The organism is Shewanella avicenniae (assembly GCF_017354945.1).
In the GTDB taxonomy this organism is placed as follows: Bacteria; Pseudomonadota; Gammaproteobacteria; order Enterobacterales; family Shewanellaceae; genus Shewanella; species Shewanella avicenniae.
On sequence record NZ_CP071503.1, the window covers coordinates 1,209,605 to 1,267,275 of the forward strand.

The 57,671-nt window shown below is 48.4% G+C and carries 54 protein-coding genes and 1 tRNA gene (1 of these 55 cut by a window edge); 29 read left to right on the top strand and 26 right to left on the bottom strand.

All coding sequences use genetic code 11. The features are described from left to right. Positions 1–4 precede the first annotated feature (4 nt). The 6 genes from JYB87_RS05330 to rpsU form a co-directional block, all read right to left on the bottom strand. Positions 5–1,651, bottom strand: a complete 1,647-nt coding sequence (locus tag JYB87_RS05330; protein ID WP_207355860.1) for a methyl-accepting chemotaxis protein — start codon at positions 1,649–1,651, stop codon at positions 5–7. Positions 1,652–1,772: 121 nt separating this feature from the next. Further along, positions 1,773–1,849, bottom strand: a tRNA-Ile gene (locus JYB87_RS05335). A gap of 181 nt (positions 1,850–2,030) precedes the next feature. Next, positions 2,031–3,884: an RNA polymerase sigma factor RpoD gene (gene rpoD, locus JYB87_RS05340; protein ID WP_207355861.1), complete on the bottom strand. Its 1,854-nt coding sequence runs from the start codon at positions 3,882–3,884 to the stop codon at positions 2,031–2,033. Between the two features lie 133 nt (positions 3,885–4,017). Next, a complete protein-coding gene (gene dnaG, locus JYB87_RS05345) occupies positions 4,018–5,742 on the bottom strand; it encodes a DNA primase (protein ID WP_207355862.1) in 1,725 nt (574 codons plus the stop codon). Positions 5,743–5,823: 81 nt separating this feature from the next. Next, on the bottom strand, positions 5,824–6,267 hold the full coding sequence (locus tag JYB87_RS05350) for a GatB/YqeY domain-containing protein (protein WP_207355863.1): 444 nt from the start codon (positions 6,265–6,267) through the stop codon (positions 5,824–5,826). A gap of 7 nt (positions 6,268–6,274) precedes the next feature. Next, positions 6,275–6,490: a 30S ribosomal protein S21 gene (gene rpsU, locus JYB87_RS05355; RefSeq protein WP_006080725.1), complete on the bottom strand. Its 216-nt coding sequence runs from the start codon at positions 6,488–6,490 to the stop codon at positions 6,275–6,277. A 196-nt stretch (positions 6,491–6,686) separates the two neighbouring features. Between rpsU and tsaD the strand changes: the two genes are divergently transcribed. Continuing rightward, on the top strand, positions 6,687–7,700 hold the full coding sequence (tsaD, locus tag JYB87_RS05360; RefSeq protein ID WP_207355864.1) for a tRNA (adenosine(37)-N6)-threonylcarbamoyltransferase complex transferase subunit TsaD: 1,014 nt from the start codon (positions 6,687–6,689) through the stop codon (positions 7,698–7,700). A gap of 41 nt (positions 7,701–7,741) precedes the next feature. Here the strand turns inward: tsaD and plsY are convergent, their stop codons facing one another. Beyond that, a complete protein-coding gene (gene plsY / locus JYB87_RS05365) occupies positions 7,742–8,341 on the bottom strand; it encodes a glycerol-3-phosphate 1-O-acyltransferase PlsY (protein ID WP_207355865.1) in 600 nt (199 codons plus the stop codon). Between the two features lie 239 nt (positions 8,342–8,580). Between plsY and folB the strand changes: the two genes are divergently transcribed. Genes folB through JYB87_RS05380 form a run of 3 tightly spaced genes read left to right on the top strand, consistent with a single transcriptional unit; the run spans position 8,581 to position 10,251 of the window. After that, positions 8,581–8,931: a dihydroneopterin aldolase gene (gene folB / locus JYB87_RS05370; protein ID WP_207355866.1), complete on the top strand. Its 351-nt coding sequence runs from the start codon at positions 8,581–8,583 to the stop codon at positions 8,929–8,931. 9 nt (positions 8,932–8,940) lie between these two features. Beyond that, a complete protein-coding gene (gene folK / locus JYB87_RS05375) occupies positions 8,941–9,429 on the top strand; it encodes a 2-amino-4-hydroxy-6-hydroxymethyldihydropteridine diphosphokinase (RefSeq protein ID WP_207355867.1) in 489 nt (162 codons plus the stop codon). A gap of 21 nt (positions 9,430–9,450) precedes the next feature. Then, the gene (locus JYB87_RS05380) at positions 9,451–10,251 is read left to right on the top strand and encodes an undecaprenyl-diphosphate phosphatase (protein WP_207355868.1); all 801 of its coding nucleotides are present in this window, start codon (positions 9,451–9,453) and stop codon (positions 10,249–10,251) included. A 75-nt stretch (positions 10,252–10,326) separates the two neighbouring features. Here the strand turns inward: JYB87_RS05380 and JYB87_RS05385 are convergent, their stop codons facing one another. After that, positions 10,327–10,593 carry an Lpp/OprI family alanine-zipper lipoprotein gene (locus JYB87_RS05385; RefSeq protein ID WP_207355869.1) on the bottom strand — a complete coding sequence of 89 codons (267 nt, stop codon included), beginning with the start codon at positions 10,591–10,593 and terminating at the stop codon, positions 10,327–10,329. Between the two features lie 215 nt (positions 10,594–10,808). Continuing rightward, a complete protein-coding gene (locus JYB87_RS05390; RefSeq protein WP_207355870.1) occupies positions 10,809–12,032 on the bottom strand; it encodes a multifunctional CCA addition/repair protein in 1,224 nt (407 codons plus the stop codon). Positions 12,033–12,190: 158 nt separating this feature from the next. On the opposite strand from JYB87_RS05390, the gene JYB87_RS05395 reads away from it, so the two are divergent. Together JYB87_RS05395 and JYB87_RS05400 are read left to right on the top strand one after the other, a co-directional pair. Next, positions 12,191–13,825, top strand: a complete 1,635-nt coding sequence (locus JYB87_RS05395) for an ExeA family protein (protein ID WP_207355871.1) — start codon at positions 12,191–12,193, stop codon at positions 13,823–13,825. Next, a complete protein-coding gene (locus JYB87_RS05400) occupies positions 13,825–14,772 on the top strand; it encodes a general secretion pathway protein GspB (protein ID WP_207355872.1) in 948 nt (315 codons plus the stop codon). The genes JYB87_RS05395 and JYB87_RS05400 overlap by 1 nt, the downstream gene beginning before the upstream one ends. A 55-nt stretch (positions 14,773–14,827) precedes the next feature. On the opposite strand, the gene nhaD is transcribed toward JYB87_RS05400, so the two are convergent. The 3 genes from nhaD to JYB87_RS05415 form a co-directional block, all read right to left on the bottom strand. Continuing rightward, the gene (gene nhaD, locus JYB87_RS05405) at positions 14,828–16,072 is read right to left on the bottom strand and encodes a sodium:proton antiporter NhaD (protein WP_207355873.1); all 1,245 of its coding nucleotides are present in this window, start codon (positions 16,070–16,072) and stop codon (positions 14,828–14,830) included. Positions 16,073–16,368: 296 nt separating this feature from the next. After that, positions 16,369–17,655 carry a glutamate-1-semialdehyde 2,1-aminomutase gene (hemL, locus tag JYB87_RS05410; RefSeq protein ID WP_207355874.1) on the bottom strand — a complete coding sequence of 429 codons (1,287 nt, stop codon included), beginning with the start codon at positions 17,653–17,655 and terminating at the stop codon, positions 16,369–16,371. 27 nt (positions 17,656–17,682) lie between these two features. Further along, the gene (locus tag JYB87_RS05415) at positions 17,683–18,702 is read right to left on the bottom strand and encodes an aspartate carbamoyltransferase (protein WP_207355875.1); all 1,020 of its coding nucleotides are present in this window, start codon (positions 18,700–18,702) and stop codon (positions 17,683–17,685) included. 376 nt (positions 18,703–19,078) lie between these two features. Between JYB87_RS05415 and clcA the strand changes: the two genes are divergently transcribed. The 3 genes from clcA to erpA all read left to right on the top strand — a co-directional run bounded on the left by clcA (position 19,079) and on the right by erpA (position 21,829). Beyond that, on the top strand, positions 19,079–20,530 hold the full coding sequence (gene clcA / locus JYB87_RS05420; RefSeq protein WP_207355876.1) for a H(+)/Cl(-) exchange transporter ClcA: 1,452 nt from the start codon (positions 19,079–19,081) through the stop codon (positions 20,528–20,530). 148 nt (positions 20,531–20,678) lie between these two features. Then, positions 20,679–21,476, top strand: a complete 798-nt coding sequence (locus JYB87_RS05425; RefSeq protein WP_207355877.1) for a DUF6776 family protein — start codon at positions 20,679–20,681, stop codon at positions 21,474–21,476. Positions 21,477–21,478: 2 nt separating this feature from the next. After that, the gene (gene erpA, locus JYB87_RS05430; RefSeq protein WP_037441330.1) at positions 21,479–21,829 is read left to right on the top strand and encodes an iron-sulfur cluster insertion protein ErpA; all 351 of its coding nucleotides are present in this window, start codon (positions 21,479–21,481) and stop codon (positions 21,827–21,829) included. 47 nt (positions 21,830–21,876) lie between these two features. Here the strand turns inward: erpA and JYB87_RS05435 are convergent, their stop codons facing one another. From JYB87_RS05435 to JYB87_RS05450, 4 genes are all read right to left on the bottom strand, one after another. After that, entirely contained in the window at positions 21,877–22,278 is a 402-nt protein-coding gene (locus JYB87_RS05435) for a hypothetical protein (protein WP_207355878.1), read from the bottom strand. 26 nt (positions 22,279–22,304) lie between these two features. Further along, a complete protein-coding gene (locus JYB87_RS05440; RefSeq protein ID WP_207355879.1) occupies positions 22,305–22,682 on the bottom strand; it encodes a DUF2750 domain-containing protein in 378 nt (125 codons plus the stop codon). A gap of 74 nt (positions 22,683–22,756) precedes the next feature. Next, on the bottom strand, positions 22,757–23,872 hold the full coding sequence (locus JYB87_RS05445; protein WP_207355880.1) for an anhydro-N-acetylmuramic acid kinase: 1,116 nt from the start codon (positions 23,870–23,872) through the stop codon (positions 22,757–22,759). Between the two features lie 11 nt (positions 23,873–23,883). Further along, positions 23,884–25,290: a peptidoglycan DD-metalloendopeptidase family protein gene (locus tag JYB87_RS05450; protein WP_207355881.1), complete on the bottom strand. Its 1,407-nt coding sequence runs from the start codon at positions 25,288–25,290 to the stop codon at positions 23,884–23,886. A gap of 125 nt (positions 25,291–25,415) precedes the next feature. Between JYB87_RS05450 and tyrS the strand changes: the two genes are divergently transcribed. Continuing rightward, on the top strand, positions 25,416–26,615 hold the full coding sequence (gene tyrS, locus JYB87_RS05455; protein WP_207355882.1) for a tyrosine--tRNA ligase: 1,200 nt from the start codon (positions 25,416–25,418) through the stop codon (positions 26,613–26,615). Between the two features lie 110 nt (positions 26,616–26,725). On the opposite strand, the gene JYB87_RS05460 is transcribed toward tyrS, so the two are convergent. The 7 genes from JYB87_RS05460 to gltB all read right to left on the bottom strand — a co-directional run bounded on the left by JYB87_RS05460 (position 26,726) and on the right by gltB (position 36,047). Next, the gene (locus JYB87_RS05460) at positions 26,726–27,181 is read right to left on the bottom strand and encodes a hypothetical protein (protein ID WP_207355883.1); all 456 of its coding nucleotides are present in this window, start codon (positions 27,179–27,181) and stop codon (positions 26,726–26,728) included. 94 nt (positions 27,182–27,275) lie between these two features. Beyond that, complete coding sequence (locus JYB87_RS05465; RefSeq protein ID WP_207355884.1) at positions 27,276–27,686, bottom strand: nuclear transport factor 2 family protein; 411 nt, start codon at positions 27,684–27,686, stop codon at positions 27,276–27,278. A gap of 234 nt (positions 27,687–27,920) precedes the next feature. Beyond that, the gene (locus JYB87_RS05470) at positions 27,921–28,301 is read right to left on the bottom strand and encodes a DUF2721 domain-containing protein (RefSeq protein WP_207356604.1); all 381 of its coding nucleotides are present in this window, start codon (positions 28,299–28,301) and stop codon (positions 27,921–27,923) included. A gap of 70 nt (positions 28,302–28,371) precedes the next feature. Then, positions 28,372–29,343: a cobalamin biosynthesis protein CobD/CbiB gene (locus tag JYB87_RS05475; protein WP_207355885.1), complete on the bottom strand. Its 972-nt coding sequence runs from the start codon at positions 29,341–29,343 to the stop codon at positions 28,372–28,374. 4 nt (positions 29,344–29,347) lie between these two features. After that, positions 29,348–30,040: a 5'-methylthioadenosine/adenosylhomocysteine nucleosidase gene (locus JYB87_RS05480; RefSeq protein ID WP_207355886.1), complete on the bottom strand. Its 693-nt coding sequence runs from the start codon at positions 30,038–30,040 to the stop codon at positions 29,348–29,350. 141 nt (positions 30,041–30,181) lie between these two features. Beyond that, positions 30,182–31,591, bottom strand: a complete 1,410-nt coding sequence (locus JYB87_RS05485) for an FAD-dependent oxidoreductase (RefSeq protein ID WP_207355887.1) — start codon at positions 31,589–31,591, stop codon at positions 30,182–30,184. A gap of 7 nt (positions 31,592–31,598) precedes the next feature. Continuing rightward, complete coding sequence (gene gltB, locus JYB87_RS05490; RefSeq protein ID WP_207355888.1) at positions 31,599–36,047, bottom strand: glutamate synthase large subunit; 4,449 nt, start codon at positions 36,045–36,047, stop codon at positions 31,599–31,601. Positions 36,048–36,521: 474 nt separating this feature from the next. Here gltB and JYB87_RS05495 point away from each other — a divergent pair, with 474 nt between their 5' ends. From JYB87_RS05495 to oxyR, 3 genes are all read left to right on the top strand, one after another. After that, the gene (locus JYB87_RS05495) at positions 36,522–37,433 is read left to right on the top strand and encodes a TIGR01212 family radical SAM protein (RefSeq protein ID WP_207355889.1); all 912 of its coding nucleotides are present in this window, start codon (positions 36,522–36,524) and stop codon (positions 37,431–37,433) included. A gap of 115 nt (positions 37,434–37,548) precedes the next feature. Beyond that, the gene (locus JYB87_RS05500; RefSeq protein WP_207355890.1) at positions 37,549–37,914 is read left to right on the top strand and encodes an Hpt domain-containing protein; all 366 of its coding nucleotides are present in this window, start codon (positions 37,549–37,551) and stop codon (positions 37,912–37,914) included. A gap of 254 nt (positions 37,915–38,168) precedes the next feature. Continuing rightward, positions 38,169–39,077, top strand: coding sequence for a hydrogen peroxide-inducible genes transcriptional activator OxyR (oxyR, locus tag JYB87_RS05505; RefSeq protein ID WP_207355891.1), 909 nt, complete (start codon positions 38,169–38,171; stop codon positions 39,075–39,077). Positions 39,078–39,146: 69 nt separating this feature from the next. Here the strand turns inward: oxyR and JYB87_RS05510 are convergent, their stop codons facing one another. Together JYB87_RS05510 and mutH are read right to left on the bottom strand one after the other, a co-directional pair. After that, positions 39,147–40,223: an adenylate/guanylate cyclase domain-containing protein gene (locus tag JYB87_RS05510; RefSeq protein WP_228729952.1), complete on the bottom strand. Its 1,077-nt coding sequence runs from the start codon at positions 40,221–40,223 to the stop codon at positions 39,147–39,149. 120 nt (positions 40,224–40,343) lie between these two features. Beyond that, a complete protein-coding gene (gene mutH / locus JYB87_RS05515) occupies positions 40,344–41,015 on the bottom strand; it encodes a DNA mismatch repair endonuclease MutH (protein ID WP_207355893.1) in 672 nt (223 codons plus the stop codon). A 711-nt stretch (positions 41,016–41,726) separates the two neighbouring features. Here mutH and rppH point away from each other — a divergent pair. From rppH to JYB87_RS05565, 10 genes are all read left to right on the top strand, one after another. Further along, positions 41,727–42,248 (top strand): RNA pyrophosphohydrolase, encoded by a 522-nt coding sequence (gene rppH, locus JYB87_RS05520; RefSeq protein ID WP_207355894.1) that lies wholly within the window; start codon positions 41,727–41,729, stop codon positions 42,246–42,248. Positions 42,249–42,274: 26 nt separating this feature from the next. After that, entirely contained in the window at positions 42,275–44,509 is a 2,235-nt protein-coding gene (gene ptsP / locus JYB87_RS05525; protein WP_207355895.1) for a phosphoenolpyruvate--protein phosphotransferase, read from the top strand. Between the two features lie 57 nt (positions 44,510–44,566). Further along, on the top strand, positions 44,567–45,367 hold the full coding sequence (locus JYB87_RS05530) for a sulfite exporter TauE/SafE family protein (protein ID WP_207355896.1): 801 nt from the start codon (positions 44,567–44,569) through the stop codon (positions 45,365–45,367). Between the two features lie 34 nt (positions 45,368–45,401). After that, on the top strand, positions 45,402–46,238 hold the full coding sequence (lgt, locus tag JYB87_RS05535) for a prolipoprotein diacylglyceryl transferase (RefSeq protein ID WP_207355897.1): 837 nt from the start codon (positions 45,402–45,404) through the stop codon (positions 46,236–46,238). Next, a complete protein-coding gene (gene thyA, locus JYB87_RS05540) occupies positions 46,239–47,033 on the top strand; it encodes a thymidylate synthase (RefSeq protein ID WP_207355898.1) in 795 nt (264 codons plus the stop codon). A 121-nt stretch (positions 47,034–47,154) separates the two neighbouring features. After that, positions 47,155–48,330, top strand: a complete 1,176-nt coding sequence (nhaA, locus tag JYB87_RS05545; RefSeq protein WP_207355899.1) for a Na+/H+ antiporter NhaA — start codon at positions 47,155–47,157, stop codon at positions 48,328–48,330. Beyond that, complete coding sequence (locus tag JYB87_RS05550; RefSeq protein WP_207355900.1) at positions 48,327–48,710, top strand: hypothetical protein; 384 nt, start codon at positions 48,327–48,329, stop codon at positions 48,708–48,710. The genes nhaA and JYB87_RS05550 overlap by 4 nt, the downstream gene beginning before the upstream one ends. Positions 48,711–48,723: 13 nt before the next feature. After that, complete coding sequence (gene nhaR, locus JYB87_RS05555; RefSeq protein ID WP_207355901.1) at positions 48,724–49,623, top strand: transcriptional activator NhaR; 900 nt, start codon at positions 48,724–48,726, stop codon at positions 49,621–49,623. A gap of 72 nt (positions 49,624–49,695) precedes the next feature. Then, the gene (locus tag JYB87_RS05560; protein ID WP_228729953.1) at positions 49,696–49,947 is read left to right on the top strand and encodes an FAD assembly factor SdhE; all 252 of its coding nucleotides are present in this window, start codon (positions 49,696–49,698) and stop codon (positions 49,945–49,947) included. Beyond that, complete coding sequence (locus JYB87_RS05565; RefSeq protein ID WP_207355902.1) at positions 49,934–50,362, top strand: protein YgfX; 429 nt, start codon at positions 49,934–49,936, stop codon at positions 50,360–50,362. Before JYB87_RS05560 ends, JYB87_RS05565 begins: the two co-directional genes overlap by 14 nt. Here the strand turns inward: JYB87_RS05565 and nadB are convergent. Continuing rightward, positions 50,359–51,969, bottom strand: coding sequence for an L-aspartate oxidase (gene nadB, locus JYB87_RS05570; RefSeq protein WP_207355903.1), 1,611 nt, complete (start codon positions 51,967–51,969; stop codon positions 50,359–50,361). The genes JYB87_RS05565 and nadB overlap by 4 nt on opposite strands. Positions 51,970–52,170: 201 nt before the next feature. On the opposite strand from nadB, the gene rpoE reads away from it, so the two are divergent. From rpoE to lepB, 6 genes are all read left to right on the top strand, one after another. Continuing rightward, on the top strand, positions 52,171–52,749 hold the full coding sequence (rpoE, locus tag JYB87_RS05575; RefSeq protein WP_207355904.1) for an RNA polymerase sigma factor RpoE: 579 nt from the start codon (positions 52,171–52,173) through the stop codon (positions 52,747–52,749). Positions 52,750–52,776: 27 nt separating this feature from the next. Then, positions 52,777–53,388 (top strand): sigma-E factor negative regulatory protein, encoded by a 612-nt coding sequence (locus JYB87_RS05580; RefSeq protein WP_207355905.1) that lies wholly within the window; start codon positions 52,777–52,779, stop codon positions 53,386–53,388. A gap of 10 nt (positions 53,389–53,398) precedes the next feature. Then, entirely contained in the window at positions 53,399–54,334 is a 936-nt protein-coding gene (locus JYB87_RS05585; RefSeq protein ID WP_207355906.1) for a MucB/RseB C-terminal domain-containing protein, read from the top strand. A 10-nt stretch (positions 54,335–54,344) separates the two neighbouring features. Beyond that, positions 54,345–54,824, top strand: coding sequence for a SoxR reducing system RseC family protein (locus JYB87_RS05590; protein WP_207355907.1), 480 nt, complete (start codon positions 54,345–54,347; stop codon positions 54,822–54,824). Positions 54,825–54,938: 114 nt separating this feature from the next. Beyond that, positions 54,939–56,729, top strand: a complete 1,791-nt coding sequence (lepA, locus tag JYB87_RS05595) for a translation elongation factor 4 (protein ID WP_207355908.1) — start codon at positions 54,939–54,941, stop codon at positions 56,727–56,729. 144 nt (positions 56,730–56,873) lie between these two features. Continuing rightward, positions 56,874–57,671, top strand: the 5' portion of a protein-coding gene (lepB, locus tag JYB87_RS05600) for a signal peptidase I (protein WP_207355909.1). 120 nt of this gene lie beyond the right edge of the window; the window shows 798 of its 918 coding nt (coding positions 1–798); the start codon lies at positions 56,874–56,876; the stop codon falls past the right edge of the window.

Below are 57,671 nucleotides of genomic sequence, written 5' to 3' on the forward strand. Positions count from 1 at the left end.
CACGTTAAGTGGTGAAATGTTTCATCTGGGCAGAGAGGTTATCAGTAGAACGCTGCACCAAGCGGCTGTTACTCAGCGCCGTTTCTGCATCTTCCTGTAATTGGTGAGAATGGCCATTAATATCCACCATGTTTTGGTTGATGTGCTCGATCACCACACTTTGCTCCTCGGTAGCCGCAGCCACTTGTACCGAGATATCCAACATGGCTTGCACACCATGAACAATTTCTTGTAATGATTTTCCTGCCGCAGCGGCTTGTTCTGCGGTACTGTTCACCTTCGTTGCGCTATAGTTCACCACTTGCACTGCGTCATTCACCCCTTTATTTAAACCATCGATCATCTGCTGAATATTTTGGGTCGACTCTTGCGTCTTTGAAGCGAGCTTACGCACTTCATCTGCTACCACGGCAAAGCCTCGACCACTGTCGCCTGCGCGCGCGGCTTCAATCGCAGCGTTGAGAGCCAGCAGGTTAGTTTGCTCAGCAATGCCGCCAATTACATCGAGCACGGATGCAATATTCTTGCTTTGAAATTCTAGGGCTGCAATGGCATCGCTGGCTTTTCGCATATCCGATACAAGCTCGGCAATATTCTCGATAGTCATGTTGATTTGTTGATGTGACTCCGTCACTTCTGAATGCATTTTTTGGGCATTATCTGAGGCGTATTGCATCTGCTGGGTGATATCTTTCACCGCCTGATTCATCTCAACAATAGAGGTCACAGCTTGCGCCACATAGTCGCATTGCTCTTGCGCACTATGGCCGGTCTTGGCTGAGATTGAGGATAATCCCTGCATATTTTCATCGATTTTGCGGGTTTCGTTGATTGCCCCTGAGATTAATTGCTGCAAATACGCAATAAAGCCGTTAACCGAGTCCGACAGCTGGTTTAATTCATTTTCACCTTGTACTGGCAAACGGCGTGTTAAGTCGCCACCTTGGCTAGTGAGTTTATGCATGCTGTCAGTTAGCGTATTTAGATGGCTGGTGATCAGATGTGGCACCCAATAGCTGAAAAATATGCCCACAACTAAGGCGATAACGGAGGCTCCCACCAGTAACTTTTGTTGCATGGCTTCGAGTTCGTGGGTGTGAATTGAGAGCGCTTTTCGATGTTCATTAAATTCATCTTCCATTCCCTCAAAGCGGCCTTTTACTAGCCTAAAGGCTTGTTTCTGTTCGCCTACCAAAAGTTCATAAGATTGCTCATATAGATGATCATGGCTTAAGATTATCGCGCGCTCAGATAACTGATCCCATTGTTTAAAATCGGCATCAAACTCTGGGTCATGTTCAGGATAGATTTTTAATCCAGCAACCGAAGCACTGCGTCGTGCTTGCTGGATTTTGTCGTAGGCATCGCGTTTATGTTGATGGTGAGCATCCAACGCGCTTTGGCCATCTTTTTCATGACTTAATAGCGAAATATAGTCACGCATAGCTGTGGCGGCTTGATACAACTCAATCTCAGCTTCGCGCGATTTGAGTGAAGCCGGTGTCAGATGGTCGGTCAGAATGCGGGTATTTTCGGTCATCATGCGGTTGGTGTTCCAACTGATGAGCGCCAATGCCGCGATCATTAACGTTAAAATGACGATCGGAATAGCGATTTGCCATTTTACTTTTAAAGATGAATAAAAACTCATTTGCTTGCATCACCCAAGTTACGTCGTCACCGACAATTGCTTAAGTGTAGTAGCTAAGTGAATAAATATTAGCGTATGCGGCTAAAGAGGTAGAGCAATACAAAGGAAACGAGAGAAAAGATGGTGGCCCCTCACGGACTTGAACCGTGGACCTAACGATTATGAGTCGTGTGCTCTAACCAACTGAGCTAAGGGGCCGTGCTAGATACAATAGATAAAGTACTAAGCGCGTCAGAGTATACGAACTTTCGCAAGGGTTGTCACCCCGGTTTTTAGCGAATTGAACTGCAACGGTTTCAATTGGTTATCTGTTATGCAATCTACTTTTTAGCGGTAATAAAAAACCCCGCAGTGCGGGGTTTTCAAGGTCATTTAGTGATTATTCATCAAGGAATGACTTCAGAATTTCAGAACGACTTGGGTGACGCAGTTTGCGTAACGCTTTCGCTTCAATCTGACGAATACGTTCACGAGTAACGTCGAACTGTTTACCCACTTCTTCCAAAGTGTGGTCAGTGTTCATGTCGATACCGAAACGCATACGCAATACTTTTGCTTCACGTGCAGTCAAACCAGCGAGCACTTCGTGAGTTGCTTGTTTCAAGCTTTCGCTAGTGGCGCTGTCGAGCGGCAATTCGAGGGTGGTGTCCTCGATAAAGTCACCCAAATGTGAATCTTCGTCATCACCGATTGGGGTTTCCATCGAAATAGGCTCTTTGGCGATTTTGAGTACCTTACGGATTTTATCCTCAGGCATCATCATGCGCTCAGCCAGTTCTTCCGGTGATGGTTCGCGTCCCATCTCTTGCAGCATTTGACGCGAAATACGGTTCAGTTTGTTGATGGTTTCAATCATGTGAACCGGAATACGAATCGTGCGTGCTTGGTCAGCAATAGAGCGAGTAATTGCCTGACGGATCCACCAAGTTGCATAGGTCGAGAATTTGTAACCACGACGGTATTCGAACTTGTCTACCGCTTTCATCAGACCGATGTTACCTTCTTGGATCAAGTCCAAGAATTGCAGACCGCGGTTGGTGTATTTCTTCGCGATAGAAATTACCAGACGTAAGTTTGCTTCAACCATCTCTTTCTTCGCACGGCGAGCTTTGGCTTCACCGATTGACATACGACGGCTGATGTCTTTAATGGCGGTGATGTTGAGGCCCGTTTCAGCTTCAACCGCATGCAATTTGCTATGGCAACGTACTACGTCTTCTTCAACTGCTTTCAATGCGTCTGAATATGGCTTGCCCGCAGCGATTTCATCAAAGAACCACTGAGGATTAGCTTCGTTACCGCTGAACAGCTTCACGAAGTTTTTCTTCGGCATTTTTGAGTATTCAACACACAGTTTCATGATCAGGCGCTCTTGAACACGCACTTTATCCATCATGTCACGCATGTTTTTCACAAGACGATCAAACTGCTTAGGCACTAAACGAAACTCTTTGAAGATTTCGCCAATTTCAAACAGTGCGCCCACAGCTACTGGGTGGTTACGGCCTTTTTCTTCAATGATTTTTAAGGTGTTTTCGTAAGCAGTACGCAGCTGAGTAAAGCGTTCACGAGCTTCTTCAGGATCGGGTCCTTTGTTGCCGTCATCTTCGCTGTCGCCGTCTTCGCTTTCTTCGTCTTCATCATCGTCCATATCATCTTCGTCATCGAGCTCATCTTCTGACAGCTCTGAACCGATATGGGTTGCCGTTGGGCCAACATCTTCTTCGTCGGGATTGACAAATCCAGAGATAATGTCTGACAAACGAATTTGATCTGCTTCGTACTGGTCGTATTGTTCCAGGATCATCGCAATCGCTTGTGGGTATTCAGCCACAGAGCTTTGTACTTCGTTGATACCTTCTTCAATACGTTTGGCGATCAGGATTTCACCTTCGCGGGTTAACAGTTCAACTGTGCCCATTTCGCGCATGTACATCCGCACTGGGTCAGTGGTACGACCCAATTCGTTTTCTACCGATGCCAGCGCTGCAGCTGCTTCTTCAGCTGCATCATCATCGGTGTTGTCTTCAGACATCATAATGTCATCGGCGTCCGGCGCTTCTTCGAATACGCGGATACCCATGTCATTTATCATCTGGATAATATCTTCGATCTGGTCAGAGTCGACCATGTCAGCAGGCAGGTGGTCGTTAACCTCGGCGTACGTTAGGTAGCCCTGCTCTTTACCTTTTGCAAGCAACAGCTTGAGTTGCGACTGCGGAGTATGATCCATAGATATCATCCAAAACTTAGGTAACTGTTACAACGATTAGCAACGGCATAAGGTGAGCCGTGCAAACCATCAATTATATACTTTTGCACTAGTCAGTGCCAGTGCGAAGTAGGGTATTGGTGCGATGAAAAACTTAATGTTGCGCCTTCATAGCGCTAATCAGCTTTTGTAGCTGTACCTTTTCTTCCCGCGTTAAATCCTGCTTCATACTGAGTGCTTGGTAACGTTGCTCAATATATTGATTATTAAGCCATACCAAGGCTTCTTTAAACCCTTGTTGCAGATGATCGTCAGCCACTTGATGCTCCCATTGGGCTAATTTTTTCAGGGTCGATAATTGTTCAGACTCCCGATAATGCTCAAGTAGTTGTGCGCTGCTCATCTGCTGTGCGCGGGTCAAATCCAATAATTCAATTAACAGCTCAACCCCGGTCATTTTCAGGTATTGTAGTGCCGGCTGTAACGGCAGTTGGTACCCCAGCGCTGGTTGTTGTACCAGCAGTGCGATAGCAAGTCGTAACGGGGTTCCCCGTCCTTTTAACGACTGTTGTGTCAGCCGTTGTTTGGCTTTGTTGTTAAGCCCCAACATGCGTTTCATCTGCTCGGCATTATCCATGCGCAAGCGGGTCGCTAGTTGCTCTAACAGCATGTTTTGCAACACTTCGTCCTGAATCTTTTCAATCAGGCTACTCGCGTGTTTAGCAAGACTGGCCTTGTCGGTACCGTGTTGTGCAGTCAAGCCATTAAACAATAGCTCATCAATGCTAATGCCTTGTTCAATAAGTTGTTCAAATTGGTCTTTACCAATTTTACGCACCATTGAGTCAGGGTCTTCGCCTTGGGCCAAGAACATAAAGCGCACGTTGTCGCCGGGTTTCATCAGTGGCAGTGCGGTTTCCATGGCACGCCACGCGGCTTCTTTACCGGCGTTATCACCGTCATAGCAGCACACAACTTCTTTGGCGCTGCGCAGTAACATTTGAAACTGTTCGCTGGTGGTGGAGGTGCCCAGAGATGCGACCGCGTAATCGATACCAAATTGTGCTAAGGCCACCACATCCATATAGCCTTCTACGATCATTACCCGTTGCGGATCACGATGACGTTGACGCAGTTCGTATAAGCCGTAGAGTTCGTGCCCTTTATGAAATATGGGCGTTTCTGGCGAATTCAAATATTTTGGCGTGCCATCACCTAAGACTCGGCCTCCAAACGCCACAACTCGGCCACGGCGGTCGCGAATGGGAAACATCAAGCGATCGCGGAAGCGGTCGTAACGACGCCCTTGGTCATTAGCGATTAGCATGCCGCCAGCCAGCAATTTTTCTTGCGCATCAGCTTGTTGGCCCAGGGCTTTGAGGAGATTGTCCCAACCATCTGGCGCGTAGCCGATGCCGAACTGCTCCACAATTTCCTGCGATAAGCCCCGCTTTTCAATGTAGGCGTTTACTTGCTGTTGTGCCGAATGATTTCGTAATTGCTGCTGAAAGAACGCGGCTGATGCTTCCATCAATTGATAGAGATCGCGACTAAGCCCTTCATCTCGACGCTGGCCATTACCACGTTCATGCGGAACTTCGAGCCCCAGTTGACCAGCAAGATCTTCAATAGCATCTGGAAAATCCAGACGGTCATATTCCATAACAAAGTCGATAGCGTTGCCATGGGCACCACAACCAAAACAGTGATAAAACTGCTTATCGCGGCTGACAGTAAAAGAAGGGGATTTCTCGCTGTGGAACGGACAGCAGGCAGCATAATTCTTGCCCGCCTTTTTCAAGGGAACCTTGCGTTCTATCAAGTCTACAATGTCGGTGCGAGCAATCAGCTCATTGATAAAATCACGAGGTATAGCCATTTATCTACCGGTTAAAGAGTGAAACCGATGTAAACAAACAAGCCGCGCTGGTGCACGGCTTGTTCATACGTTAAAACGTTATCACTGCAATTTAGCTTTGATAAGAGCACTCACAGCGCCCATATCAGCTCTACCTTGCACTTTAGGTTTCAACGCTCCCATTACTTTACCCATGTCCGCCATGGATGAAGCAGCTGTTGCTGAAATAGCTTCGTCAATTAACGCTGCAATTTCAGTTTCAGTCAATGCCTGAGGTAGGAATGATTCAATCACGTCTACTTCTGCGGCTTCTGCCTGTGCCAGCTCATCGCGTCCTGCTGCAGTATATTGCTCTATAGCATCACGACGCTGCTTCACCATTTTGGTGAGTACAGCCAGAACTTGCGTATCATCCAGAGTTTCGCGGGTATCCACTTCAATCTGTTTGATGGCCGCCAATGCCATACGAATAGTCCCCAATCTCACCTTATCTTTGGCGATCATGGCTTTCTTCATTTGGTCTTTTAGCTGTTCTGTCAGAGTCATAATAGGATTAGTATAAACGTACGCGACGGGCGTTTTCGCGAGAAAGCTTCTTCGCCAGACGTTTTACAGCAGCAGCTTTTGCACGTTTACGAGCAGTAGTTGGCTTTTCGTAAAACTCACGAGCGCGAACATCAGCTAAGATGCCAGCTTTTTCACAAGAGCGCTTGAAACGACGCAGAGCAACGTCGAATGGTTCATTTTCACGTACTTTAATAATTGGCATACGCCATCACCCCTTAGGTGGAAGTTTGTATTGACCCAAGATTGAGCCAAGGGTTTTAAAATGGTGCGAAATTCTAAACCGAGTACATCCCTCTTGTAAAGAGGTAGCTTTCAATATAGCCCAATCTCACTATTGGATCATATTCACTAATCGCTGTAGAATTAGCGCCCACTTTTTTATGTAGTTGGTAGTCAGAATGCGAGTACTCGGCATCGAATCATCCTGTGATGAAACAGGTATTGCGGTTTATGACGAGCAGCAAGGGTTGTTATCCCATGCTTTATATAGTCAGGTGAAGTTACACGCCGATTACGGTGGGGTGGTGCCAGAGTTGGCTTCTCGCGACCATGTGCGCAAGATTGTGCCGCTGATCCGTGAAGCACTAGCACAGGCAAATACCACTATTGAACAGCTCGATGGCATTGCCTATACCAAAGGCCCAGGTCTAATTGGTGCACTGCTGGTCGGGGCTTGTGTTGGCCGCTCACTCGCGTTTGCGTGGAATAAGCCCGCGGTGGGTGTGCATCACATGGAAGGGCATCTACTGGCACCTATGCTAGAAGAGGATGCGCCAGAGTTCCCATTTATTGCACTGCTGGTGTCAGGTGGCCACTCGATGTTGGTGGATGTTAAAGGCATTGGCCAGTATGAAGTGATGGGCGAGTCCATTGATGACGCGGCCGGTGAAGCCTTCGATAAAACGGCGAAATTGATGGGGTTGGATTATCCCGGTGGCCCGCGTCTTTCTAAGTTAGCGGCTCAAGGGCGCGCGGTGGACTATAAGTTTCCGCGACCTATGACGGATCGGCCAGGGTTGGATTTTAGTTTTTCTGGGCTGAAAACTTTTGCGGCGAACACCATCGCGGCGCAGCCGGACGATGAGCAGACGCGTGCGGACATCGCCCGTGCCTTTGAAGAAGCGGTTGTGGATACGCTGATGATCAAATGCCGCCGAGCTTTAAAGCAAACCGGTTACAAGCGCTTGGTAATTGCCGGGGGCGTAAGTGCTAACCAACGTTTGCGCGCTGAGTTGGCGACGATGATGCAACAGCAAGGCGGCAAAGTGTTTTATCCTCGTGGGGAGTTTTGTACCGATAATGGTGCAATGATTGCCTACGCAGGCTTACAGCGCTTAAAGGCTGGTGAGCGTGAAGCGTTAGCGGTAAAAGGCCAACCGCGTTGGCCATTGGATTCACTTGCCGCGGTGTAAACGCGCAGGGCTGTTGACTCCATCTAAACGGTGAACGGGTTTCACCGTTTTTTATTGCCAAAAATCTTTGGCTCTTCACCTCGAACCAGTCGCAAGATGTTGTCTTTATGGCGCCAGATAATCAGTAGCGACAGCATGCTTACTGGCAGAATGAAGCGACTGTCGAACCATAGGGTATAAAACGGCGCAAGAAGACAGGTAATGAGAGCGGCTAACGATGAATAACGGCTGATCAGCACCACTAACAGCCACGTGCTCATTAAACTCACCGCCATGTAACTGATGGACGCCATAGCGCCGAGCGCTGTGGCTACACCTTTACCGCCTTTGAACTGGAAAAAAATCGGGAACATGTGACCGATACAGGCTGAAATTGCCACAATCCCCAACCAAAAGCCGTGAATACCGAGCAGATAAGCGCCGTAGGCGGGCAGCGCACCTTTTAACATGTCGAAGAAGAACACTAATGCCGCGGCCCATACTCCACCAATACGTAAAACGTTAGTTGCACCAGGGTTTTTAGAACCTTCGCTACGAGGATCGGGTAAGCCTTTTAAACGACAAACGAGAATGGCACTCGAGATTGAGCCAAGTAAATAGGCGACAATGATCATAGCGCTGATAAGCAAGGCTGTACTCAATTTGGTGTCCTTATCGTCTTAGGGTATTATCGCGCCCAATACGCAGATACATCTTGATGAATAGTGCTACATCGGCCAGCTGAGACATGTTTGCTTAAGGCTGTGATCTCAGAGCCTTATCCTACTCAAAGTTGGCTTGAGTCGAAAGCGCAAAGCGGCAAATTATTGCATCGAAGCGCGCAATTATAACGGCTTTGTGGCCATCAGCTTATCTGACCTCCGAGGTTACGAGGATTTTCATGGATAAAGTGTTAGTAATAGGCCTACGCATAGACACGGTAATTGGGATCTATGACTGGGAAAAACAGCAACAGCAGCAGTTGGTTATCGATTTAGACATAGGCTGGGATAACCGTGCAGCTGCAGCGCAGGATGATTACAGCAAAGTGCTGTGTTACGACACTGTCAGTAAACGGATTGTCGCCTTGATTACCGCCGCGCCGATTGAGCTGATTGAAACCGTGGCGGAGAAAATCGCTGATTGCTTGCTAACCGAGTTTAATAGTCCGTGGGTAAAAGTGCGGGTGATGAAACCCGGGGCGGTTGCTATTGCCGAAAACGTTGGCGTTGAGATTGAACGCAGCAGGTAATGTAGTAGCATGGCAAAAATTTATATCAGTCTTGGCAGCAATATCGAGCCGGCGCATTACATCCGCGTCGCGGTAAAAGAGTTAACCGCGTTGCTCGGGCCGTTGCGTTTATCTTCCGTGTTCGAAAGTGAGGCGGTAGGGTTCAGTGGCGATAATTTTCTGAACATGGTGGTTGCTGCAGAGACTGAGCTCTCCGTGGCTGAGTTGGTCAGCCAGTTTAAACAGATTGAACTGCGCAATGGCCGCGCCGCACACGCGGTAAAATTTGCCCCTCGCACTTTAGATCTCGACTTACTGCTGTATGACAACGCGGTGATCACCCAGCCTGTGGTGTTGCCGCGCGCCGAAATTCTTACCAATGCATTTGTTTTATGGCCACTGGCGGAACTTGCTCCGGCGTTGCAGCATCCAATAGCGGGCTTACCTTACCAAACCCTTTGGCAAAATTACGATAAGTCACAACAACGATTGTGGCAGGTGGACTTTGATTGGCAGTGATGCCGTTTCTTTGAGGATTGTATGGATATTATTCAAGTTATCATTTTGGCGCTAATTCAGGGACTGACCGAGTTTTTGCCGATTTCGAGTTCGGCGCATCTGATTCTTCCTTCACAGGTACTAGGTTGGCCTGACCAAGGATTATCATTTGATGTGGCGGTCAATACCGGCTCATTGTTAGCGGTAGTGATTTACTTTCGGCGTGAACTTATTTCCATGGCGGGCGCATGGAGCGTTAGTGTCGTCAAACGAAAATCTAGTGCAGACAGCACGTTGGCGTGGTGGATTATTCTGGCCACGATTCCCGCGGTCTTTTTTGGTTTTGCTGCTAAGGGCTTTATCGAAACCCATCTGCGCAGCTCTGCGGTGATTGCGGTGACCACTGTGGTGTTTGGATTATTGCTATGGTGGGCAGATGTCAAAGGTCGCCGTCAGTTGTCTGAGTATCAAACAGGTTGGCGAAAAGCCTTGATGATCGGTTTTGCTCAAGCGTTGGCGTTGATCCCAGGGACTTCACGCTCTGGTGCTACGATGACTGCGGCGTTGATGTTGGGGTTGACCCGCGAAGCTGCCGCGCGCTTTTCATTTTTGATGTCAGTACCGGTGAGTTTAGGTGCCGCGATATTAGTGTGCAAAGACTTACTCGAAAGCCCTGATGCCGTTGATGTGCAGGCGCTGGTGATTGGTACTGTGATTTCGTTTGTGTCGGCGTATGCCTGTATCCACTACTTTTTGAAAGTCATCAGTAAGATGGGGATGTTGCCGTTCGTTATTTACCGATTGGCACTTGGCCTATTTTTGTGTGCGTTTCTGTTGTTTTAGTTTTAACTGAGCCTAAAACAAAATCGGCAACACCAAGGTGTTGCCGATTTGCGATACAGCGTAGCTGTCTCGTCATTACTTCTTGTAACGAGAAGCAACGTTGTCCAAACGATCGTTGGCGCGCTTAGCTTCAGCTTGAGCATCAGCAGCAGCAGCTTTTGCATCTTTAACGTCAGCTGACAGTGAGCTTTGTTCTGTTTTCAGAGCGCTAACTTCAGCAGACAGTTGATCAACTTTTGAGCCCAGGTTAGCAACACTTTCTTCCAGAGCGGTAGTGTTAGCACAACCACCGAGCAGAGCAGTCAGAGCAACGCCAGCAATCATCAGTACTTTTTTGTTCATGGAGAAATCCCTTTTTTAAGGTTTGATTTTTAGTGGTACGGTTCTCAAAGAAACCGTTCACGTCTATTATCTCACAGCCAAAATTGACTTGGCTATGGGGGCTAAAAAATAAAGATTGAAATAACCATATCGAATATGACGACAATTGCAACCTTTACGACCAATTTACGGATTTTTATAGAATATTTATCTAAATCCATCAACCCCTCGTTACGCTAATTGCCGTCCAATAACCCCTGAATTAGTGCAATTCTGCGTTTAGCAAGCTGTTCTTTTATCTCGGCGCCCTTAAATCCTTCGGCCAAAATCGGTTTTACGTCAATTTTACTCGACTGGTCAACCATGGTTAGCAGCAACGGTGCTTGCGGATAGGACTGATTTTCTAACCCGGTTCGGCCTTTTACATCCGCTTCACACACTTGCACTAACTGTTGAATGCGTGCTGGTTTTCGCCATGCATCGGCTTGATCCAACTTGCGCAAAATTGTGCTGGCTTTCATTTGGGTCAGATTATGGATGTCTTGATGCAGATCTGAGCTTAATAGGGCTAAATCACGATAGTCGTTGGGAACGCGCAAGCGTTCACACAGGGCCTTGATGGGGGCTAAGCCTTTTTGCCCATGACCATGGTGTTTTGGCCACAATGTTTCTGGCGTCAGTGCTTTGCCCAAGTCATGCATTAAGGTGGCAAAGCGCACCTGAGGATCGTGGCTGAGTAAGCAGGCTTGTTGCAAAGCGAGCAGAGTATGTACGCCAGTATCGATTTCGGGATGCCATTGCGGTGGTTGCGGCACACCAAATAAGGCGTCAATCTCAGGCATTAACCGCTTTAATGCACAGCATTCACGTAGCACCTCGATAAATACCCACGGCGCATCGGTATTGAGGGCGCGTTCGAACTCTTGCCAAACCCGCTCGGCAGTGAGGGCGTCAAGTTCACCACTGTCAGCAATCTCTTGCATCAGCTCCATTGTTTCTGGCGCGACGGTAAAGCCTTGTGGTGCAAACCGTGCTGCAAAGCGAGCTACCCGTAACACCCGTAATGGATCTTCGACAAAGGCCGGCGATACATGTCGCAATAGCCTGTGTTTAAGATCTTGTTGACCGAGGTAAGGGTCATATAGCGTGCCATGGTCATCTTCAGCAATCGCGTTAATGGTGAGGTCGCGACGCAGTAAATCTTCTTCTAGGGTGACTGCTGGACTGGCATCCACCGTAAAACCACCATATCCGCGACCAGTTTTACGCTCGGTGCGGGCTAAGGCATATTCCTCTTGGGTCTCTGGATGAAGAAACACCGGAAAATCCTTGCCTACTTGTTTGTAACCCTGCGCCAGCATTTCGGCCACAGTTGCACCCACCACCAGATGATCGCGGTCTTTGACGGGTAACCCCAGTAATTTGTCTCGAACAGCACCGCCCACAAGATAAAACTGCACACTCACTCCTTAACAAAATCTAACGAGTCCAGCATAACATTTGTGTTGGACTTCAGAGAGATTTTTAACGGCTGCACATTTAGTTGTGTAGGGTTTTGACAATCTTTAGCCATGTCTTAAACTGGGCAGCACTCTACACATAAGGATTTCTCGGCCCCATGTACAAGGCGTTTTTTGGACTGACAGATAACCCATTTTCCATTGCTCCAAATCCTAGCTACCTGTTTTTGAGTGATCGGCACCGCGAAGCGTTGGCACACTTGATGTACGGTTTGGGAGAGACCGGTGGCTTCGTACTGTTGACCGGAGAGGTGGGCACGGGCAAAACAACGGTGTCGCGCTGTTTGTTGCGACAATTGCCGGAAAATACCGATACGGCTTTCATTCTTAATCCGTCACTGACGGAATCAGAGCTGCTGGCTACCTTATGTGATGAACTCGGTATCGGCTATGGCGAAAACCCTACGCTTAAGCAACTAACTGATCTTATCAGTCAGTTTTTGTTGAAGAATCATAAAGCTGGCCGCAATACGGTGATGATCATCGATGAAGCTCAGCACCTGCGGGCAGAAGTGCTTGAGCAGTTACGGTTGCTGACCAATCTTGAAACCGATACCAAGAAGTTACTGCAAGTGATCCTGATCGGGCAGCCCGAGTTGCAACAGTTGTTACGCCGCCAAGAGTTGCGGCAGTTAGCGCAGCGCATCACCGCTCGTTATCATTTGCTGCCGCTGACCGTACCAGAGGTGGAACTGTATGTGCAGCATCGCTTGCGGGTCGCTGGGCGCAGTGAACCATTATTTAATCGCGGTGCGGTAAAAGCCCTGCATAAATTCAGTGGCGGTATTCCGCGGGTCATTAACTTATTATGTGAGCGCGCGTTGATGGCGGCTTATGGGCAAAACCGAACGCCAATTAATAAGCGCATGGTGTATGCGGCTGCAGCCGAAGTGTTGGGCGAGCAACCACGCGGTAGCGCTAAATGGGCATGGACCAGTTTGGCGTTGGTGGTGATTGCGGCCGCAGCAACGAGCGCGTGGTGGTGGAGCCCACAGCTTCAAGCATTTGCGACCCATCAGCTACAAACCGCTACTAGCGTGACCGCGCCGCAAACGCTTGTTCAGCCATCTCAAGCGCAACCTGCGCAACCGTCTGCCGTGGCGGCTCAGCCAGCAGTCTCAGTTGCCAATCAGTTGCTTGAAAGCGCCATTGCGCAAAGTGGCAACATTGATAATGCCTATGCAGGCTTGTTTGCCTTATGGGGAGAAGCGCCGTTTGCGGGAGTATCGGCTTGTCAGTCAGCGAAAGCGTTAGGCATGTTGTGTACGCAGCAGCAAGGTTCGCTGGAACAATTGGTGAAACTGAATTATCCCGCGGTAGTGTATCTACAGTCAGCGCCGCAGCTGTTTTATGGCGTGTTAGTGAAGAAGCAGCCACAGCAGTTGTTATTACAACTGAACGAACAGCAATTTTGGGTCAGTAACGCGTGGTTTGAACAACACTTTACTGGCACTTATGAACTGCTGGCGACTAAAGCGCAAGATGCGCCTGCCGAAGTTACCCCGAGTTCTGGCTTAGCCCAAGTGCAATGGTTAGAAGACAACTTGGCGCGGGCACAGCAACGTCCAGCGCGTTCAATGAGTTATTTTGATGCAGAGTTGGAGCAGGCGATCAAATCATTCCAGAGCCAACATAATGTGGTTGCTGATGGCGTCGCATCAGACAGTACGCTGGCGCTACTCGGTTTATATGGTGCACATCATGGTCCTGCATTGGTTGGAGGGCAGGGCTAATGTCGATTCTTTTAGATGCGGTGTCACGTTCAAAACAGGAGCTGAACGACGGGGAGTTTGACCCTATCACCGCACCGCGGCCTGTGTTGCCACAGCAGCGTAGCTATACTGCGTTGTTAGTCATCATTGCATCACTGCTGGTGTTGCTGCTCATAGCGCTTGGAATATTTACTTGGTTCAATTTGAACCACAAGGCGACCGCTGATATGCATTCCACGCCCGTGGCGGCTGTAACGGCCAATAAGCCCGAAGTAGCCATCGCTGTGCCGGCTCAAACTGCCTCCGTGCCAACTCAAACGGCCTCTGCCGCGCAAACGCCAGCCGTCGCGTTAGCAGGGAAGGTGACGCTGCCGCGCCCTCGTCAATTGCCTGTGGAAGCGCCTGTGCAGCAGTCGACAACTGTGGTTGAGTCTGCGACCTCTCCAGCTGACACAAGGTTAACTGCGGTGGCGACGCCAGAGGTGGCTGAACCTGTTACGGCAGATGAGCCCATTATGTTGGGTGCCAACGCGAATGAAAAAGGCTTAGCAATGTTGCGTCAGTTGCAAGCGCCGCCACAAGCTGCAACGCCAGTAGCAAAAGCACCAGCAGAAGCCCCCGCGGTTAACGATGAGCTGATGGATCGTTTTCAAGCGGCGTTAAGTGAGATTGAAAAGCGTAATTCGATGAACAACGACACTCAGCCGGTCGATCAAGCTCAGTCAGCAACGCCGGTCAATTATCCCTCTTATGGCGAACTGCCAGCAGGGTTACAGTTACAGGTGCCTGAATTCAACATCAATGCGCACCTGTATGCCACTAACCCACAAAAACGGTGGATCAATGTTGATGGTAAAGAGCTGCAGCAAGGTGACAAGATTAAGCAGAAACTTACCGTGGTAGAGATCCGCCCGAATGATGTGGTGTTAGCGATTCAAGGCACACGCTTTCGCGTGCCAGCGATCTAAACTATCGTTTCGCATAACAACAAAGCGCTCAATGGAGCGCTTTGTTTGTTTAGGGTTAGCTGAGTAGCCGCCCAATCATCAAGGTGAGCAGGTAGCCAACGCTGTAGCTGAGTAGCAACGCGGGCACATATTTGAGATAGGAGACAAAGGTTAATTCATTCACTTTGCTCATCGCAATAATCCCCGCAGCCGAGCCTATCACCAACAGCGAACCACCCACGCCTACCGCGTAAGTAAGCCCTAACCAGCCAGCGAGGGTTAACTGTGGCTCTGCTTTTAATAACGCCGCGGTCAAAGGTACGTTATCGAGCAATGCAGAGCCCATGCCAGTAACATAGTTAGCAATATTCGGGTCATGGGTAGCATATAACTGCGCCAACTCATCTAAGGTGCCAATCTGTTTAAGCATACCGACCAGTAACAAAATGCCGAGGAAGAACAGCAGCGTGTCAAACTCAACTTGGCGAATATATTCAAGGATACGGATCTCTTCGTTATCGGTATGTACCGTTTTACCGACCAAAAACATGATCGATAAACCGCTAAGAAAGGTCAGTACAGGTGGAATCGCAAATAGAATATTCAGCACCATGGTCAGCACGATGGTACAGACAAAAATCACTGCGATGATGATATCGACCGTTTCTAAAGTTTGCAGCGAACTGTTGGCATAAACTCGGCCATTGGCTTTGAGGGAAAACAGCGTTGCCAGCAACACGACGCTGACCCCAGCAGGCAGCACTAGCATCAATAAATCAGCCATGTGTACATGGCCGCCCAAGAAAATCATCAGCGTGGTGACATCGCCAGTAATTAACGACACCCCTCCTGAGTTCACCGCAAAGATGATGAGTACCGACATCCGGCGCTTGATATTACTGTCCAGCTGAAACGTGGTTAGCAAGCCTAACGACACCAGCGTTGCGGTAACGTTGTCACAAATGGCTGATAGCAGTAGCGAAAATATGGCCACCTGAATCATCAACATTCTGACGCTAATGCTCTTAGGAAACAGCTTGCTCACCACAATCTCAATCATGCCTTTGGCGTTGAGATAGGCCACAAAGGTCATGGTCGACATCAAAAACAGCCACAAAGTTGCGATTTCTAACAGGTTGTCTTGCAACTCGGCGTTAATAATCGAGGTTTCATGGGCATCGGGCGATGCGACAAACAAGGTAATCCATGACAAACAACCAAGAAATAGCGTGGTTTTGGCTTTGTTTATGTGGGTCAGTTCTTCAAAAATAATACTGAGCAGCGCAAGCCCAGCAAGGGACAACAAAAAGATATTCAACATAATGGTGGATCCATGCACGTGTTATGGGTTGCTTAACGACTGGATGCCGAATCACCATCCGCTCAAGCTGCGGCAGTCTCAATAACTTGAAAATAACTTGAAAAAGGGTGGTGATGTGACGAAGCGCACAGATTGGAGCATGGCGGGTTTGTGGGAGCAATATTACCAAAGTCTTAATCGAAGCTTAAAAATCGCCTTGCGGTTCGCTAGTTAATTGAAGTTGCAATGAAATCTGTCTCGAATCAGCAGCAATAAAAAAAGGCCCTTTTTAGGGCCTTTTGAAAAGAAAATCGAATTTAGAGCTTGATGCGAGCGAACACGCGATCTGCGGCGTCCAGCGTTGCTTTGATTTCTTTATCACCATGAGACAGTGACAAGAAGCCAGCTTCAAATGCACTTGGTGCCAGATATACGCCTTCTTCCAACATGCCGTGATAGAAAGCTTTAAACAGTTCAAGGTCACACTTGGTCACTTGTTCAAAGTTAGTCACAGTTTCAGCATCAGTGAAGAAAATACCAAACATGCCACCAACATAGTTCACCGCCATGCTGATACCATGCTTAGCAGCGACTGCTTTCAAACCTTCAGCGATTTGCTTGGTTTTGTCAGCCAGTGCTTCATATACACCGTCTTTGCACAGTTCGTTTAATTGTGCTAACCCAGCGCTCATCGCAATTGGGTTGCCTGACAGCGTACCGGCTTGGTATACAGGGCCAACAGGGGCGATGTATTCCATCACTTCTTTACGGCCACCAAACGCGCCTACTGGCATACCGCCACCAATCACTTTACCCAGTGCAGTTAAGTCTGGGGTCACACCGTAGTAACCTTGAGCCCCGCTTCTTGAAACGCGGAAACCAGTCATCACTTCGTCGATGATCAGCAGGGCGCCGAACTCGTCACATAGTGCGCGCAGACCTTGCAAGAAACCGTCAACGGGTGGAATACAATTCATGTTGCCAGCCACTGGCTCAACGATGATACAGGCGATCTCCGTTGGGTACTGTTCAAACAGTGCACGCACTGATGCCAAATCGTTATAAGTTGCTGTCAAAGTGTGCTTAGCAAAGTCAGCCGGAATACCTGGAGAGCTAGGTTGACCCATGGTCAGCGCGCCAGAACCAGCTTTTACCAACAAGCAGTCAGCATGGCCGTGGTAGCAGCCTTCAAACTTCATGATTTTGTCGCGGTTAGTAAACCCACGAGCCAAGCGAATGGCGCTCATGGTCGCTTCAGTACCTGAGCTCACCATGCGCACTTGTTCGATTGATGGCACCATCTCACGCACTTTTTCCGCCATGGTGACTTCCAACGCGGTTGGCGCACCAAAAGACAAACCATTTGCTACTGCTGCCAATACTGCTTCACGGATCACTGGATTGTTATGACCCAGAATCATCGGTCCCCATGAACCTACATAATCGATGTACGCTTTGCCGTCAGCATCATAGATATAAGCGCCGTCAGCTTTATCGATAAATCTTGGTGTACCGCCCACCCCATTAAACGCGCGAACTGGCGAGTTTACACCGCCGGGAATGGTCTTTTTGGCCTGTGCAAACAGGTCTTCAGAACGGGTCATATTTCATCCTTTTATTTAATCGTTCAATTATCGTTCGGCTTTACCTGAGAACCAGTTAACTGGACATTCATATTTTTCCAGCTGGTCAGCTACGCCGAGCGTAAGCGCAAACAGTGCCATACGGATCAACAAACCGTTATCCGCTTGACGGAAAATTGCCAAGCTTGGGTTGTTGTTAAGATCGTTATCCAATTCGTTTGCCTGTGAGCGAGAGTCACGTGGCAATGGATGCATGATCACTGTGTTGGATTTACAGTTTTGGGTATAGATCGCGCTGTTCAGACGGAACTTACCACGGTATTTATCCGCTTCTTCCTGTGATGGGAAGCGTTCTTCCTGAATGCGTGTCAGATAGAGAATGTCAGCCTGATGCAGATTACCTTCCAGTTGGTCGGTAATTGTGACGCGGTGACCAGCATTTTCAATAGCATCGATCACATAGTCTGGCATCGCTAACTCTTTTGGCGAAATCAGCGTGAAGGTGATGTTTTTGTACATACACAGCAACCGAGATAAGGAGTGCACGGTACGGCCGAATTTTAGATCACCGACCATCGCGATGTGCATACCATCTATGGTTAACCCGTTGCTGTTGAGCTCTTTCTTAATGGTGAACAAGTCAAGCAAGGCTTGAGTTGGATGTTCGTTAGAACCGTCACCACCGTTAATTACTGGCACGCGTGAGCCCTCGGCAAATTCACGTACTGAGAACGACTCAGGATGACGCATCGCAATCACATCTGAGTAGCTCGACAAGACGCGCGCGGTGTCGTACAAGGATTCGCCTTTAGATAACGAAGAGTTTGCCATACCCACAGTTTCAGCTACACGGCCACCAAGCAGGTCAAAGGCGCAGCTAAAGCTCACGCGCGTACGAGTACTCGGTTCAAAAAACAGGTTGCCTAAAATTGCGCCGTCGAGCACGCGTGTACGTTTTTCACGGAGTGCATAAGGTGCCATTTTTTGAGCAACTGCAAAGATAGTTTGGATTGAATCCAGATCTAACTGGTTCACAGACAGGATATGAGAGCCCTGGAATTGGTTCATCAGCCTAGTTTCCATGTAGGGTGTGCCGGCCATGCCAAAGCCGCACAAGGATTTATGATATTTGGCTGAGAGCAGACTATAGCAGATGCGACCTATCATTAAAACGTTCGGTATTTTAAATTTGTGAGCCAGACGCTAATGTAACGGCCGCTAAACGAATAGTTGCCACACGATCCGCCCGCTTTATTGATTCAACCCTCATCCGCTAAGACGTTGGTGTCAAAACTGCAGCTATCGTGACGCCGAATAGCGGCCGTTTATGAAGTAAAATAATTGGTGAATTATTGATGTTTGTCATAGCATAGAGCAGCTAAATTCATAAGCTATGCAGCACTTAAATTTCCTTTTGGCCGCCAACACTTAAGTAATCGGACTTATGCCTAGATTTGCCAACCTGCATTTCCCGTCGATGGGACTCATTAGACATCGACTCACTCCCGGCTTTTTCACATCTCAACCTGACTACTTAGTGTTGTTATCGCTCTCCGCACTGGTGGGTGCTGTCGCAGGCTTAATCGTCTCGGCATTTGAAGGTGCGATTCATTTTTTAACTTATCATCGGCTACATTACTTTGATAGCTGGGCTCTTCCTGCGGGCATTACCGCGTTACTGGTGATCCTTGCTGGTGCGCTATTTGCGGCAGTGGGCTTTTTGGCTACGGCCAAGTTAGCGCCAGAAACCTCTGGCAGCGGTATTCCCCACGTGGAAGGGGCGCTGGATGGCCTGCACGACATTCGCTGGTGGCGGGTATTACCGGTGAAGTTTTTTGCGGGTGCACTGACGTTAAGTTCAGGTATGGTGCTTGGGCGTGAAGGGCCTTCGGTACAAATTGGCGGCGCGGTAGGGCGCATGTGCGCCAGTTTGGCGAGCAAGTATCCCTATGCGCCGCACGTGCTCACCGCATCTGGCGCCGCGGCGGGTTTAGCCGCCGCATTTAATGCGCCATTGGCGGGCATTCTATTTATTATCGAAGAGATGCGCCCACAGTTTCGCTATAACTTCACTTCATTTAAATGCGTTACTTTAGCCTCGCTTACCGCCACTATCGTGTTGCGTTATTTTCATGGCCAAGACGCGGTCATGGATATCCCCACCTTTAAAGTGCCGCCGCTGGAATCCTTGTGGCTGTTCTTGTTGCTCGGGGTCATTTTCGGGGTGGTGGGGATTAGTTTTAACCGTTGGGTGTTAAAGTGGACCGCATTTTTTAAAGGCTATCATCGCAATAACTTACGTCGCGTGGCGGGCACTGGCGCCATGTTAGGTGGTTTATTTGCACTGTTTCAGCTCTATCTGCCGGATATTTCAGGTGGTGGTGTCGCACTCATCACCGACTTTGTGCGTGAGCCGATGGCGTGGGGCTTGATGGTGCTGGTGTTTTTAGTGCGGATTGTCGCAACGCTTGGCTGTTTCTCGTCCGGTGCCCCGGGTGGCGTGTTTGCGCCAATGTTGGCTTTGGGCACGCTGTTAGGTCTGGCTTATGGCACAGTAGCGGCAGGATTATTCCCGTCACTGGTAGCGGAACCGGGCGTGTACGCGGTTGCCGGAATGGGCGCGTTATTTGCTGCAACGGTAAGAGCACCCGTCACCGGCATCATTTTGGTGGTCGAAATGACCGACAACTACCAGCTTATTATGCCGTTGTTGATGACTACACTCGGCGCAACCTTTATTGCGCAAGCGTTTGGTGGAAGTCCATTATATTCAGCGTTATTACAGCAGTCGTTGTCGACCAATGCGCCGGCCAAAGAGCCGGAAAAGCCACAAACAGCTGATATCGCTGCGCCCGCCACCGCCGCTGAACTCAACGCACCCGCCAAAAGTGAATAGCGGGTTATATTGATGTAATCATGCTGCAAAACCGCTGACTAATCTGTATTGATGGTTTGCACTGCGTTTTTGCTATCCCGTTCAATCAGGTATGATGCCAACGTTTTTCTGCTTATTTTGATAGACAACAATTGAGGATACTTTGTTGATGGCGAGATTAAGACGTTGGTGGCATCACATGCAGTTACGTGAACGGCATCTTCGCCCCTCTTCACTTTATCTATTTTGGTTGGTGGTTGTGGCCTTTAGTTGCGGTGCTATCAGTCACTTTCTTTACTCTGATGCGCTGCCGGTGGGCGGCGGTAAATATCGCAAATTAGCGCACCAGTATCAGCAGCAATTGGAAGAGCAGGCCAACGTGCTTGCGAGGCGAAATCTTGATTTGTCTTTGGCGCAAGAAAGCCACAAAGAGATGCAGGATATGTTTGCCAAGCAACATCAGCGTCAGCAAGAGCTTGAGCGCGAATTAAGTTTTTATCGCAGTATTATGACGCCGGAATACAGCGTTGATGGCGTCGCGATAAACAGTGTTGAGTTGTTACCAAAAGCCGTGGCAACCGATTACAAATTGAAGTTAGTGCTGACCCAGCTTAAAAAGCGGCAGCAACAACTTAAAGGTAAGGCGATCATTAAGTTACAAGGGATTCAAGCAGGTGAAGAGACTGAAATCCCGTTGGAATCCGTCAACAATGGCGTTAAACTCGACTTTAGTTTCCGCTATTTTCAGGTGTTGGAAACCGATTTCTCTCTTCCGCAGGGATTTGAGTTACAACAGATCGCGGTGAAAGTGGTGGTGCCTGCCAGTCGTTGGGGCAAAGGCGGTGAAACTGAGGACAGTTTCAGTGTGCCTGAGTTGTTGAATGGCGAGAAAGACACCGGTGTAATACTTGAACAAAACAGTCAGGTAATAGATAATCTGCCGCAGCAAACAGACGTCAAGGGGTAACAATGACTGAACAAGCAGATGCAGCAATGCCGATCACCTTTACAGATGCGGCGGCCGCCAAAGTAAAGACCTTGCTCGATGAAGAGCAAAACAACCAACTTAAACTGCGTGTTTATGTCACAGGCGGCGGATGTTCAGGTTTTCAATACGGTTTCACGTTTGATGAAAAGGTGAACGAAGGTGATTTCACTATCGAAAAACAAGGTGTGCAGCTGGTGGTCGATCCAATGAGCTTGCAATATCTGGTCGGTGGTGAAGTGGATTACACCTCTGGCTTGGAAGGTTCGCGCTTTTTCGTAAAGAACCCGAACGCAAAAACAACCTGTGGTTGTGGTGCAAGCTTCTCAGTTTAAGTGATAATCGCATTAAAAAAACCGCTGATTTCAGCGGTTTTTTTATATCAATTCATAATGTTGAAATTGTTTTTTCGTTGAAACCAACGGCCTACTTTCGGCGTGAACAACAGCCACAGTTGCAGCATCGCCACTATTCCACTCAAGCTAAACAGCAGCCAGTTCGGTAACGCAGCAAGCGGCGAGTTGTTTAACCATTGCTGCCATTGCTCCGCTAACGGCGGGTTTTGCTCGAGTAGGTAGGGCATCAAAGACAGCGCCAACAACGCCAATATGGCCAGACCGCGTAAAATCCACCCCGTTGCCTGCTGACGGGCAAAAATCGACAGCACCAAAAACAGCAGCAGTAACGCGGGCACCACGGCTTTACCCGATACCAAGCCGAGCATCGCCGCAATGCTATAGATGATGCTAAGCAATAACAGACGTTTCGGCATGGCAAAGGTCATAAGCTGTTGGCCTATTACACACGGGTTTAGTGTTTGGTTTTCGGCTTGAACTGGCTTTCCAGTTCATGAGGCGGCACCACAACGCCCAAGTCGTCTTCTAATGGGAACACGGCAACAAACAGTTCATCGTCTTCCATGCCTGGCACCCAACGCTCTAACCAATCGCTTAAGCTAATTGAAAGTGGGCGACAGTCTTGCCACTCATCTTTAGTCCACTGCAGTGCTGCGGCTTCTGATGGCCACACCGGAATGCAGTCTTCATCATCAGTGGTCAACATTACACAACCATCATCATCCTGAATAATCCACAGTTCTTTGTTCGCTTTAGTTTGCTCAACCAGATACTGGTAGCGTTGTTCTGGTGTCATATGGCTGAAATCAGGCGTTTTGCTGGTGTCTTTCATGGTTGTCCTGTGACTCGCTAGCTTAGGTTACGGCGGCGCATACTATCACCAGTTACGCCGTCGATAAAGGATTGTTACTGTGCTGGAAAACGTGCGCCTAATACCGCTTCTCTCGCCGCGCCCGTGACGGCCGGGAGATTTGCTGGCAGCCCAGCGACATGGCGCATCGCCAGCCAAGCGAAGGCAATGCCTTCGACCCATTTAGGGTCGATGCCCAATGCCGAGGTTGAGTCTAATGTGTAGTTAGGCAACAACGCCTGTAAACGTCGCATTAACTCACCGTTCAGAGCACCACCGCCGCAGACGTAGATTTCGCCAGCATTGCTCAGTTTGGTCACTTCACCGGCGATACTGTGGCAGGTTAAATCCAACAACGTGGATTGAATGTCCTCTTCACTCAACATCGAGAATTCAGATAACTGTTGTTCGAGCCAAGCTTGGTTAAACAGTTCGCGACCGGTGCTTTTCGGTGCGGGCTGCAAAAAATAGGGATGAGACAATAACTGAGTTAACAGTGGGACTGAGGTAATGCCACTGGCTGCCCATGCTCCGTCACGATCAAAGGGTTCCTGTTTTACTTGCTGAATCCACGCATCCACCAAGGTATTGCCCGGGCCTGTATCGTAACCTAACACTTGCGAACCATCGCTCGGTAACCAAGTGACATTGCCAATGCCGCCGATATTCATAATCATGCGGTTGACGCCCGCTTTGGCGAATATCTGTTGGTGAAACGCCGGTACCAGTGGTGCGCCTTGGCCACCAAGCGCAATATCTTTACGGCGAAAATCGGCGATGACATCAATGCCAGTTTCAACCGCAATAGTGTTGGGATCGCCAATCTGTAGCGTAAAGCCCACTTCCAAATTAGGCATATGGCGAACGGTCTGGCCGTGGCTGCCGATGGCGATAATCTGCTCGGCGGCGACATCGGCTTTTGCCAGTAACGCATTGACCGCTTTGGCAAACACTTGGCCTACCACCCGATCTAACCGCCCTAAGCGGTTAATTTCGTCACTGCCGGGTTGGCATAAACGCTGTAAGCCTTTGTAGAGGTGCTGCGGATAATCTTCGGTGTGACAGGCCAAAAGGGTTGGCTGTCCTTCGCTAAATTGCACCAGTGCCGCGTCAACGCCATCCATGCTGGTGCCGGACATCAGTCCGATATATAACCCTGTCGTATTGTTCATAGTTCTTCTGTTCAGTTTTGCATGGCAACGTGTACTTGCTTTTGATGATCAATTGCCGCCATTAATGACTTGCTCAATTGTTCAAATGCAGGGCGCTCTTGTTGGGCAATCGATTCCGCTTTAGGCAAGTCGACGGTACGAGGATTTCGATGTACCCCATTTACAATAAACTCATAATGCAGGTGTGCGCCAGTGACTCGGCCAGTTTTTCCTAACGTACCAATAATTTGCCCTTGTTTAACAGATTCACCTTGGTTCACTGTGCGCTTGTTAAGGTGCAGGTACTTGGTGGTGTAAGTGGTGTTATGGCGAATAAACACATAGTTACCGTTGTATTGATTGTAACCGGCTTCTACCACTTTACCGGCACCAGCTGCTTTAATCGGTGTGCCAATGGCTGCCACGTAATCGACACCGCGGTGTGGGCGCACTAAACCTGTGACAGGATGCAGCCGTTTCGGGTTGAAGTTGGAGCTGACGTATTTAAAGTCTACTGGTGAGCGTAAAAACGCTTTGCGCATACTGCGACCTTCAGCAGAGTAATAGTTGCCATCGGTATAGCGCACCGCGGTGTAGCGTTCGCCTTGGTTTACAAATTCGGCGGCGAGAATGTTGCCGTTACGCAAAAACTCCCCATCGGCAAACTCTTGTTCGTAGATCAGCGAAAAGCTGTCGCCTTTGCGAATATCCAGCGCGAAGTCCACATCCCAACCGAAGATGGTAGCTAGCTGCATAATTTGCGCAGGGTTGAGCCCCGCATCGACCCCAGCGCTCCAAAAGTTGCTATGGATTTCGGCGCTAACGAAATGCTGTCGTGACTCCACATCTTTGGTTTGCACCGCTTCGGTGTAAGCATCGTTGATGTGATTAATGGTGAGGGTAGACACTGCATCAATTCGATATTGCAGCAACTGCAAACTGCCATCGCTGTTTTTACCGATAGTGATCTCTTCGCCGGGTAAAATTGTGATCAAATGTTTTTTGGCTAATGGCAACTGAGTGATGTCATAGACTTCGCGGGCAGAAAGCGAGGCACGTTGAAAAAGCGCTGCCAGCGTATCGCCACTTTTCACTTCAAAGTGTTCGAGCTCCGCCATGCTGTTGCTCTGCTTATCCACTTCGGTTTCAAGCGCATCACTGGTTTGCTCAACGATAGTCTCGGTAATCGCTTCCGCGGCTTGCTCTGACTCCTGCGGTTCACCGCTGGCCGGTGCAAGTTGTTCTCCCGGCGCAGCTGGGGTGCGAAACGCCAGTGGTACGTCATATCGTACAGCTGCGTTGTGCGCTGGGGTTTGTTTTGACGCCTCGGCGTTATCTGTGGGGATAAACAGCAATACTAAAATGGCAAGGCTAAGTAGGGATAACAAAAGCTGGTGCTTCTTCGGCAGCAGTTTGAATAATGTGATGAGTTTTGCCATTGACTCCAAGTACCAAAAAATGACGTTGTCTGAAAGCCTTGCCCTAGTTTACACACTTTCAATTAGGCTGGCTAACAAGTAACATAAGCCTCCTTATTTTTAGCGCCTTGGGGAGTTGTAGGCTGATGGCTAATTTAGCGCAAGTAATGGCAGAAATTAAACGCGGTACAGAAGAAATTCTGCTGGAATCCGATTTGTTGGAAAAGCTGAAAGAAGGTCGTCCGCTGAAGATCAAGCTGGGAGCTGACCCAACTGCGCCAGATATCCACTTGGGCCATACTGTTATCCTCAACAAGCTGCGCTTATTCCAAGAGTTAGGCCATGAGGTGATCTTTTTGATTGGTGACTTCACTGGCATGGTTGGCGACCCGAGCGGTAAAAATAGCACCCGTCCACCGTTGACGCGCGAGCAAGTGACTGCCAATGCTGAAACCTACAAGCAGCAAGTTTATAAAATTCTCGACCCAGTCAAGACCCGTATTGAGTTCAACTCCTCTTGGTTAGAAGCCTTGGGTGCAGCGGGCATGATCCGTCTGGCGTCACATCAAACCGTTGCGCGTATGATGGAACGTGATGACTTTAAAAAGCGTTATGCTGCTGGTCAGTCGATTGCCATTCATGAGTTTATGTACCCATTGCTACAAGGTTGGGATTCGGTCGCGCTGCATGCTGACGTAGAGTTGGGCGGTACCGATCAAAAGTTCAACTTGTTGATGGGCCGTGAGCTACAAAAAGCCGAAGGGCAGAAGCCTCAAGCCGTGATCATGATGCCATTGCTCGAAGGTTTGGACGGCGTGAAGAAGATGTCCAAATCATCAGGCAACTACATTGGCGTGAGTGAGGCGCCAGATGAGATGTTTGGTAAGCTGATGTCGATTTCTGACGAGTTGATGTGGCGTTACTTTGAGTTGTTGTCATTCCGTCCGTTGACTGAAATCGACAGCTTCAAACAGCAAGTGGCAGAAGGCGCTAACCCACGCGATATTAAGATTTTACTGGCGAAAGAGATTATTGCGCGCTTCCACGATGAAGCTGCGGCTGACAGTGCCGAGCAAAACTTTATTAACCGCTTCCAAAAAGGTGCACTGCCAGATGATATTCCAGAAGTGACCTTGGCTGGCGGTGCTGAAGGGGTGGCATTAGCGAACCTGCTGAAGGATGCCGGTTTAGTCGGTTCAACTTCAGATGCAATGCGTATGGTAAAACAAGGTGCGGTGAAGATTGACGGCGATAAAGCCGAAGATGCTAAGCAAATCTTTGCGGTGGGCACCACTGCAGTGTTCCAAGTGGGTAAGCGTAAATTTGCCAAAGTCACTATTAGCTAAAGTCACGTTTAGCTAAGGCCATTGCTAAAAAGTAAGTTCGATTACGGCTATCAAAGGGAAGCACAACGCTTCCCTTTTTTGTGGGCGCTGTCCCGTGTCCAGTGCTGAACTCAGTCGTCAGAATCTTGTTGAGCAACTCGGCAGTTATTGGTGCCGTAAAAAGCGTCATTTTGGCAACGCCAACTCAACCCCGCCTTGGAGACCTTCCAGCCGGTGCCTTGTTTATCTAATGCCAAAATCAACAGCAATTGCGGATGGCCATCTCTTGATGGGCGCATGTTGTAGGTAATCACTTTGCCATCAACCTGGTTGGATTTAATCATTTCAAAGTCGGCGCCGCTATAACGTTGGCTGATGCTGTCGGGGCTGTTGGCCCAGCTGTCTTTAGAAAGGGTCGCTTTAAGTAACGCTTGATTGAATTTGCTGACGGGCTGCTCAGCATAAGAGAGCACCATCGGCGTTTCGTCGTTGCTTGAATTGCCGCTGTTAGGCGCTAATGCGGCATAAAGATTAACACTGAAAAATGCGCTGGTGGAAAGGAGCCAGCAGAAAACGGCATGCTTCATTAAGACCTCTTGCTTGCTGATGATGATCATCATGACAAACGTTAGTTACTGAGGTTTCGACCGATAAAGCCTAATGAAGTTCAGCATTTAATGATTATTGTGCCGCGAGTTGGTCAGACATGGTCTGATAGTCGATGTAATCCTCATGGCGATCTACCCGCTTGCGGTTCACATCAACATTTAAGGTGGTTACGCCAGGAATGGCCACATCGATGATTTTACCGGGCTTACCGAACTGCTCGCCTGGGCCTTTGAAATGATAGTTACCAATCATCACCACCAATGAGCCAGTATTAAACATGTGCTCGATATTGAAGTCGTACTCCAACACCCCACGATGAGCTCGCTCAAAGAAGGCAATGATGTTGCGGCCACCGGTATAACTGCGGCCCGCAGTGGCATCATTAAACACCGATTCGCGGCTGTAGAAGTTTTCTAACGTTTGATAATCATGGCCGGTGAGCGCTTGTATGTAACTGATCGCCAGCCGTTGTTCTCGCGGCATTTCGCTGTCGTCAGCGAAGACCGGAAATGAACAGACTAGGATCAGAAAAAGCCTCAAAAAGCGCAATGTGGTTGTCTCTTGTTAGGTGTCGGAAATAGCGGGCTACCAAGATATCTGCCGTTAATTGGCAGCATTGATAGCCGCATAATGCCCGTCTCACAAGTTGGGATCAACCCTTAAAATGGTGTTATTTAACCACGGTTGGCGAGTTTTACAGCAGACAGCGACAGTCGTTTACAAATTGTCCATATCTTTAAGATGGATATTCAGCGCATCCACAGAAATGCGAATTTCAACCACTGATAAGATCAGCGAGTACAGTAGTAGCAATAAGCTGCCGCCAAAAACAATCGAGCCAGTTTGATTAAATCCAAGATAAATCAAAATCATGCAAAATACGCACAGGGCAAAGCTGGAGACGCCAGCTTCCTGCATGCGGCGAATAATGACGATACGGCGACGCAAGTTTTTTAATTGCAGATGCGACACACGTTTCTCAGCATCGCTCAGGCTTCTGATTAAGGCTGCCAACGAGAAAAAACGGTTGGTGTAGGCAAGCAACAACAATGAAATCGCTGGAAATAGCAACGCTGGAGTAGTCAGCGAGATGTGCATATTTTCTAACACAGAGTACCTTCAATCATCAGATAAGTCGGAGAAAATCACGGGGCTAGTTTATCATTGGCTAACGCAATCTTAACAGTACCCACAGTGCGGGAATGATCAAACTAAACCCCAGCCAGCACCAGCGGCTGGTATTGGCCAAACTCAGCGCGCGCTCGATATCAGTACCTGTTGGGAGTTTATTCGGTCCGACTTTGTCGACGGCGATTCTTACACCGTGATATTTGCGGGCGCCGCCAAGTTCAATCGAGAGAATCATCGCTGCTAACTGGCAAATTTGCAGATAGCCGCGTTGTACTAGGCCGAATTTGCCGAGGTTAAATAGCTGAGTCAACGCCGCTGGACCGCCTTGTATGGCTAAGGTGAGGCGGCACGCTTGTACCGGCAACCAAAACAGCCAGTGATTGACATGGGTTAGCAGCGCACTGAATTGCCGATACTGAGGATTGCTGGGCGACCAACACTGTTCAAGGGTTTTCAGCATAATGGCCGCCAGCACCAGTGTCACGCCACCGAGCCAGAAAAATAGAATTGCCGCAATACTGCCATAGGCGGCAGAGGTGACCGCTAGTTCAATCGCAGTTTTGGCAATCCCTGCCTCAGACAAAATATCGGTATCGCGCGATGTCCAACGGCTTAACAGTGTGCGTGCAGTGGCTTTGTCGCTCACCAATAATGCGCGTCGAACCTGTTGAAACTCCGCTCGGGCGTGCAGATCTCGCATGCAACAATAGAGTACAGCAAACTCAAAAAAGTGCGGATACGCAGCGAGTTCAAGCAGAAATAACACAATTAGCCAGAAGGGGATGAGCAGCAGTAGTGTTGCCAAAACGCCCGCAATTTGCTGCTGGCGGTTACTGCGCCCTGCACGGCACACTTTGGTAGCCATGCGGGCAGCAAGTTCACTCAACCAATAGAGCGGATTGAAACGTTGCGCCAATGGCAGCACGAGCGCTGCCACTAATGCTGAGGCGATCAGCGCGAATCTGATCAGCAGAGGCCCATCATGACTGACAATTTGCTGCCACATCATTGCATTACAGGTGAGTTAACATACCCATCACCATTTGCGCAGATTGAGCCCCAGCTTTGATGATGTAAGTATCGAAATCGACAGGAGAGTCGTTATTCGCGTTATCTGACAGCGAACGGATCACCACAAACGGAGTGTTGAACTGGTGGCAAACTTGTGCAATTGCGGCACCTTCCATCTCACATGCTGCCATAGTGGGGAAGTGTTTGAGCATCACTGCGGTGCGGGCTGGATCGCAAATAAAACTGTCCCCGGTACAGATTAAACCTTCAATGGTTTGTACATCGACCAAGCTTGAAATCGCATCCCGCGCGGCTTGCTTCAATGCTTCATCAGCAACAAACGCAGCGGGTTGTTGCGCCATCTGCCCAATTTCATAACCAAAGGCAGTGACATCTACGTCGTGGTAACGCACTTCGCTAGAAATGACGATATCGCCGATATTGAGCGAGTCAACAAAACCGCCAGCAGAGCCAGTATTGATCACCGCATCCACCTCGAAGTGTTCAATTACCATTGTAGTGGCCATGGCTGCGGCCACCTTGCCGATGCCAGAACGGGTGATAACCACTTGCTTGCCCGCCAGTTCACCTTCAACAAACTCAATGCCTGCGATGGTAGTGGTGTTTGCTGCACTGGTGGCTGCGATAAGTTGCACAACTTCAGGTTCCATTGCGCCAATAATGCCAATTTTCATCAAAAAGCCTTTTTCAAAATCACGACTGCTATTGGGCGCAAACTATAGCACAGTTGGCTGATTGCACTTACAAAAAAGCGCACGCCTGAATCTCAGGGTGCGCTTTCAACAGCCTTGTAACTCGCAGTAACGAGTTAGTGATTAGTCATCAAGGTAATTCAGAATACCCAATGCTGCTTCACGTCCTTCGGCAATAGCGGTAACTACCAAGTCCGAGCCTCTGACCATATCGCCGCCCGCAAACACTTTTGGATTGCTGGTTTGGAATGGATTATCGCTCGCTTGAGGCGCAATCACGCGGTTCCATTGGTCAAGCTCAATACCGAAGTCAGCAAACCAACTTGCTGGGCTCGGTTGGAAACCAAACGCAATGATAATCGCATCTGCGTCGAGCACTTGATCGCTGCCAACAATGGCTTCAGCGCGACGACGACCACTGGCATCCGCTTCACCCATTTGGGTTTCAACGCACTCGATGCCAACCACTTTGCCCGCTTCGGTTTTAATCGCGGTTGGTTGACGGTTGAACAGGAATTCAACCCCTTCTTCACGCGCGTTTTTCACTTCACGGCGAGAGCCTGGCATGTTCTCTTCGTCACGGCGATAAGCACAGATAACTGAGGATGCTCCTTGGCGTACTGCAGTACGGACACAATCCATTGCAGTATCACCACCACCGAGCACCACCACACGCTTATCTTTCAAGTTGATGTAAGGTGTTGCGCTATCTTTTTCACCCAGTAGCGATTGAGTATTACCAATCAGGTATGGCAACGCTTGAATAACACCTTCAGCGTCTTCACCCTCAAGGTTGGCCTTCATCGCTGTGTAGGTACCCATGCCGAGGAATACCGCGTCGTAGTCTTCTACCAACTGTTTGAAGTCGATATCTTTACCGATTTCAATCCCGAGACGGAACTCAATTCCCATGCCTTCCATCACGGTACGGCGGGTTTGCATCACCGCTTTATCCAGTTTGAAGGAAGGAATGCCATAGGTGAGCAAGCCACCAATCTGTTGGTTCTTGTCAAACACAACTGGCGTGATACCGTTGCGCGCCAGAATGTCTGCACAACCTAAGCCTGCTGGGCCTGCGCCGATAATCGCCACTCTTTCAGGACGAGGAGTAACCTTCGACATATCAGGGCGCCAGCCTTGCGCAATCGCGGTATCGGTAATGTATTTTTCAACGTTACCGATAGTCACTGCACCAAAGCCTGCGTTTAAGGTGCATGAGCCTTCACACAGACGGTCTTGCGGACAAACGCGGCCACACACTTCCGGCAGGGTGTTGGTTTCGTGCACCAAATCGGCGGCTTCCATAATACGACCCTGTTTGGCCAAGTTCAGCCAGTTAGGGATGTAGTTATGCAATGGACAACGCCATTCACAATAGGGGTTACCACAATCGAGACAGCGGTCGGCTTGTTCATTCACCTGACTCTGCGAAAATGGTTGATAAATTTCGATAAACTGGCTTTTGCGTTTTTCAATTGCCTGCTTATCTGGGTCGACGCGGCCGACTTCAATAAATTGAAAATTGTTACTCATTGCTGTTTTACCCCGCTTTTACCGCCAGCTCTGGAGAGGAACCCTGCACTTTGAGCAGATCCGCAGCCGCAATGTTCTTTGGCTTCACCAGTACGAAACAATCCAGCCAGTTCTCAAAATCATGCAAAATGGCTTTGGCGTGATCGCTGCCGGTTTCGGCGACATGTTGTTCAATCAATCCACGCAGATGTTGTTGATGGATAGGTGCTTCGACCTTGAGGATCTCTACCATCTCTTTATTCACGCGGCGAGCAAATTTACCAAATTGGTCAAATACATAGGCAAAACCGCCGGTCATACCCGCACCAAAGTTTACTCCTGTCGTGCCGAGAACAACCACAATACCGCCGGTCATGTATTCGCAGCCGTTATCACCCACACCTTCAACCACGGCCAGTGCACCTGAGTTACGTACACCAAAACGTTCGCCGGCACGGCCAGCAGCAAACAATTTACCGCCAGTTGCGCCATATAAGCAGGTGTTACCGATGATTGAGCTGCGTTCGGTTTTAAAGGCGCTGCCATGCGGTGGATGGATCGTCAGCTTACCACCCGACATGCCTTTGCCGACGTAGTCGTTGGCATCGCCACATAAGGTCATTTCTAAGCCTTCATTGTTCCACACCCCGAAGCTTTGACCCGCACTGCCATTAAAACGGATGCTGATTGGCTGCGGGCAACCTTTTACGCCCCATTTACTGGCGATGTAGCCAGACAAAGTTGCGCCTACAGAGCGGTCTGTATTGCTGATGTTGAAACAGGCATCAAAGCCTTCGCCGTTATCCACCAGTTCCGCGCATTTGGCCACTAACTCTTGGTTTAATTCGCCCTTATCAGCGGTGACGTTGGCTTCTTTCCACGTCAGTGCCGTTGTAGGTTTTACTACGGGACGATACAAGATTGGCGATAAATCCAAGCCTTGCTGCTTATCGGTTTGACCTTCAAGCAGTTGCAGCCATTCGCTACGACCAACGAGGTCTTCAAAGCGGCTGACACCGAGTTTAGCCATCCATTCACGCACATCGCGTGCGACAAATTGGAAGTAGGTCATCACTCGCTCTGGCAGACCGTGATAATGCTTTTCACGCAGGTTTTGGTCTTGAGTTGCAACACCTGTAGCACAGTTGTTCAAGTGACAGATTCGCAGGTAGCGACAACCTAAGGCGATCATCGGTACGGTACCAAAACCAAAACTTTCAGCACCCAACAGCGCGGCTTTAATGACATCTGTACCGGTTTTCAAACCACCGTCCACTTGGAGGCGGATCTTGTGGCGCAGCCCATTTTCTACCAAGGCTTGATGCACTTCGGCTAAACCGAGTTCCCATGGACTACCGGCGTATTTCACCGAAGTCAGTGGGCTTGCGCCGGTACCACCGTCGTTACCTGCAACGGTAATCATATCGGCATAAGCTTTAGCAACACCGGTGGCAATGGTGCCAATTCCCGGCTCAGATACTAGCTTCACTGACACCATGGCTTTCGGGTTTATCTGTTTCAAGTCGAAGATCAGCTGCGCTAAGTCTTCAATTGAGTAGATGTCGTGATGCGGCGGTGGCGAAATCAAGGTGACCCCTGGACGGGCATAACGCAGTGAGGCGATTTCCACGCTCACTTTATCGCCTGGCAGTTGACCACCTTCACCCGGTTTTGCCCCTTGCGCGACTTTAATCTGCAGCACATCCGCATTGACCAGATAGTGCGCAGTTACCCCGAAACGTCCAGACGCAATCTGTTTGATGCGAGAGTTACGCTCAGTATTAAAGCGACGTGGATCTTCACCACCTTCACCAGAGTTAGAGCGACCACCTAAACGGTTCATCGCAATCGCTAATGCTTCGTGTGCTTCTGGGCTCAATGCCCCGATACTCATTGCGGCAGTATCAAAACGTGGGTACAGAGTGCTGTCTGCTTCAACATCGGCTACATCAATGGCTGGCAATTCACTCTTAATCGCCATCAAATCACGGAAGGTGGCTACCTTACGTTCATCCACTAACTTGGCGAATTTTTGGTAATCAGCGTAGTTTTCAGTGGCTAACGAGGCTTGCAGTGTATTGACCACATCTGGGTTAAAGGCATGGTATTCACCCCCTTCAACATATTTCAGCAAGCCACCTTGTGGCAGCGGCAAGTGGGCACGAAATGCGGTCTTGGCCAGCTTTTGCTGATCAGCTTCAATACCTTTAAAGCCAACCCCTTGCACTCGGCTAACCACACCTTTAAAGCATTGTTCAACCACTTCATCAGCGAGACCAATGGCTTCAAACAGTTGGCTGCAACGGTATGAGGCAACTGTAGAAATGCCCATCTTAGACATAATCTTACGCAGGCCTTTCTCAATCCCTTGGCGGTAATTGAGCATCAGCCCCACCATGTCTTCTTGACCATAGTTAGGTGCCATACCTGAAATCGTTTCATAGACCAAATATGGGTAGATAGCGGTCGCCCCAAAACCAAGCAATACTGCAAAGTGATGTGGATCGCGCACAGCACCGGTTTCTACGATGATGTTGGTGTCACAGCGCAGTTGTTTGGTCACCAACATCTGTTGCACTGAGCCCACTGCCATCGCCATTGGGATGACCAGCTTATCTTTGCTGATGTTACGGTCAGACAACACAATCAAGGTGGTGCCTGTGCTGGCGTAGCGTTCCGCTTCTTCTGTGATGCGTACCGTTGCAGCTTGCAGGCCTTCTTCGGCGCTGTAGCTTAAGTCAACGATATTGGCTTTGTAGAAATTGCTATCCAATTGCAGCAATTGGTTAAAATCGCTGTACAACAACACTGGCGAGTTAAACATGACGCGATAGGCGTGACCGGTAGTTTCGTTGAACATGTTCTGTTCTTTACCGATACAGGTCGCTAATGACATCACGTGTTTTTCACGCAGTGGGTCGATAGGTGGGTTGGTCACCTGAGCAAATTTTTGGCGGAAATAATCGAAAATCGAGCGTTGTTTGGCTGACAACACTGCCATCGGCGTATCGTCACCCATAGAGCCAATCGCTTCTTCGCCGCGGCTTGCCATCACCCAAATCACTTGCTCTAACTCTTCGCGAGTGTAGCCAAAGTATTTTTGGAATTGCAGCAACTTGTCGGCATCAAACTCACCCACACCTAATTGGTCTACTGGCAATTGCTCAGCAGGCGTTAGGGTCCGGCTGTTTTTCTTCATCCATTCTTTATAGGGGTGACGACGTTTCAAATCGTTGTCGATTTCAAATGATTGGAACAGGCGACCACTCAAGGTATCCAGCACCAGTAATTCACCTGGGCCTACACGGCCTTTTTCGACCACTTCATCCGGCTGGTAATCCCAAATACCGACTTCTGAGGCGAGGGTGATGATACGGTCTTTGGTCACCACATAACGTGATGGGCGCAAACCGTTACGGTCTACCGCGCAAGCAGCATAACGACCGTTGGTCATTACGATACCCGCTGGGCCATCCCATGGTTCCATGTGCATGGAGTTGAAGTCGTAGAAGGCTTTCAGCTCTTCGTCCATTTCTGGATTACTTTGCCATGCTGGTGGAATAAGCAAGCGCATTGCACGATACAAGTCCATGCCGCCAGCCAGCAGCATCTCTAACATGTTATCCAGCGATGAAGAATCTGAACCGGTTTCATTTACAAATGGCGCAGCTTGCTGCAAATCAGGCAGCAAGGGTGAGCTAAATTTGTACGCACGTGCACGTGCCCACTGACGGTTACCGGTAATGGTATTAATTTCGCCGTTGTGCGCTAAAAAGCGGAATGGCTGTGCTAACGGCCACTTTGGCGATGTGTTCGTTGAAAAGCGCTGATGGAACAGACAAATAGCACTTTGCAAACGCAGATCTGCGAGATCTGAGTAAAATGCCGGCAGGTCAGCTGGCATCATCAGTCCTTTATAGACGATGACTTGGCCTGACAAACTTGCGACATAGAAATCCTTGTCACCGAGTAGCTGTTGTTCAATTCGACGACGAGCCATATATAAGCGACGTTCAACATCGCGCTCGCGCCAGCCTACTGGTGCATTGACTAATACTTGCCAAATATCGGGCAGGCTTGCTTTACCGATCTCACCCAACACTTCTGGGTTCACCGGAACGTGGCGCCACCCTGCAATGCTCAGCATCTCTTTTTCTAATTCTTGTTCGATAAGCACTTTGGCGGCTTCTGCCAGCTCTTGTTTTTGGCTTAGGAACAACATGCCCACAGCGAACTGCCGACTGAGATGCCAGCCTTGTTCTTCAGCAATGGCCTCAAAGAAGCTGGTTGGCATTTGCATAAGCAAACCACAGCCATCACCTGTGCGCCCGTCTGAAGCAATCCCACCACGATGTTTCATGCGATCTAAACCGTGAATTGCTGTTCGCACAATACGGTGACTCGCTTCACCGTCCATTTGTGCAATCAAGCCAAATCCACAGTTTTCCCGCTCAAAACTGGGATGATACAAACTCATACAAACCCCCCAAAAACGTCGACAACATGAATCTGAATAGATAGCTGTCTAAAGATATGCACCCGAACCAATCAAACTATCCTGAGAGTCTTCAAACGTCAAACCAAAAGATTGCATATATTCAATTCAAATTCGCTCATTTCATAAATATTTTCTAATTACATGCCGTTAACGTAAACTGAAGAATATCACGTATAACATTATGAATAAAAAGAAATTTATAAATTCATTAAAAAAATTCACACCAAAGTGTAACATTTTTGATGCAAAAAATTATTGAACTGAGTGCTGTTTTTTTGAACTATGCAACTGTGTTTAAATAGTCGTAAAATTTGACTAACTATTCATCTTGGGGTGGTTAGGAACGGACGTAGGTCGTTGGGGATAACGGCCCAAACTTTGATTTAGCACATACACATATTCAGCAGCAGCTTATAACATGCGCGCTTTCTGTATTGCTGTTTGTGTGTGTCCATGGGATTAGATGATTTTGTGTATACGCTTGGCCGTTATTGCCAAGATAATTTTGGTCAACGGGTACAAAAATTAACCCTCGACGCTAAGTTCACTTGTCCTAATCGTGATGGCACGCTGGGTAAAGGCGGCTGTACATTTTGCAATGTCGCTTCTTTTAGCCATGAGCCCGATACGCAACTCAGCATAGCCGAACAGCTCACCGGTGGTAAACAACGTTTGCGGGCAAAAGCGAATAAATTTTTCGCTTACTTTCAAGCCTATACTAGCACCTATGAAGAATACGCACTGTTAAAACGTCGCTATGATGAAGCGCTGCAGGTGGCCGATCTCGTGGGGCTGTGTGTGGGGACTCGGCCTGATTGTGTCCCTGATACAGTATTGGCCTTGTTGGCCGACTATCAACAACAGGGATATGAAGTTTGGCTCGAACTCGGGCTGCAAACTGCTAATGATGACACCTTACACCGAATTAACCGTGGCCATACGTTTGCCGCCTACCAGGATGCGGTGACGCGGGCTCGACGTTTTGGATTAAAAGTCTGCACGCACCTTATCTTTGGTTTTCCTCATGAAACGATTGTCGATCATCAAATAACCTTGGCAAAAGTGCTCGATGCGGGGGTTGATGGCCTTAAATTACATCCTCTGCACGTTGTTGAAGGTAGCACTATGGCTAAAGCGTGGCGCGCTGGGCGACTGACACCGCCCACCTTGGAAGAATACGTGGCGAGTGCCGCGGATATTATTCGACGCACGCCAAAGGAGATTGTGTTTCATCGAGTGACTGCTTACACCAAAATGCCAATGTTGCTTGCACCACAGTGGTGTGCCAGTCGTTGGATAGGCTTAGTCGGGATTGTCGATAATCTGGCGGAATATGGTGGCCAAGGCACCTATCTGACTGATTGATTGTTAACGTTTGGTAACAGCGGAATAAAAAGTAGCACCAGCTTGAGTACAGCGGTTGCACGCTGAAGTTAAGCAGGTATTATGTGAACAGTTTTTAAATGTAAGGAGTGCCTCAATGGCGAATAGCGAATTGGATTCAGTACTCGATCTCAACACGCTGGAACAGTATTGCAGTGCAATTGGTGCCGGAACATTACTGCGCAGCGTTGTGTTGTTTGAGAAATTGTTACCAGAATACTTAGCTAAGCTGAAAGCGGCTTATGATGCTGGTGACAATGACGTACTGTGTTCTGAAGCGCATAAGTTCAAAGGCGCTGCTGGTTCTGTAGGTTTGAAGCGTGTCCATCATTTGGCACAGTATTTACAGCATGGTGAAGACCCTCAGTGGGCTGCACATCACGCCGAATGGTTGGCTGAGATAATGAAGTTGATTGAGGGTGATTTGGCCACGCTGAAGCGGTTCTTAGAAGAGAAAGCCTAAGCGCTGACACAGCTCGCTATCACGAATGGGTGACGCTTAGTGCGTCACTTTTTGTTTGTGTGGTTGGTATCTTCGGATATTATCCACTGTTCTTATCTGTTTTTTCATAAAAAAGCTGTCATTTCATCGTTCATTTCGTTTACAGTGAATTTTCTGAAAGATAAATTTGATAATGGTTCTGGCGTTATCTACTCGATTTTTGTATTGTGGTATTGTATTACAAATTTCAGGGTAGACAATCGGTGTCTAAAACAATGAAACATTTGCCCAGCCTAAAAAATCTTTATTACTTGGTGAACTTACACCAAGAGCAGAACTTCAATCGCGCTGCCAAACTGTGCCACGTGAGTCAGTCAACCTTGTCTAGCGGCATCCAGAATTTGGAAGAGCAGCTTGGCTACCAACTTATCGAACGTGACCATAAGTCGTTTATGTTCACCGCAATCGGTGAAGAGGTTGTGCAGCGTGCACTGAAAATTTTGACCGATGTGGACGATCTGGTGGAGTTGGTGAAAAACCAAGGTGAACCGATGACCGGTGAAATTCGCCTTGGCTGTATTCCCACAATTGCGCCGTTTTTGCTTAGCCGCGTGGTGAAACAGTGTCAGAAGAGTTATCCAAAGCTCAGTTTACTCTTGAAGGAAGACACAACGGATCGCTTATTAGCTTCACTCGGCAAGGGGGAACTCGACCTGTTACTGTTGGCTTTGCCTGCGGACGTTTCAGGGTTCCACAGCATGAAAGTGGGCATTGACCCATTTAAACTGGTTATCCACAAAGATCTCGCCGCGGATGTGCAACTGCCGATCGACTATCAAACCTTGCCAGACGAGAGCATCTTTTTGCTGCAAAATGAACACTGCATCACTGGTCATGCAATTAGCGCCTGTAAGTTAAGCGATAGTGCCAAAGTGAATCCGTTTGCGGCTACTAGCCTGCATACGCTGGTGCAGATGGTCAACAGCAAGCTCGGTACAACCTTCTTGCCACAAATGGCGATTGATGCTGGGATTTTAAGAGATACAGACTTGTCTGTGTTGAATCCGCCGGGTGATGCACCATATCGGGAGATTGGCATTGTATGGCGTCAAACCACGAGCCGTATTATGACCTTCCGCACTCTCGGGTTAGAAATCCAAAAGCTGTTGAAGCTAGAAGATTAACCATCAAAAAAGCCGCGAAAGCGGCTTTTGTATTTTTATCGCCCCTGCTTAAGGGCATGCACACGCCAATCAATTACCCTGCTTAGGCTTCACACCATACACTTCAATCGAGTGCTGTTTGCCTTTTAGCTTTACTGGGCCGAGGTTGGTGAGTTGGTATTCGCTGTGGCTGTTTTCCAGGCGAGATACCAAGGCGCCAGAGAGCAGCATACGTTGACCTAATGGATTACATTGGTCCTGTAGACGGGCGAGGGTGTTAATCACATCACTAAAGAAACTGATCTCTTGCTTTTGTACCCCAACAACCGCAGCGACCACTTGACCACAGTGGGCAGCCGCTTTGAACTTGGGCACAAATCCGTAGTGTTCTTCAAAATAGCGACGCTGCCAGTTGAGCTGTTGGCTGAACTCAAAGTAGATGTTCATACAGCGATCATGCTTTACGCCTTTTTCCAGCGGCCAATGAATTAACACCGCATCCCCCATGTAACGGTAAATCTCGGCTTCGTTGTTGTTTACCGTTTCAGTCAGCAGGCTAAAACAATCTTGGATAAGACGACTAAAACGATAGTCACCCAGCGACTCTGCATGGGTGGTCGATGCCACCATATCTAGGTACATAAACAGTCGTTGTTCATAGCGCGGCCGGTGGTATTTACCCATGCCTATGTTCAGCAAAATACGTGGGCCTACCAGCAACGCCATCTGTTCAATAAACGCCAGTCCAACACGAACGACGACCAGATACACCATCAAGGCTTGGAACGATGGACTATAGAGAATGTGGACAGTGAGCATCTGCCGCAACGTGGCAATATGGTTTTCTAGCGCCCACATATTGAGGTACTGCGTCATATACGCCAGTGTTGTGGCGCCCAATAGCAGGAATAAACCTTTAAACACAACCGAGAAAATATAAGGGAGGCGGTTGATGGCGCTAAAGTCTGCGATGAGGTTCGACATCCAATGCAGGCTGCCAAAAATCACCCCAAGATAGATCGCGAGAGTGGCAAAGTCGCCAGGACTTACCGCCCATTGAGGCACTTCGAGGGTTTGGGAATAGCGAAAAAACACAAAAGCCGACATTGCCCCTGTCCAGGCCAAAATGGCAAATAGTAGTTTTTTAGCCTGAACTTTAGCTCTCACGAAAAATATTTTGTCCGAACTTACGCCTCATCCCCAAGGAGCGCTAGTTTATAGATATAACCCTATATTTTCCAGTGATATGTGTGACCTAGATCAACTCAGCGTCAACTCATTGGCTACTTATCCGAAATAATCTCGCAAAATTTGGGTCGTAAATTGGGTCTTTAAATAGAAGCCTCGAGGATTGGTTTGTTGCATGCTACCGTCCTCAGCAATGCTGTTGGTCATAGCCTTGCTATTGGCTGCTTTGGGTCTAAGTTGCAGCACTTCGCCGTGACGCGCGCTAATCTGGCTGACTTTACCTAGGCTGATCAATTCCATGATCTCTTCCCAATCCTGCTTCAACTGCTGTTGTTGCCGTGTGGTAGGCTGCCAGAGTATCGGCATACCCACGCGGCGGGCGCCGATGGCGATCTGTCGTTCACCTTCTACGGGGATCCACAGCACGCGCTGCAGTTTGTGGTAAACCAAGCTGTCTTCCCAGCGTAAGCCGGTAACATTAGCAAGCGGCGCGACACAGACATAGGTCGTCTCTAACGGTAATCCGGCGGCATTAAGTGGAAGACTCTTTAGCTCGACGCCAAGGTGTAAAAAATCCTGTTCCGGCTTTGAGCCTGCCTCAGCACCCAAGGCGGCCTCAAATAATTGCCCCACCCATCCTTTGTCTCGGCGCAGATCCTTTGGCACAGCAATGTTTAGCTCCTTCGCTATATCCGCTAAGGATAAGCCGGCTAACGCTTCGGCGCGCTGCATAAGCTGCTCAACACTGTTCGGTGGCGGGACATGGGTCATACTGAATGGTCATCAACTTGAGTGAATGTGGATAGATTTTATATTGGTTAAAAATAGTACAACATGGTTTTGCACAGAAAAAACTCTTGATAACGATGTGCTATCAATATGAATTTTATAGTGAAATTAATTCTGTGTATATTGCTGAAAAACGTTTTACCTTTTTACTCTCTGGATTCCCCCTCTTTTCCAACAAGGTTATCAACAGTTTTGTGGGATAACCAAATCATTCAGCTTAAATGTGACCGCTAAATCAACATCGACGTCCAGTTGTAATCAAAAGGTAGCGTTTTTATTGAGGAAACCGATAAAAGTTTTTAATTATATGCCCCTCAATGTGTTGATAACTTAAATGTGTGCCTATCTGCTGTTTTTATCACCATATCGAAATTTGACGCTGCTTAGTTACATGTAAATCAGTATTAAATTGTTATGTATCAATAATTTGTATAGATTTGATTGCAGTCTGCTTTTTGCGCGGTTTGTCCAAGAATCAGACTTTTTCCCGAGTATTCGCCAGTTGCGAACATAGATATCCACAGTTTTTGTGGATAGTTCGCAAATTGCAGCCAATAAAAGTGAATAACTTAGGAAACGGACGCAAAATATTCACCTTCATCGCTGTCAAATTCTGGCAAAGTTGGTAATTGCCGCTGAGCGAGGTTTGTGAAACAATCAATTCATTAATCTTGCTCGATTTTTGGAGTCCATGTGATTGATAGCGATGGTTTTCGCGCTAATGTGGGCATAATTATTTGTAATAAGATCGGTCAGGTGATGTGGGCTAGACGATATGGGCAACATTCCTGGCAATTTCCCCAAGGGGGAGTGGATGATGGCGAGACCGCTGAACAAGCGATGTATCGAGAATTATTCGAGGAAGTTGGGCTGTTACCTGAACACGTTCAAATCCTAACATCAACCCGATCTTGGCTACGCTATAAATTGCCGAAGCGCCTTGTACGACAGGACAGTAAGCCAGTCTGTATTGGCCAAAAACAAAAGTGGTTCTTGCTGCAGTTGAAGTCTCAGGACAATGCTGTGAATCTTAACGCATGTGGTCATCCAGAATTTGATGATTGGCGCTGGGTGAGCTATTGGTATCCGGTGCGGCAGGTGGTGTCTTTTAAGCGCGAAGTGTATCGCAAAGTGATGAAAGAGTTTTCCGCTACTACCTTGGCGTTGCAGCACCGCGAGCCAAGACGACGAAATCGTAGTCGCAATAGTCGCTAGCTTTATCAAAGAGTCAGGGGGAGCCGTTGTTAAACACGCTCAGGGATATTACCCAAGCAGTTGCTGGGGCTAAAGATTTAGACGCGGCGCTTGAACTGCTGGTGAAGCAGATTAAGTTGGCGATGGCTACCGAGTGTTGTTCTATCTATGTGTTAGATAACAACGAGCTAGTGTTATCGGCAACCGACGGTCTGAAGCCTGAATCTGTGGGTAAAGTGCGCATGCCTTTATCCGAAGGCTTAGTTGGTTTAGTGGCCGAGCGTGAAGAGGCGATCAATTTAGCTGATGCGCGTCAGCATCCGCGCTTCAAATTATTCCCTGAAGCGGCAGAAGAGGAATATCGTGCCTTCCTCGCCGTTCCTATCATTTATCAAAAGCAACTGCTGGGCGTTATTGTGGTTCAGCAGGCCAGTTCGCGTCAGTTCAACGAAGGTGAAGAAGCCTTTTTGATGACCCTTGCCGCGCAGCTCGCCATGGCGGTGCGTGGCTTGAAGCAAAAATCCGGTGTACAGCATCGTCGTGCGCAAGTGCTTTTTAATGGGACACCAGCGTCAAATGGTATCGCTATTGCCAATGCGTTAGTGTTGGGCGGTGATATCTCGCTTGAGCAACCCGAGCAACGCTGCGCAGATGTTACGGCGGAAAGAGAACGCATTCTGCAGGCGATTTCCCGTAGTCGTAATAATTTAGCCAATCTGGCACAACGTTTTGATCGTGAACAAGATCAAGAAGTTGTCGCTATCTTCTCTGCCTTACAATTACTACTCGAAGATTCAAGTCTCGGTGGCGAATATCTGCGTGAGGTTGAAGAGGGCTGGCAGGCCGAAACCGCCGTCAGTCGCGTATCGCTGCGTTACATCAAGCAATTCCAAGCGATGGACGATGCTTACCTTAAAGAGCGTGCCAGTGATATTCGCGAACTTGGTACCAAGGTTTTACGGCAACTGATTGAACCTGGCCAGCTAGAACTGGACTCAGATCGCCCCATCATTCTGGTGACTAAAGAAGCCGATACGACATTACTGGCAGAGTTTCCACGCGGCAAGCTGGTGGGGATTGTCACTGAATTAGGCGGGGTCAACTCACATGCGGCGATTCTTGCGCGGGCGATGGGGATCCCCGCGTTAACGGGGGTTCAACAGGTCTTAGCGGCTAACATCAACCGTAAACTGTTGGTACTTAATGCCACTCGCGGTAGCTTGATGGTGTCACCATCACCTTCGGTGATCAGTGAATTTAGACTGTTGATGAACGCCGAAAAGGCGTTGCAACGGCAATATGTGCAAGAAATCCATCTGCCTGCAGAAACAACCGATGGTCAGCGGATCAAACTGTATTTGAATGCGGGCTTGCTGAGCGGATTGGAATCGGAAATTGCCGATGGTTCTGACGGTATTGGGCTGTACCGCACTGAAATTCCCTTTATGTTGCAGCAGCGTTTTCCGAGTGAGTCGGAACAGATTGCGGTTTACAAACAGGTGCTGCAGGCGGTTAACGGTCGTCCAGTGACGATGCGTTCGTTAGATGTGGGTGGCGATAAACCGTTACCTTATTTTCCGATTAAAGAAGAAAACCCGTTCTTAGGCTGGCGCGGCATTCGTCTGTCGCTGGATCATCCCGAGCTGTTTTTGGTGCAAATCCGTGCGATGTTGCAAGCGAACGGTGCGGGAACACAACTGAGTGTGTTGTTGCCTATGGTCAGTAATCTCGAAGAGATTGACCATGCCTTGGAATATTTTGAACAAGCCTATCAAGAGCTTAAAGCGGACGTAGATCCTAATTTAAGTCGGCCAAGAGTCGGCATTATGTTAGAAGTGCCGGTGCTGTTATTCCAGTTGGAGGAAGTGGCCAAACGGGTCGATTTTATCTCGGTGGGGAGTAACGATTTAACCCAATACTTGCTTGCGGTTGACCGTAACAATCCGCGAGTAACATCGCTGTTTGATAGCTATCATCCTGGGGTGCTGCGCTCACTGAAAAATGCTCACGAACAGTGTGTTGCCTATGGCCTAGAGAGCAGTGTGTGCGGCGAGATGGCGGGGGAGCCTGCTGGCGCATTGCTGTTAGCTGCCATGGGATATCGTCACTTAAGTATGAACCAAGGCAGTTTGGCCCGGATTAACTATTTGCTGCGGCGCGTTAGCCTAGAAGAACTTAAAGCGTTGTTACAAGAGGCGATGTCAAAGCGTAGTGGGCAAGATGTTCGCGAATTGCTTCGCGAGTATTTGGCTCAAAAAGATTTAGCCGCCATTTTAAACTAATGGTTTTCCACCACCGAGACTAACTTATTAGGGTGCCGATGCCTCGGCATAAGATACATGGAACTTATACAAATATTTGTTGTTTGCGCCCTGCTTGGTTCAATCGTGGGTTTCTCTGCTGGCTTATTGGGGATTGGTGGCGGTCTAATTGCAGTGCCCGCATTACTGTATATTCTTCCTTGGGCAGGAGTACCGGCGCAATCTATTCCCCATGTTGCGATCGCAACCTCCTTGTCCGCCATTATTCTCACTTCGTTTTCTTCTGCTCGTGCGCATCATAAGCGGGGCAATATCGAATGGTCACTGTTTTTGCCTATGTTGCCGGGGACGGCGGTTGGGGCTCTGTGCTCTGGTTTTATCGCTGAACTTATTGCCGGTGAAGACCTCAAAAAAGGGTTCGCGGTGTTCGTTATCCTGATGTCGATTAATATGGCATATCCGGTCAAACCTAAGGCAGAAGGGCGTAAATTACCGCCATTTCCAGTGCTGTTCATTGCATCAGCCATCATCGCTGTGCTGTCAGCCTTGATGGGGATTGGCGGAGGAACCTTAATGGTGCCGTTTCTTTGTTTCTGTGGTTTAGAAATGAAAAAAGCGGTCGGATTTTCCTCAGCTAACGGCCTTATCATCGCACTGTGGGGCAGTTTAGGGTATGTTATCGCCGGCTGGAACATTCAAGGGATGCCAGCGGGCTCGTTTGGTTACATTTATTTGCCAGCGTTGGTAGGCATTGTGGCAACGTCGATGCTGATAGCGCCGTTGGGAGCTAAAGCTGCGAGCACTTGGCCAACAGCAGTGCTGAAGAAAACCTTTGCGGCATTACTGCTCGTTGTCGGCCTAAAACTTATTTTAAGTTAACGACTTATTCTTATACCAGGAAGTACAAAATACTATGGCATTGCAGTTTCCTGACATTGACCCAATTATCGTAAAATTTGGTCCGTTTGACCTTTTCGGACATTCTTTTGAGCCCGCATTGCGCTGGTATGGCTTTATGTATCTGGTGGGCTTTGTCGCAGCGTTAGTGTTACTGAATCGCAAAGCTGATCGCAGTAATGGCCTGTGGACTCGGGATCAAGTTTCTGATCTGTTGTTTTATTGCTTTCTTGGGGTAATTCTCGGTGGTCGTATCGGCTATGTGCTGGTGTATCACTTTGATTATTTTCTTGCAGACCCGTTTTATCTGTTAAAAATCACTGAAGGTGGCATGTCATTCCATGGCGGCTTGGTTGGGGTGATTTTGGCAATGATGTTTACTGCCTTTAAACGTAAGTGTAGCTTTTGGGCGGTGTCCGATATTGTGGCTCCAGTGGTGCCGATTGGCCTAGGCGCTGGCCGAATTGGCAACTTCATTAATGGTGAGTTGTGGGGCAGAACCACCGATGTTCCTTGGGGAATGGTGTTTCCTAGCGGTGGTCCGTTGCCGCGTCATCCATCACAGCTGTACCAGTTTGCGCTCGAGGGCGTCGCACTCTTTCTGTTGCTTTATTGGTTCAGCAAACGTACGTCAAAAGCGGGTGCTGTGTCAGGGATGTTTTTGCTCGGTTATGGTATTTTCCGCTGCGTGGCGGAGTTAGTTCGCCAACCAGATACACAGATGGGCTATTACTGGTTTGGGTTGACTATGGGGCAAATTCTGTCGATCCCGATGATCCTGTTTGGTCTGTACCTGATTTTGAGAAAAGATAAACATATTGCCGCGACTAAGCCGGTGAAAGGAAAGCAATAAATGCGACAATACCTTGATTTAATGCAACATGTGCTTGATAACGGTGCGGTGAAAACTGACCGCACTGGCACAGGTACTCGTTCTGTATTTGGTTATCAAATGCGCTTTGACTTGAGCAAAGGCTTCCCGTTGGTCACCACCAAAAAGTGCCACTTACGCTCAATCATTCATGAACTGTTGTGGTTTTTGCAGGGCGATACCAATATTGCTTACTTGAAAGAAAATAATGTCTCTATTTGGGACGAGTGGGCGGATGAAAATGGTGATTTAGGCCCAGTGTACGGCGCGCAATGGCGTAGCTGGCCGACCCCTGATGGCCAACACATTGACCAAATTACCCAAGTGATTGAGCAGATTAAGCAACAGCCGGATTCGCGTAGGCTGATCGTTTCAGCGTGGAACGTAGCTGAGTTAGATAAAATGGCCTTAGCGCCGTGCCATGCGTTTTTCCAGTTTTATGTGGCAGACGGTAAACTGTCTTGTCAGCTGTATCAACGCAGTTGTGATATCTTCCTAGGGTTGCCGTTTAACATTGCAAGTTACGCATTGCTGACCATGATGGTGGCACAACAATGTGATTTGGCATTAGGCGAGTTTGTCTGGACGGGGGGAGATACTCATTTATATTCCAACCACTTAGAACAAACTGCACTGCAGTTGAGCCGTGAACCGCGGGCGTTGCCTACCATGACTATTCTGCGTAAGCCCGATTCAATTTTCGATTATCGTTTCGAAGATTTTGAGCTGAGCGGCTATGATCCGCACCCGCATATTAAAGCCCCTGTTGCTATCTAATGTTCTTTTCTAAAGTGCCAGTTAACTCGGAAAAACCGAGTTAACTGGCAAATTCTTTCGATTATTACTGTTTATCTGGCTTGGCTATACTCAATTAATTGTTGAGTTTTGGAGTCAAGTAATGGAAAAGGCTATTCGCAACTTTCTTAGCCAAGAGTCGGCTGGGGGGATCTTGCTACTCGTTGCAGTGGCGCTCGCGATGTTGTTCGCCAATACCCCGTTAGTCGGTTTGTATCAGGGAATGTTAGATACACCGCTGCAAATCCGTCTCGGTGCTTTAGATATTAACAAGCCATTGTTACTGTGGATTAACGATGGTTTGATGGCACTGTTCTTTCTGCTTATCGGCCTAGAAGTGAAGCGCGAGCTATTAGAAGGCGCGTTATCGAGTGTAGCTAAAGCGTCTTTGCCGACATTTGCCGCAATCGGCGGCATGTTGTTCCCAGCACTTATTTACGCGGCTTTTAACTATCATGATGAATTCACCTTAGGTGGTTGGGCAATTCCCGCTGCCACCGATATCGCCTTTGCCTTAGGTATCATGGCGTTGCTGGGTAGCCGCGTGCCTGTGGCCTTGAAAGTGTTCCTGTTAGCCTTGGCTATCATCGATGACCTTGGCGTGATCGTCATTATCGCCTTGTTCTATAGCGCTGACTTGTCGGTCACCAGTTTAGTGATTGCCGCCGCGGCAGTTGTTGGCTTGATTGCGCTCAATCGAAAAGGGGTGACTTCACTTGGTGCTTATGGTGTTGTTGGCCTCATCTTGTGGGTTGCGGTACTGAAGTCCGGTGTGCACGCCACGCTTGCTGGCGTCATTATTGCCTTTGCGATCCCGCTGCGCGGTAACAATGGACATTCACCGTCAGAGCACTTGGAGCACAGTCTGCATCCTTGGAGTAATTTCGTTATTTTGCCGCTGTTTGCATTTGCAAACGCGGGGGTGTCGCTTGGCGGTGTATCGGCAGAAAGTTTGATATCACCGGTACCAATCGGCATTGCTTTAGGCTTGTTATTGGGTAAACCGTTAGGGGTGATGCTGTTTAGTTTCGTTGCGGTGAAGCTACGATGGGCTGAACTACCTGAAGGTATCGGTTGGCGTCATATCGCGCCCGTAGCTGTGATGTGCGGTATTGGCTTTACCATGTCGATGTTTATCGCCTCGTTAGCATTTGAACATGGCGGCGTAATTTACGGAGATCTAGCACGGCTAGGCATTTTGATGGGGTCAATGGTAGCTGCGGTGGTTGGCTATCTATGGTTATCCAAAACATTACCAGAAACCGGAGGTCGAGTATGAAAGCATGGCTTATAGGCGCAGGGTTGATGGTGGGAATGCTTCCCGCTGCACAGGGTTCACAGTTGGCGGCATGTAAAACGGAGGTCACATCAACAGCCTGTGCCAGTTACTTGGAAGGAATGGTGGATGGGGTGCTGCTTTACAAACCCAAAGCTGTGGGGGCTCGTTTAGACAGTGATGACTACGCCTCGCGTGCGCTCAAGTATCGAGGCGGTAAACGCTACCAAGAGGCCAATCGACAATACTGTTTAGACCGTCTGCCTGAGCGCAATAATTTAGTGATGGCGCTTGTCGAAGGTTTTGAATCAGGTACCATCGTGTCTCAGGAATCTTTAGAACAGGCAGTGTTTAGTCTGGTTGATTGTCAGCGTATGAATTAGCACAGGAGGCGGGATGTCGCATTTGAACTATAACCATCTTTATTATTTTTGGATGGTGAATAAGAAAGGTTCTGTGACCAAAGCCGCCGAAACACTTTGCTTAACTCCGCAAACCATTACTGGGCAGATCCGCGCCTTTGAGGAACGTCTTAACGGCGCGGTTTTTAAACGTAATGGGCGCAAATTAGAACCCACAGAACTGGGTGAACTGGTATTTCGCTACGCCGATAAGATGTTTGCCCTGTCGTATGAGATGCTTGATGTACTGAACTATCGTCAAGATAACAGTGTGTTGTTTGAGGTGGGCGTTGCAGACGCCTTGTCTAAAACGCTGGTGGGCAAAGTCTTGATGTCAGTGATGCCGCTCGATGGCACCACAAAAATTGCCTGTTACGAGGCAACTCATGAAGGACTGATGGAACGCTTACGTGCACATAAACTTGATGTGATTTTATCGGACTGTGCTGGGGACTCGTTAAAGTACACCGAGATTCTGTCAAAAAAATTGGGTGAGAGTGATATCGCCTTTTTTTACCACCTACCGATGGCTAGGCCATTTCCCGCCTGCTTACTTGATGCGCCGTTATTAATTCCAAGTAAAAAATCGTCACTCGGGCAGCAGTTATATCAATGGTTTGATGAGTTAGATCTGTCCATCACAATTGCTGGTGAATTTGATGATGCGGCGATGATGCGCGAATTTGGCTATATGGGGCGGGGGATTTTTGTCGCGCCTGCGATTTACACCCAAGATATTGTCGCACGTGGCATGCAGTTGCTGGGCACTGCGGCCGAAATTAAAGAAGAGTACCATCTGATTTTTGCTGAGCGTATGATTCAGCATCCATCGGTTAAGTTATTGCTGAACAGTGATTTTACCGGATTGTTTTCAGGTCACGATTCGCCGATTTGAAACTTTGGGTTAATCGACAGCGTAAATCAGTACGAGTAAACTGGGTTCAGCGTTAATCACTGGAGTTTGTCAATGACGGAACAGATGAGTTTTGCTCGTGTTAGATGGGCATGCCGTCGTGGTATGTTGGAGCTGGATGTGTTATTCCAGCCTTTTGTAGAAAATCACTATCAAGCGATGTCAGAAATGGATCAAGCGACATTTGTTCGCCTACTGGAATGCGAAGATCCTGAGTTGTTTGCCTGGTTTATGGGCCATAAACAATGCCCTGATGCGGAACTGGCTGAGATGGTTGTGCGAGTTCGCGGGCGTGCAGCGCCATAGTTTTCATTTAGCATCATCATTATGCCAGCAGTTGAGTTTTCTATTGCTGGCTGCTGCGCTGCTCAGTAGCTTCTGGCTTTGGCCTGATATCAAAGCAGCATTCTATCTCCCTCTAAAATATCTACTATTTACAGCAGTAGTCATTGCACTAGTGTGGCAGTTTAGGCAGCTTAAAAAATGGCAACTGACATTTTCCCTCGATGAATATGGCAGGGGCCTTCAGCCCAGTGGTGCGCAGTTCTCGGTGGGAGACAAGCTGTGGGTGTCACCTTGGTTGACGATCTTTTTTATGCAAAAGGATGGACAAAAACTGCCCATCCTTTTATTTGCGGATATGTTCAGTGGTGATGATTATCGTCATCTTTGCCGATTACTGCTGAATCGACGCCCATCACCCACCCAACCAGAGATTTAATCTGGCTGTAGAATTGACGGTTTCGGGTTGTCGATTTTGTTCGGATAATCGATGTTGTAATGTAAGCCGCGACTCTCTTTGCGTTGCATTGCACAGCGAATGATTAATTCCGACACCTGCACCAAGTTACGAAGCTCAAGTAAGTTGTTACTCACTCTAAAGTTGCTGTAATACTCATCAATCTCTTGTTGCAGCATAGTGACCCGGCGCAGCGCACGCTCAAGGCGTTTGTTGGAACGTACAATCCCTACATAGTCCCACATAAACAGGCGGAGTTCATGCCAGTTATGGGCAATGACCACTTCTTCATCAGAGTTAGAGACTTTGCTTTCATCCCAGGCGGGAATATCTACTTCTTGCGCTTGCTTGGTTAATTGACTTTCGATGTCCTGCGCCGCTGCGCGCGCGAAGACTAAACATTCAAGCAGTGAATTACTGGCCAAGCGGTTTGCACCATGTAGCCCAGTGTACGCAGTCTCACCGATGGCATATAAGCCATTGAGATCAGTTTGACCGTGCAAATCGGTCATCACACCACCGCAGGTATAATGCGCGGCGGGCACGACTGGGATCGGCTGCTCAGTAATATCTATGCCTAATTCGAGACAGCGGCGGTAAATGGTTGGGAAATGCTTTTTAATAAACTCGCTATCTTTGTGTGAGATATCAAGATAGACACAGTCGGCGCCGAGCTTTTTCATTTGATGGTCGATGGCGCGCGCCACAATATCCCGTGGCGCTAATTCAGCGCGTTCATCATACTCAGGCATAAAGCGAGTACCGTCTGGGCGTAGTAGGTAGGCGCCTTCACCGCGCAACGCTTCTGTCAGCAAAAAGTTTCGCGCTTCGGCATGATATAAACAGGTTGGGTGAAATTGGTTAAATTCCATGTTGGCCACTCGACAGCCGGCACGCCACGCCATAGCGATGCCGTCACCCGAGGACACATCAGGGTTCGAGGTGTATTGATATACCTTAGATGAGCCGCCGGTTGATAACGCCACAAAACGCGCTTTGATGGTTTCAACCCGTTCTTGTGCACGATTCCACACATAAGCGCCTAATACCCGATTGCCTGAGCGACCAAGCTTACGGGTGGTAATCAAATCCACTGCGTTGTAGCGTTCAAGGACGGTAATATTTGGATGTGATTTGGCTTGCTGCTGCAGCGTGGTTTGCACTTCTTTGCCGGTTGCATCGGCCGCATGCAAAATGCGTCGATGGCTGTGACCACCTTCTTGTGTCAGGTGATAGTGGCTTTCATCAATCGTACCGTCTGGATGTTCGTCTTTATCGAACGCAACACCGCACTCTATCAGCCATTGCATCGCGGCTTTGGCATTCTCGGCGGTGAAGGTCACCGCGGCTTTATCACACAAGCCCGCACCAGCGACCAAAGTGTCAGCCACATGGGATTCTATGGTATCCTCGACGTCGAATACTGACGCAATACCCCCTTGTGCATAATAGGTCGAACCTTCATTAAGTGGGCCTTTCGATAATACAGTGACTTTACAGTGCGGAGCGAGATGTAACGCAAGTGTCAGACCGGCGGCACCACTGCCAATGATCAACACGTCTGTGAGGTGTTCAACGGCTTGTTTCATGGGGTATTATGGATTGTTTATGTGATTCGTATAATCCTATACCAACAGAGAGTTGATAAGTAACTCTTTTGTTTTTGAAAACAGATTTCAAAAAATTAAAAGATCATTAAGAACTTTTTAAAAAGGCGCTGGTCTACATACCTGAATGTAATTCGAGCGACTGAGAAATCAGCATTTTAGATTTGGGAGAAGTCGGCTCGAATGAGTGGACAGATAAGTGATCAACAACTCGTTGAACGAGTGCAACGCGGCGATAAGAATGCATTTAACCTGCTGGTACAGAAATACCAGAGTAAGGTAATCAATTTAATATCGCGTTATGTCCGCAACCAAGCGGATGTGGCAGATGTGGCGCAGGAAGCCTTTATTAAAGCTTACCGAGCATTGCCCAATTTCCGTGGTGAGAGTGCGTTCTATACTTGGTTGTACAGAATTGCTGTGAATACAGCGAAGAACCATCTGGTATCTCAAGGGCGGCGAACGCCGAGTAATGATGTTGATGCCGATGAAGCAGAGTTTTATGACGGTAGTGATGCCCTAAAGGAGTTTGCTTCTCCTGAACGGTTAATGTTGTCAGACGAAATCAAGAAAGTCGTGTTTGACACCTTAGAGTCACTGCCCGAAGAGTTAAAAATGGCGATATCTTTACGTGAGCTTGATGGTATGAGCTACGAAGAGATTGCCAATGTGATGGATTGCCCAGTAGGTACTGTTCGTTCACGTATTTTCCGGGCGCGTGAAGCCATCGACAAAAAACTTCAGCCGTTGCTGGAGCGATAACCATCAATCTAACAGGTGAGTTAAGTAATGGAAAAATTTGGTCAAGAGTGGGTCTCTGCGGTAGTGGATGGTGAAACCGATTCACACGCCCTAGCTGAGCTTGCTAGCGACAAAGCTTCTCATGAAAAGTGGCGCAATTACCATATGATTGGTGATGCGATGAGAGGTGAACTTCCAGAGACAATTGATTTGGATCTTACTGCGCGTATCGCTGAAGCCATTGAACTAGAGCCAACAGTGATTGCACCTGTGACCCAAACTGAAGTGCAACCTGCCGCAATCGTGGTGCAGGGCAATACCGCCAAAGTGGTGCCGTTTTACAAGCAGTTTGGTCAATACGCGATTGCCGCGACCGTGGCGATGATGGCGATTGTTGGTGTACAAAACATGAATCAAGAGCAAGCGGCGCCAGATACTGGTGTGCCTGCACTGGTTACGCGTCCGCTGCTTGGTAGTGCATCACCTGTGAGCTACCAAGGCCCTGCGGCTCAGCAACAAGGTTACACTAATGAGCAGTTGCGCGACCAAAGCCAACGCATCAATAGCTACCTGCAAGATCATTTATTACAGCAAAGATTGAATGCAGCAGCCGTTGTGAATAACAATAAAGAGGAAACTCCAGCTCCGGCAAACCGTTAAGGAATTATTTTTGCGCGCTGTTATCCTGCTATTAATTGCGTTTGTTGCTCCTGTCTTTGCACAAGAGCAACTTACCGCAGAAGCTTGGCTCGACAATATGAGCCAAGCTTTGCATCAAAAACAGTTCAAAGCCTCCATTATTGAACTCGAAGCCGATCAAATCCGCCCAATTATCTACATGCATGGTGTAGTCAATAACACCGAAGTGGCGTTTTTAGAGCATTTAAATGGCCTAAAACGAAATGCAGTGCGAGTGGGTGATACCGTGACTTACCTCGAACACGAGCAGCAGGTTTATAGCATTCATGCTGATCGAATTCCTGGCATTATGCCGGATGCGTTTGCGGGGAATACCGCTGAACTCGTTGATGGTTACCAGTTGGTGCTTGGTGGTCGTTCACGTCTCGCGGGACGTGTTGGTCAGATGGTGCGGTTGATGCCAAAAGATGAGTACCGTTTCGCAGTCGTGGTGTGGATTGACACTGAAAGCTACTTGCCGCTGCGTTACGACATCATCACCCAAGATAATAAATTGCTCGAACAATTGATGGTGGTTGAGCTGTTTATTGCCGATGAAACACCGTCACTGCTTGAAGATGCGTTCAAGCAAACTTGGCCAGCGGCAATGAGTCCATCGGAGCGCGAAGACGGCCAAAATTGGCAGTTTGATTGGCTCCCCGCTGGCTTCAAAGTTATTGTCCGCGATTCGCACCGGCTATTTAACAGCAAAGAAGCGGTGGAATATGTTGCGCTCACCGATGGTATCAGTAGTATCTCTGTCTATGTGGCGCGAATTGGTGAAGCGCCGTTGCCAGAAGAATTGATCACCCGCGATGGTATCGCCATGGCCACTCGACAAGTTGCTAATCAATATGAAGTGGTAGCGATTGGTAAGGTGCCGAAGGCGACCTTAGTGCGGATCGCAGACAGCATTCGATTGCAGTGAGGACAACATCATGATGGAGCAAGTGGGGAAGGTCATCAGTACCGACGCTGACGGATGGGTCAGAGTAGAAGTACAGATGAAAAGTGCCTGTAGCCACTGCTCTCAAAGTGATTCTTGCGGCACGTCTGCTATTTCCAAAGCGTTTAATCCACGAGTGCAGCAGTTTTCGTTGCCAACCAATGAACACTACGCCATTGGTACCTTGTTAAAACTTGGCTTACCAGAAAGCGTCATATTGAAAGCAGCCGCATTGGTTTATTTGTTGCCGCTGATAGGCTTATTTATCGGCGGTGTGTTGGGCAGTGGGATTGCCGCTTCACTGGACATAAATCTCGATGCAACTAGCGCCTTATTTGCGGTTATTGTGGCGTTGCTTGCTTGGCGTTATGGTAAATATCGTGCAGTGCTCATGGAGCAATCAGCGCAACCGGTTATTTTGGCCAATCTTGGCTGTGCTATTGCTACTGACGGCGTCAATTGCCACTCATAATCTTCTCTTCGTTTTAGGTCATCTCAGCTAATCTGATTGGTATTAATGCGCCGATCGGGTACAATTTCGCACTTTTAGAATTTCTGTCTGATTAGAGTTTTGTCCAGCAGCATAATGAAAAATATTAGAAACTTCTCAATTATTGCCCATATCGACCATGGCAAGTCGACCTTGTCTGACCGCCTTATCCAAGTTTGTGGTGGATTGACTGACCGTGAAATGGCCGAGCAAGTGCTTGACTCTATGGATCTAGAGCGTGAGCGCGGTATTACCATTAAAGCGCAAAGCGTGACCTTGGATTACCATGCCAAGAATGGTGAAACCTATCAATTGAACTTTATTGATACTCCAGGACACGTAGACTTTTCTTACGAGGTATCACGTTCATTAGCTGCTTGTGAAGGCGCATTGTTAGTGGTGGATGCTGGTCAAGGCGTTGAAGCACAAACATTGGCTAACTGCTATACCGCACTTGATATGGATATGGACGTTGTACCTATCCTTAACAAAATTGACTTGCCACAAGCCGAGCCAGAGCGCGTTATTGCTGAAATTGAAGATATCGTCGGTATTGAAGCCAAAGACGCGGTACGTTGCTCAGCTAAAACTGGCGTTGGCGTTGATGAAGTGCTGGAAGTCATTGTGGCGCAAATTCCGCCGCCAGAAGGTGATCCAGATGCACCGCTACAAGCACTGATTATTGACTCTTGGTTTGACTCTTACTTAGGCGTTGTATCGTTAGTACGTATTAAGCACGGTATTCTGCGTAAGGGTGACAAATTTAAAGTCATGTCGACCGGACAGACGCATAACGCTGATCGTGTAGGTATTTTTACGCCAAAGCAAACCGATAAGACTGAACTGAAAACCGGTGAAGTAGGTTTTGTGATCGCGGGGATCAAAGAGATCCACGGCGCGCCTGTAGGTGATACCTTAACGCTGGCCAAAAATGGCGCAGACAAACCACTGCCTGGTTTTAAAAAGGTGAAACCTCAGGTTTACGCCGGTGTATTCACCATCAGCACTGACGACTACGAAAGTTTTCGTGACGCGTTGAACAAGCTGAGCCTGAACGACGCTTCGCTGCAATTCGAGCCAGAAACCTCTTCTGCACTCGGCTTTGGTTTCCGTATCGGTTACCTCGGCTTGCTGCATATGGAAATTATTCAAGAGCGTCTAGAACGTGAATACGATCTAGATCTCATCACCACTGCACCTACGGTAGAGTATGAAGTTGAACTCACCAACGGCGATGTGGTCTATGTTGATAACCCTTCTGAGCTGCCACCACTGAGCAATATTGAAGAAATCCGCGAACCGATTGTTGAAGCTAACATTCTGGTACCAAAGGATTACTTGGGTAACGTCATTACCCTGTGTATTGAAAAGCGTGGTGTGCAAAAGAACATGGTGTATCACGGTAACCAAGTTGCCTTGACCTACCATATTCCTGCAGCAGAAGTGGTGATGGACTTCTTCGACCGTTTGAAATCAACCAGTCGTGGTTATGCGTCGTTGGAATACAATTTTGTGTATTTCCAAGCGGCAGATATGGTGCGCTTGGATGTGTTGATTAACGGTGATCGCGTTGACGCTCTGGCGATGATTCTGCATCGCGAAAACGTGCGTCATCGTGGCTTGGCGTTAGTCGAAAAGATGAAAGAACTGATCCCGCGGCAGATGTTTGATATTGCCATTCAGGCCGCCATCGGTAGCCAAGTGGTTGCACGTTCAACCGTTAAAGCGCTGCGTAAAGACGTAACCGCAAAATGTTACGGTGGTGACGTTTCACGTAAGAAGAAACTGTTGCAGAAACAGAAAGAAGGTAAAAAGCGGATGAAGCAACTGGGCAACGTTGAAGTGCCACAGGAAGCCTTCCTCGCGGTACTCAAGTTGAACGAGTAATCCTTCGCTTCTCTATTACGCTTTTTCATTGCGCCGCGAATTTGCGGCGCTTTGGTTAGTCGACTCAACGGAATTGCTGGGTAGATTAACCAAAGTCGATGAAAAGCCAATTACATTAAGTTATGGCAGGAGACTACTTAATCCATGGCAGCCTATTTCTCGATTTTTTTGGTCATTGTGACCCTCGCGTCTGGCATTATTTGGATGTTAGATGCGTGGCTATTAGCGCCTAAGCGCCGTGCCAGTTTAACCGCTGCAGAGTCACAAACGGCTGGACTGTCTGATGAAAACAAAGCGCATATGTTGCGTGAACCAGCGATTGTTGAAACCGCAAAGTCGATCTTCCCGGTCATCGCCTTCGTCACAATATTGCGTTCTTTCCTGTGGGAACCCTTCCAAATTCCGTCGGGTTCAATGATGCCAACCTTATTGGTGGGCGATTTCATTTTGGTTGAGAAGTTCTCCTACGGCATTAAAGATCCGGTATGGCGGGCTAAGCTGGTGGATACCGGTGAACCTGAGCGTGGCGATATTTTTGTATTTAAGTATCCGCTTGATCCAACTATTGATTACATCAAGCGTGTTGTTGGGTTGCCGGGTGATCGCATCATCTATCGTAACAAGCAACTGTACATCCAACAGGCCTGTAAAGAAGGACAATCACCTTGTCCGCAGCCTGAACAGATCAGCCATAGCGAAGTTAGCCGCGGTGACTTCCTGCAAGATGGTATTCCGCTCATGCGCTATCACGAGCAGTTGGGTGACGTTAACCACGATATTCTGATTAACCCGCTGCGCCCTGAGCCAACAGCATACTATTACCAACAACCTGGCACTGCTGAGGGTGAATACCTTGTGCCAGAAGGGATGTATTTTGCGATGGGTGACAACCGCGATAACAGCACCGATAGCCGTTTCTGGGGCTTTGTGCCTGAAGCCAAC

Bases quoted from the DNA above. Each gene is read 5' to 3' on its own strand.
- folK (WP_207355867.1), top strand. From the start codon at position 8,941: ATGGCAAAAATTTATATCAGTCTTGGCAGCAATATCGAGCCGGCGCAT.
- JYB87_RS05460 (WP_207355883.1), bottom strand. From the start codon at position 27,181: ATGAAGCATGCCGTTTTCTGCTGGCTCCTTTCCACCAGCGCATTTTTC.
- rpoE (WP_207355904.1), top strand. From the start codon at position 52,171: ATGAGTGGACAGATAAGTGATCAACAACTCGTTGAACGAGTGCAACGC.
- JYB87_RS05485 (WP_207355887.1), bottom strand. From the start codon at position 31,591: ATGAGTAACAATTTTCAATTTATTGAAGTCGGCCGCGTCGACCCAGAT.
- JYB87_RS05560 (WP_228729953.1), top strand. From the start codon at position 49,696: ATGACGGAACAGATGAGTTTTGCTCGTGTTAGATGGGCATGCCGTCGT.
- tyrS (WP_207355882.1), top strand. From the start codon at position 25,416: ATGGCTAATTTAGCGCAAGTAATGGCAGAAATTAAACGCGGTACAGAA.
- JYB87_RS05550 (WP_207355900.1), top strand. From the start codon at position 48,327: ATGAAAGCATGGCTTATAGGCGCAGGGTTGATGGTGGGAATGCTTCCC.
- JYB87_RS05380 (WP_207355868.1), top strand. From the start codon at position 9,451: ATGGATATTATTCAAGTTATCATTTTGGCGCTAATTCAGGGACTGACC.
- hemL (WP_207355874.1), bottom strand. From the start codon at position 17,655: ATGACCCGTTCTGAAGACCTGTTTGCACAGGCCAAAAAGACCATTCCC.
- JYB87_RS05415 (WP_207355875.1), bottom strand. From the start codon at position 18,702: ATGAACCAATTCCAGGGCTCTCATATCCTGTCTGTGAACCAGTTAGAT.
- rpsU (WP_006080725.1), bottom strand. From the start codon at position 6,490: ATGCCAATTATTAAAGTACGTGAAAATGAACCATTCGACGTTGCTCTG.
- JYB87_RS05465 (WP_207355884.1), bottom strand. From the start codon at position 27,686: ATGCCGCGAGAACAACGGCTGGCGATCAGTTACATACAAGCGCTCACC.
- oxyR (WP_207355891.1), top strand. From the start codon at position 38,169: ATGAAACATTTGCCCAGCCTAAAAAATCTTTATTACTTGGTGAACTTA.
- JYB87_RS05435 (WP_207355878.1), bottom strand. From the start codon at position 22,278: ATGACCTTTGCCATGCCGAAACGTCTGTTATTGCTTAGCATCATCTAT.
- JYB87_RS05530 (WP_207355896.1), top strand. From the start codon at position 44,567: ATGGAACTTATACAAATATTTGTTGTTTGCGCCCTGCTTGGTTCAATC.
- mutH (WP_207355893.1), bottom strand. From the start codon at position 41,015: ATGACCCATGTCCCGCCACCGAACAGTGTTGAGCAGCTTATGCAGCGC.
- JYB87_RS05400 (WP_207355872.1), top strand. From the start codon at position 13,825: ATGTCGATTCTTTTAGATGCGGTGTCACGTTCAAAACAGGAGCTGAAC.
- lepA (WP_207355908.1), top strand. From the start codon at position 54,939: ATGAAAAATATTAGAAACTTCTCAATTATTGCCCATATCGACCATGGC.
- lgt (WP_207355897.1), top strand. From the start codon at position 45,402: ATGGCATTGCAGTTTCCTGACATTGACCCAATTATCGTAAAATTTGGT.
- folB (WP_207355866.1), top strand. From the start codon at position 8,581: ATGGATAAAGTGTTAGTAATAGGCCTACGCATAGACACGGTAATTGGG.
- JYB87_RS05470 (WP_207356604.1), bottom strand. From the start codon at position 28,301: ATGCACATCTCGCTGACTACTCCAGCGTTGCTATTTCCAGCGATTTCA.
- JYB87_RS05480 (WP_207355886.1), bottom strand. From the start codon at position 30,040: ATGAAAATTGGCATTATTGGCGCAATGGAACCTGAAGTTGTGCAACTT.
- thyA (WP_207355898.1), top strand. From the start codon at position 46,239: ATGCGACAATACCTTGATTTAATGCAACATGTGCTTGATAACGGTGCG.
- JYB87_RS05440 (WP_207355879.1), bottom strand. From the start codon at position 22,682: ATGAAAGACACCAGCAAAACGCCTGATTTCAGCCATATGACACCAGAA.
- gltB (WP_207355888.1), bottom strand. From the start codon at position 36,047: ATGAGTTTGTATCATCCCAGTTTTGAGCGGGAAAACTGTGGATTTGGC.
- JYB87_RS05445 (WP_207355880.1), bottom strand. From the start codon at position 23,872: ATGAACAATACGACAGGGTTATATATCGGACTGATGTCCGGCACCAGC.
- JYB87_RS05395 (WP_207355871.1), top strand. From the start codon at position 12,191: ATGTACAAGGCGTTTTTTGGACTGACAGATAACCCATTTTCCATTGCT.
- JYB87_RS05590 (WP_207355907.1), top strand. From the start codon at position 54,345: ATGATGGAGCAAGTGGGGAAGGTCATCAGTACCGACGCTGACGGATGG.
- JYB87_RS05330 (WP_207355860.1), bottom strand. From the start codon at position 1,651: ATGAGTTTTTATTCATCTTTAAAAGTAAAATGGCAAATCGCTATTCCG.
- dnaG (WP_207355862.1), bottom strand. From the start codon at position 5,742: ATGGCTATACCTCGTGATTTTATCAATGAGCTGATTGCTCGCACCGAC.
- nhaA (WP_207355899.1), top strand. From the start codon at position 47,155: ATGGAAAAGGCTATTCGCAACTTTCTTAGCCAAGAGTCGGCTGGGGGG.
- JYB87_RS05425 (WP_207355877.1), top strand. From the start codon at position 20,679: ATGGCGAGATTAAGACGTTGGTGGCATCACATGCAGTTACGTGAACGG.
- nhaR (WP_207355901.1), top strand. From the start codon at position 48,724: ATGTCGCATTTGAACTATAACCATCTTTATTATTTTTGGATGGTGAAT.
- rpoD (WP_207355861.1), bottom strand. From the start codon at position 3,884: ATGGATCATACTCCGCAGTCGCAACTCAAGCTGTTGCTTGCAAAAGGT.
- JYB87_RS05580 (WP_207355905.1), top strand. From the start codon at position 52,777: ATGGAAAAATTTGGTCAAGAGTGGGTCTCTGCGGTAGTGGATGGTGAA.
- JYB87_RS05350 (WP_207355863.1), bottom strand. From the start codon at position 6,267: ATGACTCTGACAGAACAGCTAAAAGACCAAATGAAGAAAGCCATGATC.
- JYB87_RS05385 (WP_207355869.1), bottom strand. From the start codon at position 10,593: ATGAACAAAAAAGTACTGATGATTGCTGGCGTTGCTCTGACTGCTCTG.
- JYB87_RS05475 (WP_207355885.1), bottom strand. From the start codon at position 29,343: ATGATGTGGCAGCAAATTGTCAGTCATGATGGGCCTCTGCTGATCAGA.
- nhaD (WP_207355873.1), bottom strand. From the start codon at position 16,072: ATGTTGAATATCTTTTTGTTGTCCCTTGCTGGGCTTGCGCTGCTCAGT.
- JYB87_RS05495 (WP_207355889.1), top strand. From the start codon at position 36,522: ATGGGATTAGATGATTTTGTGTATACGCTTGGCCGTTATTGCCAAGAT.
- tsaD (WP_207355864.1), top strand. From the start codon at position 6,687: ATGCGAGTACTCGGCATCGAATCATCCTGTGATGAAACAGGTATTGCG.
- JYB87_RS05450 (WP_207355881.1), bottom strand. From the start codon at position 25,290: ATGGCAAAACTCATCACATTATTCAAACTGCTGCCGAAGAAGCACCAG.
- nadB (WP_207355903.1), bottom strand. From the start codon at position 51,969: ATGAAACAAGCCGTTGAACACCTCACAGACGTGTTGATCATTGGCAGT.
- erpA (WP_037441330.1), top strand. From the start codon at position 21,479: ATGACTGAACAAGCAGATGCAGCAATGCCGATCACCTTTACAGATGCG.
- clcA (WP_207355876.1), top strand. From the start codon at position 19,079: ATGCCTAGATTTGCCAACCTGCATTTCCCGTCGATGGGACTCATTAGA.
- JYB87_RS05500 (WP_207355890.1), top strand. From the start codon at position 37,549: ATGGCGAATAGCGAATTGGATTCAGTACTCGATCTCAACACGCTGGAA.